This window comes from Rhodococcus sp. 14C212, assembly GCF_011058195.1.
GTDB lineage: Bacteria > Actinomycetota > Actinomycetes > Mycobacteriales > Mycobacteriaceae > Rhodococcus > Rhodococcus aetherivorans.
This window is the reverse complement of sequence record NZ_JAALEH010000002.1, coordinates 115,344-172,827: the sequence shown is the minus strand read 5'-3', so window position 1 is coordinate 172,827 and position 57,484 is coordinate 115,344. Positions and strand designations below refer to the sequence as shown.

The window sequence follows — 57,484 nt, the reverse complement described above, 5'->3', positions numbered from 1 at the left end:
CGAGGCTGCACAGCTGCGCCACGAGGTCCGCGCCGGTGACGCCGTCGGCGCCGGCGTGGTGGATCTTCGTCATCACGGCGACCGATCCGTCCTCGAGGCCCTCGATCACCACCATCTCCCACAGCGGCCGGGAGCGGTCGAGCGGCTGTGCGGCGATGTGCCCGCAGAGGTCCGCGAGCTCCTCCCGGCGCCCGGGCGCCGGGACGGCGACCCGGTGCAGATGACGGTCGAGGTCGAAGTCCGGATCGTCCACCCATACCGGATGATCGAGATTGAACGGGCTGTCGGCGATCTTCTGACGGAACAACGGTACGGCCGTGAGGCGGGCCGCGAGTTCCGCGCGCAGTGCCTCGAAGCGGTACCCGTCCGGAACGGTCGTCGTGTCGAGGATGATCAGTCCGCACACGTGCAGCAACTGGGTCGGCGTCTCGAGGTACAGGAATCCGGCGTCGAGGCCGCTGAGTCGATGCATGGCCTCATGGTAGAACAGGTTCTAGTGTCGGCGTGGGGAAGGCTGCTCCACCTGCCCGAACGGGCCTTCGTCGACCCGCAGGCCGACGATCCGGGAACCGGTCCCCGGGTGCCGCGACGGGTTCCGGTCAGCTCGGCGCGGCGAGCGGGGCCGGCGGGGCGCACGGCACCCGGTCGGCCAGCTCCGCGAGGGCGGCCGGGAAGCCGTCGGCCAGCCGCCACAGGTCCGGCAGCAGGTCGGGGCACGACTGCAGGCCGAAGTGCAGGCCGCCGTCGAGCGACAGGACGGTGATGTTCAGGCCCGCGCCGTGGTAGATCGGCCCGAACGGGTACAGCGCCGTGATCCGCGCGCCGAGGTAGTACAGCGTGTCCGTCGGCCCGGGGATGTCGGAGATCACGAGATTGTTCAGCACCGGGAGCACGTTGGGCAGCCGCAGCGCCGAGTACAGCCGCAGGGCCGTCCCGAACACCGCGCCCGGAGCCACCTGACCCCAACTGCCGAGCAGGTCGGGGTCGAAGGTGGCGTGGTGGGCCTTGGCCGCCGTCTCGTCCGCCGCGACGGCGTGCAGCCGCACGACGGGATCGGCGATCTCGGTGTGCAGCCGCCCCATCAGCACCGAAATCTGGTTGCCGGCATCCCCCCGGGCACGCCCGTGCACCGAGACCGGGACGGCGGCCACCAGGGGAGAGGCCGGCAGTTCGCCGCGGGCGGCGAGATATCGGCGCAGCACCGAGGCGCACAGTGTCAGCACGACATCGTTGACCGTGACGCCGAACGCGCGCTTGACCGTCTTCACGGCCGCGAAATCCAGCGTCACGAACGCGACGTTGCGACGGCCGGTGACGCGACGGTTGAACGACGTCCGCGGCGCCGTGAGCGGCACCGCCATCGCCTCGCCCCGCCGGGCCCGGACTACCCACCGGGGCACCATGGCCGCGCTCGACCGCACCGCGCGGGCGAGGTCCAGCGGCCGGGTGGCGAGGTCGGCAACCCCGCCCGCGGCGACGGTCAGGCGGTTCGCCCCACCGACACCGGGCGACTCGGGCCTCGGTGGCGGGGCGCCGGGTTCGCGGTCGCACAGCTGCGCCAGCAGGGTCGCCCCGGCGAGACCGTCCACGACGGCGTGGTGGATGCGCGTCAGCACCGCGACCGAGCCGTCGGCCAGTCCCTCGAACACCGTGGTCTCCCACAGCGGCCCGGACCGGTCGAACCGCTCGGCGAAACGCTGCCCGCAGAGCACGGCCAGTTCGGCCGCGGTGCCCGGTCGCGGCACGGTGAACCGGCGCAGGTGCCGGCCGACGTCGAAATCGGGGTCGTCCACCCACACGGGATGGCCGGGATTGAGCCGGGAGTCGACCACTCGCCGGCGCAGCAGCGGCACCGCCGCAACGCGCGCCGCCAGGTCGGAGCCGAGCCGTTCGAAGGAGTAGCCGCCCGGCACGGTCGAGACGTCGAGCAGGGCCAAGCCGCCGATCTGCACGGGCAGCCCGGGCGTGTCGGTGTAGAGGAGCGCGGCGTCGAGCCCGCTGAGCCGCCGCATGCCTCGATCATAGGACCGCGGGGTGCGCCGGTACACCGCCCTCCGTGCCGTCGGCGCCCCGGCGACGCGGACGACGGCTCAGTGCTGCAGGCGCGTCACGCCCGCCGGGGGCAGGCCCGCCGCATACGCGAGCACCTCGCAGAACGCCTCCACGTGCGGTCCGAGCTCGCCGGACTGCGCGGTCCAGGACGCCCGTAGCTCCAGCTGATGCGCCCGCGCCGGGCCGGCGATGTCGCCGAAGCGCACCGAACTCGTCGACGTCACGGTGCCGCCGAGCGCCGTCAGCGGCTCGCCGTGCGCGTCGAGCGCATCGACCAGCCAGCTCCAGGCCACCTCCGGCAGCAGCGGATCGGCGGCCAGGGTGGCGTCCACGTCGGCCTGGATGTAGGCGACGAGCCGCATCGTGCCGTTCCAGGCCTCGTCGCCCTCCGGGTCGTGCAGCAGGATCAGCCTGCCGAACGCGTCGCCCTCGGATTGCTCGGGCACCAGGTCGGTGTCCGGATGGAGCACCTCCGCGCCCAGCGCATAGCTGTACGGAGCCAGCCGCTGCGGCGGCCGGATCGGACCCACCTCGATCTCCGGCCGCACGGTGGCCGCGTTCATCGAGTCGATGGCAGCGCGGAACTGGGCCGGCTCGGCGGGCGACGTGGTCACGACAGCGGACGTTAGACCCGGTGACCGGGGCCACGCGGGAGGCGCGCCGATTCCGGAGGGGTGGCCGGGCGTGGCAGCATGGGCAGCGACCCGTGCCCTTGGACGAACGAGGATCAATGACCGGCCTGGAGAACACGAACGTCGGCTCCACCCCGCGTGTGGATTACCCGACGCGGCGCCAGCTCCCGCAGGCGCCCCTGCTCGCCGCCGCGCGGGGACGCGAGCCGGCGCACCGGCCCGTGTGGTTCATGCGGCAGGCCGGCCGGTCGCTGCCGGAGTACCGCGAGATCCGGGCGAACATCGGCATGCTCGAGTCCTGCTTCGATCCCGAACTGGTCTGCGAGATCACCCTGCAGCCGGTGCGCCGGCACCGGGTGGACGCCGCAATCCTGTTCTCGGACATCGTCGTTCCGCTCAAGGCTGCGGGGATCGACCTCGACATCGTGGCCGGGACCGGACCGGTGATCGCGAACCCCGTGCGCACCGCGGCGGACGTCGCGCAGCTGCCCACCCTCGAACACGACGAGGTCGGTGCCGTCGCACGGGCGGTGGGACTGCTCACCCGCGAACTCGGCGACGTCCCGCTCATCGGCTTCGCCGGGGCGCCGTTCACCCTCGCCTCCTACCTCGTGGAGGGCGGACCCAGCCGCAACCACGAGCGCACCAAGGCCCTCATGCACGCCGATCCGCGCACCTGGCACGCCCTGCTGGGGCGGCTCGCCGACATCACGATCGCGTTCCTGCACGCTCAGCTGCACGCCGGCGTCGACGCCGTCCAGCTGTTCGACTCGTGGGCCGGCGCGCTGTCCCTGGCCGACTACCGTGAGTTCGTGCTGCCCCATTCGGAACGCGTGTTCGCCGAGGTCGAGTCCGCCGGCGTGCCGCGCATCCACTTCGGTGTCGGCACCGGCGAACTGCTCGGCGCGATGGGCGAGGCCGGCGCCGACGTGGTCGGCGTGGACTGGCGGGTGCCGCTGGACGTCGCCGTCACCCGGGTGGGGGCCGGAAAGGCGTTGCAGGGCAACCTCGATCCCGCAATCCTGTTCGCCGGACCCCAGGTGGTCGAGGCCGAGGTGCGGCGCATCGTCGCCGAGGGTGACCGCGCCCGCGCGGCGGGGGCGACCGGGCACATCTTCAACCTCGGGCACGGCGTCCTGCCCGACACCGATCCGGACGTCCTCACCGCCGTCGTCGAACTGGTGCACTCGCTGTGAGCGGTGCGGGAGCACCGAGCGTCGCAGTCGTCGGCGGCGGCATCACCGGGCTCGTCGCGGCGTACCGGCTGCGTCGCCTGCTCGGCACGCACGCGCGGATCGTCCTTCTCGAGGGCTCCGATCGGCTCGGTGGGAAGCTGCGCACCGTCCCGCTCGCCGGGGATCCGGTCGACGTGGGGGCGGAGGCGTTCATCGGCCGCCGCCCCGAGGTCCCCGCGCTGCTCGAGGAACTGGGCCTGAGCGACCAGCTCGTCCACCCCTCCGGGGCCCGGCCGCTGCTCTACGCCGGCGCCGCGCTGCATCCGCTGCCCAGCAGCACCCTGATGGGGATCCCCGCCGACGCCGGGTCGCTGACCGGTCTCGTCGACGCCGACACCCTCGCCCGGATCGCGGCCGAGCCCACCGTCCCGCTGTACTGGGACCGCGCCGGCGACGTCTCGGTGGCCGACCTGGTCGCCGACCGGTTCGGCGAGCAGGTGGTGCGACGCTCCGTCGACCCCCTCCTCGGCGGCGTCTACTCCGGGCTCTCCGACACCGCGGGCGTGCGGGCCACCCTGCCGACCCTGGCCGCGGCCCTCGACGCCGGGGCCCCGAGCCTGAGCGCGGCGGTCACCCGTGCGCTGCCGGAGCCCTCGGACGCGCCCGTGTTCGGCACCCTGCGCGACGGCTACGGCACGCTGCTCGCCGCGCTCGAGAAGGCCGCCGACGCCGAGATCCGGCACGCCGCCGCGAACGGTCTGCGCCGCGCCGGCGGCCGCTGGGACCTCGACCCGATCGGGCCCGTCGACGGGGTCGTCCTCGCGGTTCCTGCCGACCGTGCCGCCGAGTTGCTCGCCGACGCCGTCCCGGCGGCGGCCGCGCAGGCGTCCCGGATCCCGCTGGCCTCGTCCGCGGTGGTGGCACTGGCGCTGCCGGGCGGTGCCGCGTTGCCGCAGAACTCCGGGATCCTCGTCGCCACCGGCGAGGATCTGTCCGCCAAGGCGTTCACCCTGTCGAGCCGCAAGTGGCCCCACCTGGCCGGGCGCGACGTCGCGCTGGCCCGCGCGTCGTTCGGCCGTTACGGCGAGGCCGCGATCGTCGACGCCCCCGACGACGAGTTGATCGCCCGCGCTCGCGCCGACCTCGCCACCGTCACCGGCGTCACCGACGAGCCCGTCGCCACGTTCGTCCAGCGCTGGCACGGCGGCCTGCCGCAGTACCGGGCCGGGCACCTCGACGTGGTCGCCGCCCTCGAGGACGCGATCGCTTCCGTCGACGGCCTCGAGGTCGCCGGCGCGATGCTCCGCGGCGTCGGAGTCCCCGCCTGTGTCGCGTCAGGCACGACGGCCGCGACGCGGCTCGCCGCGCGAGTGGCAGGATGAGCGGCATGGCACGTCTCGACTTCGACAAGCTCAACTCCACCCTCCGCTACGCGATGTTCTCGGTGTTCCAGGTCCAGCCCGGTGTCCTCGGCGAGGACCGCACCGCGGCGATCGAGGACGCGCAGAAGTTCTTCGCGTCCTTCGAGAACACCGACGTGATCGTCCGCGGCATCTACGACGTCGCCGGCGTCCGCGCCGACGCCGACTTCATGATCTGGACCCACGCCGAACGGCTGGAAGATCTGCAGAGGCTCTACTCCGATTTCCGGCGCACCACCGTGCTCGGCCGCGCCAGCGCTCCGGTCTGGTCGAACGTCGCGCTGCACCGGCCGGCGGAGTTCAACAAGAGCCACGTCCCGGCCTTCATCGCCGGCGAGGACCCCGGCAACTACATCTGCGTCTACCCGTTCGTGCGGTCGTACGAGTGGTACCTGCTGCCCGAGGCCGAGCGCCGCAAGATGCTCGCCGACCACGGCAAGGCCGGCCGCGGCTACCCGGACGTGCGCGCCAACACCGTGCCCGCGTTCGCCCTCGGCGACTACGAGTGGATCCTGGCGTTCGAGGCGCCCGAACTGGACCGCATCGTCGATCTCATGCGCGACCTGCGCGCCACCGAGGCCCGCATGCACGTCCGGGAGGAGACCCCGTTCTTCACCGGTCCTCGCGTCGACGTCGAGGCGCTGATCACCGCGCTGCCCTGACCCGCGCCGCGGCGCCGCCACCGGGACGGCGCCGCAGCCCGGGCGTGCTCAGGCGGGCAGCCCCGCGATCCGCTCACCGATCCGCTTCGCCGCCTCGCGCAGCAGTTCCAGTTCCTCCGGAGTCAGGTCCAGCTCGACGATGCGCCGCACGCCGCGGCGTCCCAGGACCACCGGGAGACCGACGAACACGTCGCCGATGCCGTACTCGCCGTTCGGGCGTACCGTCGCCGACACGACCGTTCCCGAGTCGGCGACCATCGCCAGCACCATGTGCGCCGCGGCGGTACCGGGACCGAAGAACGCGCTGCCGGACTTCAGCAGTCCCAGAACCTCCGCGCCCGAGGTGCGGGTGCGGTCGACCAGCGCGTCGAGGCGCGTGGCGTCGAGGCGCGCGGCGATCTCCGGTGCCTGCGACAGCGGGAGCACCATCTCCTCGCCGTGGCTGCCGAGCGCCACCGCACCGAGCTCCCGCGCCGCTCCGGCCCCGTCCGCGGCGGCCAGCGCCCGGAACCGCCCCGCGTCGAGCAGCCCGGCCATGCCCAGCACCTGCTCCGCCGGCAACCCCGAGCTGCGCCACGCCTGGTACGTCATCTCGTCCAGCGGATTCGTCACGATGACGAGCACCACGTCGGGGGAGACCGCCGCCGCGCGCCCGGCCACGTCGCCGACGATCCGGGCGTTTGTCGCGGTGAGGTCGCTGCGGCTCATCCCCGGCCGGCGGGCCTTGCCGGCGGTGATGATCACGTAGTCCGCGGGACCGGCCTCCTCGAGCGACACCGCCCCCCGCACCCGCGTCCCGGAGCCCGTCAGCGCGCCGGTGTGGGTCAGGTCCAGCGCGATCCCCGCCGCCAGGCCGGGTTCGACATCGACGAGCACCACCTCGTCGAACACGTCCGCGTCCGCCAGGCGCATCGCCGAGATCATGCCGACGTGCCCGGCCCCGACCACCACCGCGCGGGCCACGGCCCCGCCGGATTCGACACCTTCCGCCATCAACGCCTCCCTCTCGTCGGGTACGGCTGTCGCCGTCCGTTGATGCCCACGCTAGGGCCCCGGGCGCCGCGCGGCTCGCCGATCGGACGCTGCGCGCCCCCTGGCAGACTGTGCCCCATGAGTTCTCGAGCCGTGCGGCACCAGCACATGGCGCATTGGGGGATGTTCGAGGTCGAGACGGACGAGGGCGACGTCACCGCCGTGCACCCCTTCGAAGGCGACACCGATCCGTCGCCGATTCTCGCCAATGCCGTCGGCTCGGTGCGGCACCGGTCGCGCGTGGCCGAGCCCGCGGTGCGCCGGGGCTGGCTCGAAACAGGACCCGGCCCCAGCGACCGACGGGGGGCCGACGAGTTCGTCGCGGTGTCCTGGGACGAGCTGACCGAGCTCCTCGCCGGCGAGCTGCGGCGCGTGGTCGACACGCACGGCAACCGGGCGATCTTCGGCGGCTCGTACGGCTGGTCGTCGCCGGGCCGGTTCCACCACGCGCAGAGCCAGGTACACCGGTTCCTGAAGATGCTCGGCGGCTACACCCGCTCGGTGCACAGCTATTCGCTCGGCGCGACCGGCGTGATCATGCCGCGCGTGGTCGGCACCCACTGGAAGCTGTTCGCCCGCGCCACGAACTGGGACGTCATCGCCCGCGAGACCGACCTGATGGTGTGCTTCGGCGGGGTACCGCTGAAGAACACGGCGGTCAACGACGGCGGCACCAGCAACCACCCCACCCGCGGCGCGCTCGACGCCCTGCGCGCTCGCGGCGGGACCGTGGTGTCGATCAGCCCCCTGCACGACGACCTGCACGGCGCCGCCGAGCGGCTCGCGCCCCGGCCCGGCACGGACGTCGCGGTCATGCTCGCCCTCGCCTACGTGCTCGCCACCGAGGACCTCGCCGACCGCGACTTCCTCGACCGCTACTGTGTCGGCTACGACCGGTTCGCGGACTATCTCCTCGGCCGCACCGACGGCGTCGCCAAGACCCCGGGGTGGGCGGCCGGGTTGTCCGGCCTGCCCGCCGAGACCATCGCCGCGCTGGCCCGGCGCATGGCGGCGGGCCGCACCCTGATCACGGTCACCTGGTCGCTGCAGCGGGTCCGGCACGGCGAGCAGGCCCCGTGGGCGGGGGTGACCCTCGCCGCGATGCTCGGCCAGATCGGTCTGCCCGGCGGCGGCTTCGGGCACGGCTACGGCTCGATGAACGAACCCGGCATCGCGCCCGTCCCGTATCCGCTGCCGACCCTGTTCCAGGGCGACAACCCGGTCGACGACCTGATCCCGGTGGCCGCGATCTCCGACCTGCTGCTGCAGCCGGGGGAGGAGCACGACTTCGACGGCCGGCGCCTGACATACCCCGACATCCGGCTCGTGTACTGGGCCGGCGGCAACCCGTTCCACCACCACCAGGACCTGGGCCGGCTGCGCCGTGCTCTGACCCGGCCGGACACGATCGTCGTGCACGACCCCTACTGGACCGCGATGGCCAAGCACGCCGACATCGTGGTGCCCTCCACCACGTCCCTCGAACGCGAGGATCTCAGCTGCACCCGCAACGACCCGCTGCTCGTCGCGATGCACGCCGCCGCCCCGCGATTCGCCGACGCCCGCGACGACTACGACACGTTCGCCGCCCTGGCGCACCGGCTCGGCTTCGGTAAGCGGTTCACGGAGGGGCGCACCGCCCGCGAGTGGCTCGAGCACCTGTACGGGCAGTGGCGTGGCTTCGTCCTCGCCGACGGGAGTCGCGTCGAGACGCCGCCCGAGTTCGACGACTTCTGGCGGCGCGGCCACGTGCGGATGCGCGGCGAGGACGGGCTGACCCTGTTCGAGGAGTTCCGTGCCGATCCGCAGCGCAACCCGCTGGGCACACCCAGCGGGCGCATCGAGATCTTCTCCGCCGACATCGACGGCTTCGGATACGACGACTGCGCCGGGCATCCCGCCTGGTTCGAACCGGAGGAGTGGCTCGGCGGCCCGCGGGCGCAGCGTTACCCGCTGCACCTGATCGCGAACCAGCCGAAGACCCGCCTGCACAGCCAGCTCGACCACGGCGCCACCAGCCAGGCCTCGAAGATCCGCGGGCGCGAGCCGATCCGGATACACTCGGACGACGCGGCGGCACGCGGCGTGGCGGCCGGCGACGTCGTGCGGGTCTTCAACGACCGGGGCGCATGCCTGGCCGGCGCCGTCCTCGACGACGGTCTGCTGCCCGGTGTGGTGCAGCTGGCCACCGGCGCCTGGTACGACCCGCTCGACCCGGCCGACCCGGGCTCGATGTGCGTACACGGCAACCCCAACGTGCTCACCGCCGACGTCGGCACGTCGCGTCTCGCACGCGGCTGCACGGGCCAGCACGTGCTCGTGCAGATCGAGCGCTTCGACGGGGAACTGCCGCCGGTCCGGGCCTACGACCCGCCGGTGATCCGCACCCGCTGACTCGCCCGGCTTCCGCTGCCGCCGAGCGAATGTATCCGTCGCTACCGCTGAGGAGATCGACGATACATTCGCTCGGAGCCGGGCCCGGCGGTCACAGACCCAGCGAGCGCTGCACCTCCCGCAGCGTCTGCGCCGACGCCCGCAGCCCGGCGGCCTCGTCGGGCGACAGGGGGATCTCGAGCACCCGGCCGGCGCCGCGGCCGTCGACGATCGTCGGCAGCGACAGGCACACCCCGTCGATCCCGTGCACGCCGTGCTGCAGCGTCGAGACCGGCAGCACCCGGTGCTGGTCCCTCAGCACCGCCTCCACGATCCGGGCGGTGGACAGGCCGATGGCCAGGTTGGTGGCCCCCTTGCCCAGGATGATCTCGTAGGCGCTGCGGACCACCCGCGTGGAGATCTGCTCCCGGATCGCCGCGTCGAACGCCGCCGCACCGCTCTCGTCCCGGTACTCCGTGGCCGGCACCCCGCCCACCGTCGCGCTCGACCACAGCGTGATCTCGGAGTCGCCGTGCTCGCCGACGATGAGGGCGTGCACGTTCTCCACCGCGATGCCGACGTGCTGCGCGACGAGGAAGCGCAACCGCCCGGAGTCGAGAACCGTGCCGGACCCGAGGATCTGTCCGGCGGGGGCGTCGGTCGCGCGGATCGCCGCATACGTCACCACATCGACCGGGTTGCTGACGAACAGCACCACGGCGTCGGGGGAGAGCGCGAGGAGGGCGGGCGTGAGCTCCTGCACGATGCGCACGTTCGCCGCCGCCAGCTCGAGCCGTGACTGGCCCGGCTTCTGCTTGGCGCCCGCCGTCACGACGATCAGGTCGGAGCCGGCGGTGACGGCGAGGTCGTCGGCGCCGTCGATGCGGCACGCGGGCGCGAACTGGGTGCCGTGGTTCAGGTCGAGCACCTCGGCCCGCACCTTGTCGGTGTTCGGATCGAACAGGGCCAGCGAATCTGCGGAGCCACGGATCAGGCACGCGTAGGCGACGGCGGTGCCGACGCTGCCGGCGCCGACGATCGAAACCTTGGACTTGCGGGACGCACGGGTCGTCGACATGGACTCGATCGTCGTCGCTCCGCGCTCGCTCCGCAGCGCGACCGCGCGGCCGTTAGCCTTCGAACATGAGCGTTCCCCCGTTCGACGCCGTGCTGTTCGACTTCTCCGGCACGTTGTTCCGGCTCGAGGAGGACGAATCCTGGCTGGCCGACATCACCGACGACCGGGGCGAACCGTTCGACGTGCACCGGCAGGCCGAGCTGATGCGCCGGATGACCGCCCCGACCGGCCAGCCCGTCGAGATGGATGCCGCCGAGCATCACGCCTGGATCAACCGCGACCGGGATCCCCGCCGGCACCGCGACGCCTACCTCACGGTGCTGCGCCGCTCCGGGGTCGCCGACGAGGAGCAGGCCCTCGGCCTGTATGCGAAGCTGACTGATCCGCGCTGCTGGACGGTGTACCCGGACACGGTCCCGGTGATCGAGGCCCTCGCCGGCGAGGGCCTCGCCGTGGCGGTGCTGAGCAACATCGCCTTCGACATCCGGCCCGCGTTCGCGGCGCTCGGCATCGACGATCTCGTGTCGGAGTTCGTGTTGTCCTTCGAAGTCGGCGCGGTCAAGCCCGAGCCGGAGATCTTCCGCCACGCCGTCGATGCGCTCGGTGTGTCCCCGGAGCGCACGCTGATGGTGGGCGACAGCGAGGAGGCCGACGGCGCGGCCCGCCGCATCGGCTGCTCGTTCGCCCTCGTGGAGCCGCTGCCCACCGCCGAGCGCCGCCGGGGGTTGTGGCGGGCCCTGTTCGCGGCCGGCCTCAGTCCTTCGGAACCAGGCGCAGGGAGATCGAGTTGATGCAGTACCGCTGATCGGTCGGGGTCGGATACCCCTCGCCCTCGAACACGTGCCCGAGATGGCTGTGACAAGCGGCGCACAGTACCTCCACCCGGCGCATGCCGAGGGAGTCGTCGGACCGCAGGACCACCGCGTCGCTCGTCGCCGGATCGAAGAACGAGGGCCACCCGCAGTGCGAATGGAACTTCTCGGTGCTGCGGAACAGTTCGGTCCCGCAGGCGCGGCACTCGTACACGCCCTCGGTCTCCGTGTCGGTGTACTCGCCGACGAAGGGCCGCTCGGTGCCGGCCTGCCGCAGCACCGCGTACTCCTCGGGGGTGAGGCGGGCGCGCCATTCGTCGTCGCTCAGGGACACCTTCGGCGCGGGTTCGGTCGGGACAGCGTCAGCCATGCGCTCCACGCTAGCCCTCACCGCGGTTCGTCGCCACGAGCTCGGCCTGCGGCTCGTTCCTGCGTTCGGGCAACAGGAACGACGGTTCGATGCCGTCCCCCAGCCGGCCCTCCCGCCGGGCGGCCAGGTACCGGTCGAGCAGCACCGCGAAGATCACGATGAGCAGCAGCGACCAGCCGAACGTCGTCTTCATGTACTCGGCGGCGCGGCCGGCCTCCGGCCACCGCCCCGACAGCCAGCTGTCGTAGCTCATGAAGCCGTAGACCGCGAGCCACGCCGGCCAGTTCCGCATCACCGAGTTGGGCAGTACCACCGTCATCAGCAGCGGGAACAGCATCATCGAGTAGTACATCTGGCCGAGCGAACCGAGCAGGAACGACGCGGTGAGCAGCACCCCGGTACTCGTGCCGACGAAGAACAGGTCGTCGTGGCGGCAGTACCGGTACAGCAGCCACAGCGAGACGACGACCATGAGGCCGAGCACGACGCGCAGCGCGAGGATCAACCACGTCGGCAGGCCGTAGTACATGCCGTTGCCGACGATCGCGCTGTTGAAGTAGTCGCGCGCCTCGAACAGGTACGGCGTGGTGCGCTCGACGAACGCCCACGCGTCCACCGAGAGCGGCCACGCGACGAGCGTCAGTCCGAGCGGCACCGCCGCGGCGGTGGCGAACACCTTCCACTGCCGGCGCACGAGCGGAATCAGCAGCAGCGGGGCCAGGATCGGTTTGACCGCGAACGTCAGCCCGATCGCGACGCCCGCCCACAGGTCGCGCCGCCGGAGCAGCAGCGCCAGGAAGGCGACCTCGCCGAGCAGGACGAGGCCGTTGATGTTGGTGAACACCAGGGTGTTCGTCACGGTCTCGGAACTGAACGCCGCAAGCAGCAGGATGGGCGCGAGCACGGAGTTCAGGCCGTAGCCGAACATCCGCAGCAGCAGGTACAGCGCCACGATGATCGCGATCGCGTTCGCGAGGATGAACAGCCACCGCGACCGCTCCGGGTCGATCACCGCGATCGGGGAGATCAGCAGGGTCCCGGACGGCGGGTACAGGTAGTGCGGGTCCACCCACTCGAAGTTCGCGGTGTACACGGGCTTGCGGTTGAGAAATGCCAGCGCCGCGTTGTAGACGGGGGTGAAATCGTCGGTGCGGAATCCGTTGACGGCCTTGACCGCCACACGGTGCAGCACCGTGAGCACGGCCAACGGCCACACAACGCACTTGACCACCTCCGCGGTGGTGCGGGCGGTGCGGGGCTCGAGGCGGCTGAGGAACACTACGGCACGGTACACCGGGAGCCGGTGGTGGCCACCCACCGTCCCCTCCTCGCGGCGCCGGGCCCGGGCCGCGTCGGACGCGGGGTCACGCCGGGCACAGGCTGCCGTTCGGCGGCAGTGCACCGGTGTCGAGATACGCCGCCACCCGTGCCTGGATGCAGCCGGAGTGCAGGGCCGCGGAGTATCCGGCGCCCTGCCACGACAGCGCCGCCCACCGCGCCGAGACGGCGGTGAGGGCTCCGGTGACCGACTCGAGCCCCGCGCTGCCGACGAGCGGGTCGGCGGCGCCCGTCGTCACCAGCACGGGCACGCGGACCTCCGCCGGCAGCGGCGGGGTCGGCATGCTCGGCCAGGCGCTGCACGCCGTGAGACCGATCGCCGCGTCGCCACCGAACAGGGGGTAGTTCGTCGACCACATCCGCTGCAGCTCGGCGGCCCGGGCCGTCGTGGGCCACCGCTGCCCGTCGCTGCAGCGGGAGACGAACTGCCCGTCGGACAACAGCGCGGCCTCGGCGGCGCCGACGAGCTCGAGCATCGGTGTCACGTCGCCCGCGCCGGCCGCGGACAGTGCGTCGGACAGCTCGCGGACCCGGGTCGGCGCGTCGCTGCGGGGTGTCCCGAGGAACCACGTCACGGCGGTGAGCAGGGAGTTCGACGACAGCGGGGCGAGCGTGCCGGCCGCGGCGCGGGCATGCAGATCCTCGAGCGCGGCCCGCGGGTCCGGTCCCAGCGAGCACGCCAGCGCGACGCACTGGCGGGCGAACGCGTCGACCGCCGACTCTGCGCCCCGCACCCGGCTCTCGGCGAGCAACTCGGCGTCGGCGGTGGCCGCGGCGGGGGAGTCGAGGACGAGACGGCCCACGGTCGTCGGGTACTTCGACGCGTAGGCCAGGGCAACCGTGGCGCCGTTGCCGATGCCGAGCACGCCGATCCGCTCGGCGCCCCAGGTGGTGCGCAGCTGCTCGAGATCGTCGGCGGCGTGGGCGGCACCGAACAGCAGTTCCTGCGGCTGCAGGTAGTCGGTGCAGGCGATGGTGGCCTGCCGGCCGAGCTCGGCGACCCGGTCGGGACCGTCGCCGGTACGGCCGAACTGTCCGTGGTCGGCCAGGGCGCGTCGGTCCGCTCCGAAGATGCATTCGATCGGCTGGGACGCACCGAGGCCGCGCCGATCCACCGCGACGACCGGCCGGGAGGCCACGAGCTCGGCGAGCGAGCCGGTCGACAGCGCGGCCAGCGCCCGGGTGGAGGGTAGGTCCGCCCCCGTCGTCATGACGAGCGGGGCGGCCTCGGTGGGGGTCTGGGCCAGCCGGGCCCGCAGCACGTCGAGGGGGAACGAGCCAGGCACGGTGCCCGCGGCGTCGATTGCGGCCGGAATCTGGGCGCACTCGAGGACGAGACCCGTCGGCCCCGGCGGCAGGGCCTGCGCGGCGAGGGTATCGGCGGTGCAGTCGCGCCAGTCCAGGTCCCGGGCGGGCACCGGCAACTCGGGCGCGACGGCCGGATCCTCGCCGGTGGGGGTGGCGCGGCCGTCCGCCTCCTGCACCACGGCGACGTCGGGACGTACCGAGGGGCCCGCCCCGCACGCGGCGGTCATCGCTCCGAGCACGACGATGCCCATCGTGAGCACACCGGTTCTGCGCATGGGCACAGCCTGCCAGGTCGCCGCGGCGGGCCGCGCACGTGACCGGATCGTCCGATCCGCCGAACGTGACGATCAGGTGTACGCGATGTGAAGTAGGTCGCAATCTGCCCTCGGTGTACCGGTCGCCTCGAGCTGCGGCCCTACCCTGGAGAAATGCACGAACGTCTCGTCGATCGCAATCCCGTGGTGCCGTCCGATCAACTGGTGGCCCAGATGGTTCCGCCGGCGATGTTCGACGACGTGAGCTTCGCGTCCTACATTCCCGATCCGAACGAGCCGAGCCAGGCAACCGCCGTCCGGACGGCGGAGGAGTTCGCCCACAAGATCGCCAAGATCCGGGGCGGTGGCCGGCGTGGCCTGTTCGGCCGCAAGGCGCCGTCCACCGGCGCCGGGCTCTACCTCGACGGCGGCTTCGGCGTCGGCAAGACCCACCTGCTGGCCTCGATCTTCCACGCGGCGCCGTCGCCGAAGGCGTTCGGCACCTTCGTGGAGCTGACCCACGTGGTCGGTGCTCTCGGCTTCAACAAGGCCGTCGAGGAGTTGTCGCAGCACAGCGTGCTGTGCATCGACGAGTTCGAACTCGACGACCCGGGCGACACGATGCTGGTGTCCCGGCTGCTGACCGAGCTGTCTGCGCGGGGCGTGTCCATCGTCGCGACGTCCAACACCCTGCCCGGGCAACTGGGGGAGGGCCGGTTCGCGGCGCAGGACTTCCTGCGCGAGATCAAGAAGCTCGGCGCCATCTTCGAGACCATCCGCGTGGACGGTCCCGACTACCGCCACCGCGACCTGCCGCCGGCCCCGGACCCGATCAGCTCCGAGGACCTGCTCGATCGTGCCGATGCGGTGGCCGGCGCCACCCTCGACGACTTCGACGAATTGTGCGCGCACCTGAGCACACTGCACCCGTCGCGGTACGGCAAGCTCGTCGAGGGCGTCCCGGCGGTCTTCCTCAACGGGGTCCATCCCGCTCACGACCAGTCGGTGGCCCTGCGCCTGGTGGTTCTCGCTGACCGGCTCTACGACGCGAGCATCCCGGTGACCGTGGCCGGCGCGAAGCTGGACGAGATCTTCACCGCCGAGATGCTCGCCGGAGGCTACCGCAAGAAGTACCTGCGCGCGACGTCGCGCCTGCTGGCACTGTCGCGGTTCGAGACCGCCGCCAGCTGAGCCACGCTCCCGGGGTACGTCGCCGCGAGCGGAGTACCCCGCGTCAGAGGGCGCGCTGCATGACGTGGTCGTGGTGGGTCTGCGAGCCGACCTGGAACGTCCGCGTCCCCACGACCTCGAACTCGTTCTTGGCGTAGAACCGCCGGGCGCGCGAGTTCTGTTTGTTGACCCCCAGCCACAGGCCCCGGCAGCCGGACGCCCGGGCGTGGTCGACGATGGCAGCCATCAATGCCGCGGCGACACCCGTGCCGTGCTTGCCCGGGAGTACGTAGAGCTTGCTGATCTCGGTGGCGGGGAGCGCCGTCACGGCTTCGCGGACCGCCGGATCGGTCGGTTCGGCATCGATCGCCATCAGGTAGCCCACGATCTCGCCGCCGACCGTCGCCTTGAGGACGATGCGGGTCGGGTCGGTGAGGTACTCGCTGAACCGTTCCGCGGACAGGGTCTCGTCGATGAAGGCGGCGATGTCCTCCTGGGAGGCATCGGACGGGCAGGCCAGGGGAAACGTGGTGGCCGCGACGTCGGCGATGGTCTCGGCATCCCAGATCCCGGCCTGCTCGACGGAGACGTTCGCGGTGGATTCCTCGAGTGACGGCGTTGGCATAGCAACCAGTAGATCACTCGGCGCTCCGCCGTGGCGACGCTCGGGGACGGAACACGCTCGAGGTCCGGAAATGGCTGAACCCCAGCCTTGGATGGGGGGTCATGGCTGGGGTTCATTACCATCGGGGGGATGGCACCTCCGACAATACATGAGGGATTCCTCAGGTTCCAGCCGGGTGGGTCACGGTTCGGTCACGCGCCGGTCACCGGGGTGGTTGCCTTCCGCGGGCCGACGCTCTACTGTGGGCTCTCATGAAGCGCGTACTCGTAGTTCACCGCCGTAGCGGGGTCTGATTCGGACCGACCCCTCGCTGCGGGTCGTTGAGCTACCTGTCGGTCCTTCCTTCGCGCGGAAGACCTCCTTCGATGAACGCCTTCACCTCCACCGCTCTGATCCCTGCCGCCGGCGACACGGACACCCCCTGCTCGGCGCCGATCGATCCGTTCGCCGCCCGCTACGGTCGGTTCCTGCCGCGCGAGCTGCGCGCCGAGTCCGCCGGCATGAGCTGGGCCGAGTTCACCGCCACCTATGCACCACAGCACGGGCCCGTCCGCCTCGGTGGCTGGTCCGCCGAGACTGCGCGCGCCGGCCGCTGCAACTACGAGGCCACATTCGGCGTGGGAGAGACCATCCACACCGCCGCGGCGACCGCTACCGGTCCGGTGTCTGCGATGACCGCCATGATGCACACCCTCGGGATGCCGCTCGAGATCCTCTCGTTCCACCAGCTCGACCTCGGTGACACCCACGCGACGTTCCTGCTGAGCGAAGCGGACGGCCGCCGGCTCTGGAGCATGGGAATCGCGGCGACCGGGACCGAATCGGCGCTGCGCGCGATGACTGCCGGCGCCAACCGGCTGCACGCCTCCCGCTGACGGGTGGCGGCACGGCGAAGGCCCTCCCGACCGGGAGGGCCTTCGCCGTGTGGATGGTGCGCGATACTGGGATTGAACCAGTGACCTCTTCCGTGTCAGGGAAGCGCTCTCCCGCTGAGCTAATCGCGCGGGGTGGTGGAGCGGATGACGGGATTCGAACCCGCGACCCTCACCTTGGCAAGGTGATGCGCTACCAGCTGCGCTACATCCGCATGTGCACTTCCCCTCCCGGTGGCCCGGGTCGAGAAGTGCGGGGTGAAACCTGGTCGATCGTGGTGCGCGATACTGGGATTGAACCAGTGACCTCTTCCGTGTCAGGGAAGCGCTCTCCCGCTGAGCTAATCGCGCGGGGTGGTGGAGCGGATGACGGGATTCGAACCCGCGACCCTCACCTTGGCAAGGTGATGCGCTACCAGCTGCGCTACATCCGCATGTGCACTTCCCCTCCCGGTGGCCCGGGTCGAGAAGTGCGGGGTGAAACCTGGTCGATCGTGGTGCGCGATACTGGGATTGAACCAGTGACCTCTTCCGTGTCAGGGAAGCGCTCTCCCGCTGAGCTAATCGCGCGAGGTGGAGACGGGAATCGAACCCGTGTGCACGGCTTTGCAGGCCGTTGCCTCACCACTCGGCCACTCCACCGTAAAAGGTCGAGTCCAACCTCTCGAGCGGATGACGGGATTCGAACCCGCGACCCTCACCTTGGCAAGGTGATGCGCTACCAGCTGCGCTACATCCGCATCGCACCGTCCGGCGTCGTGCTCTCCGTGGTGCGGTTGAGAACATTAGCCGACCATCGTCAGAACACACAAATCTGCAGGTGAGGGCGCGAACGAGGCGTCCTCGTGGGCGTGAGGGCCCTTGTCGGTCCCGGCTCCGGTGTGCGGGCTCCCGCGCCGCGCACGCCGGCGGTGCGCCCGGCCTCGGTCGCTCCCCGAAAATGGGGTCGACCAGGGGATTCGTGTTCACCCGGTGGGCGTGTTAATGTTCCTTCTCGTTCGAGCCGCTGCGAAGCGGCCCGGTCCCGTGGCTCAGTGGAAGAGCGTCCCGTTCACACCGGGGAGGTCGCTGGTTCGATCCCAGCCGGGACCACAGCACCGACGAAGGGCACCCCCACGGGGGTGCCCTTCGTCGTTTCGGGCGCGGCCCGGTTCGCGCCCGGACGGAACAGCCGTCGGTGGAGCGGTCGTGACCTGCGCATTCATCGGACCGCAATGCGCTGATGGCAGGATTACGGTCGGTGTGAGGAGGATGCGGCTGATGAGTGTCGCCGACAACAACTGGCCCCTGGTCGGGACCACAGGAGCACGATTCGGATCTGCCGGCCGACGGCGGAAGGACCGCCCGGCCCCCGGCGCGACCGACCGGCACGAAGCCGCGCCCGCGGTGGACCCGCCGGCGACCGGTGCATTCGCGACCGTCGCCGCCCCCGCGTCGACCCCGATGCCGGCCGTCGTGACCGCGGTCCCGAGGGAAGAGGAGCCGAACGGAGTCCAGCCCTCGTTCGTGCGGCCTTTCGTGCGCAGCCAGGGCCGGACCCGCGCCGAGGTGGATCTCCCGCTCGAGGTCCTCGTCTCGGCCGTGCCCGACTCAGTGGGAACCCCGGGCCTCGAAGAACACCGCACCATCCTGGCGCTGTGCGCCGAACCCCGCTCCATCATGGAGATCGCGGCTCTGGCCAAGCTGCCCCTGGGCGTCGCACGGGTCCTGGTGGGCGACCTCGCCGCCACCGGCGAACTCACCGTCCACCGGACCGTCGACGGGGTCGGCCCCGACGCCCAGTTGCTGTCGCGGGTCCTCGGCGGACTGCGCCGGCTGTAGCCTGCACCGCTCGGGCGGTGCCCGGGTGAACGGGTGACCGGGGTGGTGTCGATAGCATGGTCTGGTTGCCGACGCGTGGCATGCCCCGCGGCGTCGGTGGCACCCACCACCGGCACGAGCCCGAGGAGCCCACCACAGTGACGACGCCCGCATCCGTAGACCCAACCGTGCTCGTCCGGGTGCCCGCGGGGACCACTGCCGGTGCCGCCCTCCGGGAGGCCGGCCTACCCAACAGCGGACCCGACGCGATCGTCGTGGTCCGCGATGCCGAGGGCCGGCTGCGCGACCTGTCGTGGTCGCCGGAACAGGACACCGAGATCGAGCCGGTCGCCGCCGGTACCGAGGACGGCCGCTCCGTCATCCGGCACTCCGCGGCACACGTCCTCGCCCAGGCTGTGCAGCAGGAGTTCCCGGAGGCCAAACTGGGCATCGGGCCCCCGATCAAGGACGGCTTCTACTACGACTTCCAGGTGGACCGGCCCTTCACCCCGGAGGACCTCGCGAAACTCGAGAAGCGCATGAAGCAGATCGTCAAGGGCGCGCAGCGGTTCTCCCGCCGCGTCGTCGAGAACCTGGACGACGCACGCGAGGAACTGAAGAACGAGCCGTTCAAGCTCGAACTGATCAGTGAGAAGTCGGCCGGCAACAGTTCCCTCGACGAGGACCCCGAGATCATGGAGGTCGGCGGCGCGGAACTGACGATCTACGACAACCTCAACCCGCGGACGGGCGAGAAGATCTGGGGCGACCTGTGCCGCGGCCCGCACATCCCCACCACCAAGTACATCCCGGCGTTCAAGCTCACCCGTAGCTCCGCCGCCTACTGGCGCGGTGACCAGGACAACGCCGGCCTGCAGCGCATCTACGGCACCGCGTGGGAATCCGCGGAGGCACAGGAGCGCTACCTCGAGCTGCTCGCCGAGGCCGAGCGCCGCGACCACCGCAAGCTCGGCAACGAGCTCGACCTGTTCAGCTTCCCCGACGAGCTCGGCTCCGGCCTGCCGGTGTTCCATCCCAAGGGCGGCATCATCCGCCAGGAGATGGAGAACTACTCGCGCCAGCGGCACGTCGAGGCCGGCTACGAGTTCGTGTACTCCCCGCACATCACCAAGGGGCACCTCTACGAGGTGTCCGGTCACCTCGACTGGTACCGCGACGGCATGTTCCCGGCGATGCACATCGACGAGGAACTCAACGAGGACGGCACCGTGCGCAAGCCGGGCCAGGACTACTACCTCAAGCCGATGAACTGCCCGATGCACAACCTCGTCTTCCGCTCCCGCGGCCGCTCCTACCGCGAGCTGCCGCTGCGGCTCTTCGAGTTCGGCTCGGTCTACCGCTACGAGAAGTCCGGCGTCGTCCACGGCCTGACCCGGGTGCGCGGCATGACGCAGGACGACGCGCACATCTACTGCACCCGCGAGCAGATGCGCGACGAGCTGACCACGACGCTGAACTTCGTCCTCGACCTGCTGAAGGACTACGGCCTCGAGGACTACCACCTCGAGCTGTCGACGAAGAACCCCAAGAAGTTCGTCGGCGACGACGTCCTGTGGGAGGAGGCCACCGACACGCTGCGCGACGTCGCCGAGGCCTCCGGACTCGATCTCGTGCCGGACCCGGGTGGTGCCGCCTTCTACGGGCCGAAGATCTCCGTCCAGGTTCAGGACGCGCTCGGGCGCAGCTGGCAGATGTCGACGATCCAGCTCGACTTCAACCTGCCCGAGCGGTTCGAACTCGAGTACACCGGTCCCGACGGCAGCAAGCATCGGCCGGTGATGATCCACCGGGCCCTGTTCGGCTCGATCGAGCGCTTCTTCGGCGTGCTCACCGAGCACTACGCCGGCGCCTTCCCGGCGTGGCTCGCCCCCGTGCAGGTCGTCGGTATCCCCGTTGCGGAGGCCTTCGAGGATCACCTGTTCGACGTCGCCCGGCAGCTGAAGGCGGCCGGGGTGCGCGCCGAGGTCGACACCAGCGACGACCGGATGCAGAAGAAGATCCGCAACCACACCACGCAGAAGGTGCCGTTCATGCTGCTCGCAGGCGAGCGTGACGTCGAGGCCGGCGCGGTCAGCTTCCGGTTCCGCGACGGCACCCAGGTCAACGGCGTGCCCGTGGCCGACGCGGTCCGTCTGGTCACCGAGTGGATCGGACGGCGGGAGAACGCCTCGCCCACCGCGGAGCTCGTCGCTCCCGTCGACTCGGGCGGCGCCGCGTGAGCGGCGATTGCTCCGACGACGCCCTCGTCGATCGCGGGGCCGGAGAACCCGACCACCTGCAGCGGCTGTGGTCGCCCCACCGGATGTCGTACATCGCGGAGGCACCACGATCCAAGGAGGCGCCGTACGAGCCCTTCACCGACATCCCGAAGATGCGGGACGAGGAGGGCCTCGTCGTCGCGCGCGGCGAGCACGTGTACGCGGTGCTCAACCTCTACCCCTACAACCCCGGCCATCTCATGGTCGTGCCGTACCGCCGGGTCGCCAACCTCGAGGACCTGACCTCCGAGGAGAGCACCGAGTTGATGGCATTCGCGCAGCGGGCGATCCGGGTCATCAAGAGCGTCTCGCGGCCGCACGGCTTCAATGTGGGCCTCAACCTCGGGGCCGCCGCCGGCGGCTCGCTCGCCGAACACCTGCACCTGCACGTGGTGCCGCGCTGGGGCGGCGATGCCAACTTCATCACCGTCCTCGGCGGCGCCAAGGTCATGCCGCAGCTGCTGCGGGACACCCGCGCGCTGCTCGCGGCGGCCTGGAACGAGTGACGCCGCACCGGCCCCCGGCCCCGGTGTCCGTCGCCGCCCCCGCCGGTATGTTTGTCGCCGTTCGCGGGCGTGGCAGGATCGTGTCCCGGACGCATCGGTGTGAACGGAAGACGGGGGTCGGTGGATGCTGAGCTTTTTCGGGCGTGCGTCGGTGTCGAAGGTCACCGCCCCGCTCGGCAGGGCCTTGATCCGTACCGGCCTCACGCCGGACGCGGTGACACTCATCGGCACCGTCGCCACGATCGCCGCCGCCGTGACGCTGTTCCCGATGGGGCAGCTGTTCTGGGGCGCGATGGTGATCTCGCTGTTCGTGATGTTCGACATGCTCGACGGTGCGATGGCCCGGGCCCGCGGGGGCGGCACCCGCTTCGGCGCCGTCCTCGACGCCACCTGTGACCGCCTCGCCGACGGCGCGATCTTCGCCGGGCTGGCCTGGTGGGCGGTCTACGGGGAACAGAGCCGTCCGTTGCTGATCGCAACTCTGATCTGCCTGGTCACCTCCCAGGTCATCTCGTATGCCAAGGCCCGCGCCGAGGCGAGTGGCCTGTCCGCCGACGGCGGCCTGATCGAGCGGCCCGACCGGCTCGTCATCGTGCTGGTCGGCGCCGGTGTCACCGGGCTCGGCGTGTGGTGGGCGATCCACGTCGCCATGTGGCTGCTCGCCGCCGGCTCGGTGATCACCGTGTTCCAGCGGGTGCTCGCCGTTCGCCGCTCCCCGGACGCCCGCGAGCTGCTGCCCCTGCCGTCGTCGACCCCGGCCGACGGAGAAGCCCGATGAGCGCGACCGAACGTGCCTCCGACCTCGGCTACGCCGCCGGGTGGCGGCTCGTGCGGGCGCTGCCCGAGTCCACCGCCCGCCGGCTGTTCGACCTCGGAGCCGACATCGCCGCCCGCCGCCGCGGTGGCCCGCAGCAGTTGCGCCGCAACCTCGCCCGGGTCCTGGGCGTGCCCGCGGCGCAGGTCCCGGACGAGCTGATCCGGCAGTCCGTGCGGTCCTACGCCCGCTACTGGCGGGAGGCGTTCCGGCTGCCCTCGATGGACCTGACCGTGACGGCCGCCGCCCTCGATCACGCCGTCGAGGGTCGCGAGCACATCGAGCAGGCACTGGCGGCCGGGCGCGGTGCGATTCTCGCCCTGCCCCACAGCGGGAACTGGGACATGGCCGGCGTGTGGTGCACGCAGACCTACGGTGGGCTGTCGACGGTGGCCGAACGCCTGCGCCCCGAATCGCTCTACCAGCGGTTCGTCGCGTACCGCGAGAGCCTCGGCTTCGAGATCTTCCCGCTCAGCGGGGGCGAGACCCCGCCGTTCGACCGGCTCGAGACGCGGCTGCGCGAGAACCGGATCGTCTGCCTGCTCGGCGAGCGCGACCTGGCCCGCAAAGGCGTGCCGGTGACGTTCTTCGGGGAACCCACCCGCATGCCCGCCGGCCCGGCGAAGCTCGCCGCCGAGACCGGCGCGCCGCTGCTGCCGGTGCACTGCTGGTTCACCGACGCCGGCTGGGGCTTCCGGGTCCACGCCGAGATCGACGTCACCGGCGGGATCGGGCCGGCGACACAGGCCCTCGCCGACTGCTTCGCCGCCGACATCGCCGAACACCCTGCGGACTGGCACATGCTGCAACCGCTCTGGCTCGACGATCTCTCCGAGGCCCGCCTGGCGCGAATGGAGGCGCGGTGAAGATCGGGATGGTGTGCCCGTACTCGTTCGACGTACCGGGCGGGGTGCAGGCGCACGTCGTGGACCTGGCCAACGTGCTCATCGAACGCGGCCACAAGGTCAGCGTCCTCGCCCCGGCGTCCGACAGCACGGAGCTGCCGGACTTCGTCGTCTCGGCAGGGCGCGCCGTCGCCATCCCCTACAACGGGTCCGTGGCGCGCCTGAGCTTCGGTCCCGTGTCCTATGCGCGGGTCCGGCGATGGATCAACGACAACGACTTCGACGTCCTGCACATCCACGAGCCGAACGCGCCGAGCCTGTCGATGCTCGCGCTGAAGATCGCCGAGGGCCCCATCGTCGCGACGTTCCACACGTCGACGACCAAATCGCTGGTGCTGAGCACCTTCCAGGGTGTGCTGCAGCCGTACCTCGAGAAGATCAGCGGCCGCATCGCCGTCTCCGAACTCGCCCGGCGCTGGCAGGTGACGTCGCTCGGCTCGGACGCCGTGGAGATCCCGAACGGTGTCGACGTGTCCTCGTTCGCTCACGCCCCGACGCTGCCCGGGTATCCCCGCGCCGGCCGCACCGTGCTGTTCCTCGGCCGGTACGACGAGCCGCGCAAGGGTATGGCGGTGTTGCTCGGCGCGCTGCCGCTGCTCGTCGAGCACTACCCGGACCTCGAGATTCTCGTGGTCGGCCGCGGGGACGAGGACCGGTTGCGCAAGGAGGCCGGCCGGTACGCCCGGCACCTGCGGCTGCTCGGTCAGGTGTCCGACGCGGAGAAGGCCTCGGCGATGCGCAGCGCCGACGTGTACTGCGCCCCCAACCTCGGTGGGGAGAGCTTCGGGATCGTGCTGGTGGAGGCGATGGCCGCCGGTACCCCCGTGGTGGCCGGCGAACTCGACGCGTTCCGCCGGGTGCTGCGCGACGGGCGCGCCGGCGTGCTCGTTCCGCTGGGAGACTCCGAGGCTCTCGCCGCCGCGATCCGCGGCCTGCTCGACGACGGTGCCCGCCGTCGCGCCCTGGTGGCGGCGGCGAACGAGATCGTCGGCGCCTACGACTGGCCGGTGGTGGCCGAGCAGATCCTGCGCGTGTACGAAACCGTCACCGTCGGCGCCGGACCGGTTCGGGAGGTCCGGTCGTGAGGTGCGCGCGGGCGACGACACCGCGTGAGGGGAGTGGGACGTGACGCTGTCCGCGGTCGCCGTTCTCGTCCTGGCGCTGATCTCCGCGATCATCGTCGCGCTCGGGTTGTGGGCCTACGGCACGGCCAACCGGCTGGACCGGCTCCACGTGCGTGCGGATCTCTCCTGGCAGGCGCTCGACGCCGCCCTGGCCCGTCGCGCCGTGGTGGGGCGCGGCATCGCGGCCTCCACCCCCGTCGCCGAGGGCCGTCGGCTGGCCGCGCTGGCCGACCGCGCCGAACGGGCGGACCGTGCCGAACGGGAATCGGCGGAGAACGCGCTGTCGGCCGCGTTGGCCGCGGTGGACACCGAGCGGCTGCGACCGCAGTTGGTGGCCGAACTCGCCGACGCCGAAGCGCGGGTGCTGATCGCACGGCGGTTCCACAACGACGCCGTCCGTGACACGCTGGCGCTGCGCAGCCGTCGGCCGGTGCGCTGGCTGCACCTCGGCGGCACGGCGCCGTTGCCGAACTACTTCGAGATCGCCGAGCGTACGGACCCGGCCGCGGCCTCGGGCCTGTTGCTCGACGAGACGCGCACCTCGGCACGGGTGGTGCTGTTCGACCACGAGGGCCGGGTGCTGCTGCTGCGTGGCCACGACCCGACCACGCCGGACGTGCACTTCTGGTTCACCGTCGGCGGTGCGGTCGAAGTGGGGGAGACGCTGCGCGCGGCCGCCGTCCGTGAGGTGGGGGAGGAGACCGGGCTGCCGGTCGCGCCCGAGCAGCTGTGCGGGCCCATGTGGCGGCGGGTGGCGGTGTTTCCCTTCAACGGCGAGCTCATCCGCTCGGAGGAACTGTTCTTCGCACTGCAGACGCCCGCCTTCGAGCCGGGCGACGGCGGATTCACCGACCTCGAGCGTCGCATGAGCCTCGAGCACCGCTGGTTCGCCGAGGGTGAGATCCGGGACCTGCAACGCCACGGCGAGGCCGTGTTTCCGCAGGATCTCGCGGATCTGCTGGGGGAGGCGCGGGACGTCGCCGTGCGTCGCGTGGAGCCGGAGGTCCGCGCCATCCGGTGAGCGCCGGCACTCGAGGCAGGCGGAGTCCGATGCCTGCGAGGCAGGCCAGGGTCTCGCGACTGGCTATGGGACGGCCACCACGGGTGCCCCTAGAATCGGGAGCGGCGCCGCGACGTGCCCGAATCCGTCCGCCGCGTCAGTTTCTGCAGGCCACACCCCAGGAGTTCTTGCTGTGAGCAGCCCCGAGTCCGTTCCCACCACCGGCACCGCCCGCGTCAAGCGCGGTATGGCCGAGATGCTCAAGGGCGGCGTGATCATGGACGTGGTCACCCCCGAGCAGGCGAAGATCGCCGAGGACGCGGGTGCCGTCGCCGTCATGGCGCTCGAGCGCGTCCCCGCCGACATCCGCGCCCAGGGGGGCGTGTCCCGCATGTCCGACCCGGACATGATCGAAGGCATCATCGCGGCCGTGTCCATCCCGGTGATGGCCAAGGCCCGCATCGGTCACTTCGTCGAGGCACAGATCCTGCAGGCCCTCGGCGTGGACTACGTCGACGAGTCGGAGGTGCTCACCCCCGCCGACTACGAGAACCACATCGACAAGTTCGCCTTCACCGTGCCGTTCGTGTGTGGCGCCACCAACCTCGGTGAGGCGCTGCGCCGCATCAACGAGGGCGCGGCGATGATCCGCTCCAAGGGCGAGGCCGGCACCGGCGACGTCTCCAACGCCACCACCCACATGCGGAAGATCCGCCAGGAGATCCGGCGGCTGACCTCCCTGCCCGAGGACGAGCTGTACGTCGCGGCCAAGGAACTGCAGGCGCCGTACGACCTGGTGGTCGAGGTCGCCAAGGCCGGCAAGCTGCCGGTGACGCTGTTCACGGCCGGCGGCATCGCCACCCCGGCCGACGCGGCGATGATGATGCAACTCGGCGCCGAGGGCGTGTTCGTCGGTTCGGGCATCTTCAAGTCCGGCAATCCCGCCGAGCGTGCCGCCGCGATCGTCAAGGCCACCACCTTCTACGACGACCCGGACGTGCTCGCGAAGGTCTCGCGTGGCCTGGGCGAGGCCATGGTCGGCATCAACGTCGACGACATCCCGGTGCCGCACCGCCTCGCCGAGCGAGGCTGGTGACCCCACCGCCGCCGGCATCCCCGCGTACGTCGGGAGCCTCCGACCGTGTCGGAGGCTCCCGACGCTTCTCGGCGGGTCCCTGCGGATAGCCTGTCGCAGGACTGGGAAGGAGCCCGCATGGCGAAGATCGAGGAGATCCTGGCGCTCGAACACCTCGAGAAGAACATCTTCCGGGGCGTGGCGACGGAGACGTCGCTGCAGCGCACCTTCGGGGGGCAGGTCGCCGGACAGGCGCTGGTGTCCGCGGTACGCACCGTCGATCCCGCGTACTCGGTGCATTCGCTGCACGGGTACTTCGTCCGCCCCGGCGACCCCGCGAAGCCGATCGTGTATCTCGTCGATCCGATCCGCGACGGCCGGTCGTTCGGCACCCGGCGGGTGACCGCCGTGCAGGACGGGCAGGCGATCTTCACCATGTCCGCCTCGTTCCACGTCCAGGACGACGGCATCGAGCACCAGGACGAGATGCCCCAGGTGCCGGATCCCGACGAACTCGCCGACCTCGCGGACTCGGACGACCCCGGGAACCTGTGGGCCAGGCGTGAGTGGCCCGAATGGGACCTGCGACGGGTGCCGGAGGATCGCCTCTTCCGGCGCGCCGGCATCGTGTCCCAGCAGCAGGTGTGGTTCCGGGTCCGTGATCCGCTCCCGGACGACAACGTGCTGCACGTGTGCACCCTGGCGTACATGAGCGACATGACGCTGCTCGGCTCCGCGAGCGTCGCCCATCCCGACGAGAAGACACAGGGCGCCTCCCTCGACCACGCCATGTGGTTCCTGCGCTCGTTCCGCGCCGACGACTGGCTCCTGTACGACCAGACGTCCCCGTCGGCAGGGTTCGGGCGGGCTCTCACGCAGGGCCGCATCTTCGACCGGAACGGGCGGATGGTCGCCGCGGTGGTGCAGGAGGGACTGACCCGCTACCTGCGCTGATGGGCCGGCATCCGGCTCGCGGTCCGGAAGCCGGGACACCCCGCCGCGGCTGCTAGCGTTGATATCCAGGCTTCGGACGGGCGTCGTCCCGTCCCCGACAGAACAGGCGACAGTGGGAAGTTCTCCGACCATCGGCGTGCTCGCGCTCCAGGGCGATGTGCGCGAACACCTGACCGCACTCGAAGCGGCCGGCGCCCGCGCGATCGGGGTGCGCCGGACCGCCGAACTCGACGTCGTCGACGGCCTGGTGATTCCCGGCGGGGAGTCCACCACGATGAGCCGGCTGCTGCAGGTGTTCGACCTGCTCGAGCCGCTGCGCGCCCGGCTGAAGGCCGGTCTGCCCGCCTACGGGTCCTGCGCGGGCATGATCCTGCTCGCCTCGCAGGTCCTCGACACCCGTCCCGATGCCGAGCACCTCGACGCCCTCGACATCACCGTCCGGCGCAACGCGTTCGGCCGGCAGGTCGACTCGTTCGAGGCCGACCTCGACGTCGCGGGCATCGAGGGGGATCCGGTGCGCGCGGTGTTCATCCGAGCGCCCTGGGTGGAGGAGGTCGGTCCCGGCGTGCAGGTCCTGGCCACCGTCCCCGAGGGACCGGCCGCGGGACGGGTCGTCGCGGTGCGCCAGGGTGCGGTGCTGGCGACGTCGTTCCACCCCGAGGTCACCGGTGACCTGCGAGTGCATCGGCTGTTCGTCGACACCGTCCGTTCGGGGCAGGTCGGCGCGGAGTAGAATCGACCCTCCGAACCAGTCGGACCCGGTCCGACCTCACCTCGCCGGAAGGGGCTCCAATCGAATGAGCGGCCACTCCAAATGGGCCACCACCAAGCACAAGAAGGCGGCCATCGACGCCAAGCGCGGCAAGATGTTCGCGAAGCTGATCAAGAACATCGAGGTGGCGGCCCGGACCGGCGGTGGTGACCCGGCGGGCAATCCGACGCTGTACGACGCCATCCAGAAGGCGAAGAAGAACTCGGTCCCCAACGACAACATCGAGCGGGCCCGCAAGCGCGGTGGCGGCGAGGAAGCCGGCGGCGCGGACTGGCAGACCATCACCTACGAGGGCTACGGGCCCAACGGTGTCGCCGTCCTCATCGAGTGCCTCACCGACAATCGCAACCGCGCGGCGGGCGAGGTCCGCACCGCGATGACCCGCAACGGTGGCAACATGGCCGACCCCGGCTCGGTGTCCTACCTGTTCACCCGCAAGGGCGTCGTCGTGCTCGAGAAGAACGGCCGCACCGAGGACGAGATCCTCGAGGTCGTGCTCGAGGCCGGCGCCGAGGAGATCAACGATCTCGGTGACAGCTTCGAGATCGTTTCCGAGGCCGGCGATCTCATCGCTGTGCGCACCGCGCTCGTCGAGGCCGGCATCGACTACGAATCGGCCGATCCGGACTTCCGGGCCTCGGTCGAGGTCCCCGTCGACGCGGACAGCGCCCGCAAGGTGTTCAAGCTCGTCGACGCCCTCGAGGATTCCGATGACGTGCAGAACGTCTACACCAACGTCGACGTCTCCGACGAGGTCCTCGCCGAACTCGACGCCTGAGGCGGACGGCTCACGGCCGGGGCTGCGTGTCGATACCGCGACGCGCCGCCCCGGCCGCTATGCTCTCGAACAATTGTTCGTAGCGGTCGAGAGGTGAACGGGTGCGCGTGATGGGTGTGGACCCGGGGCTGACGCGATGCGGCTTCGGCATCGTGGACACTGGCCGCGGGCGCGAGGTCGCCGCCGTGGCGGTGGACGTGATCCGCACACCCGCCGACCTGGAACTGCCGTCGCGACTGCTGCGCATCTCCGCGGCCGCCGAGGACTGGCTCGACCGATTCCGGCCCGACGTCGTCGCCGTCGAGCGGGTGTTCTCCCAGCACAACGTCCGCACCGCGATGGGCACGGCCCAGGCCGGGGGAGTGGTGGCGCTCTCCGCTGCCCGACGCGGCATCCCGGTGGCCTTCCACACCCCCAGTCAGGTGAAGTCCGCCGTGACCGGGAACGGCTCGGCCGACAAGAAGCAAGTCACGGCCATGGTCACCAAGATCCTGGGCCTGGCCACCGCGCCGAAGCCCGCGGACGCCGCGGACGCCCTCGCCCTCGCGATCTGCCACTGCTGGCGTGCGCCCATGCTCGCCCGCATGGCCGCCGCCGAGGCCGCCGCGGCCGAACAGAAACGACGGTACGAGGCGCGGCTGCGGGAACAGGCCGCCGCGCGGAAGGCAGGTGCACGGTGATCGCCTCGGTGCGCGGGGAAGTGCTCGAGATCGCACTCGACCACGTGGTCATCGAATCCGCGGGGGTCGGTTACCGGATCCACGCCACCCCCGCCACCCTGGCCACGCTGCGCCGCGGCGAGGACACCCGCCTGGTGACGGCGATGATCGTGCGCGAGGATTCGATGACGCTGTACGGGTTCCCCGACCCCGACGCCCGGGACCTGTTCGGGCTGCTGCAGACGGTTTCCGGCGTCGGACCCCGGCTCGCCATGGCCACCCTGGCCGTGCTGGATCCCGATTCGCTGCGTGCGGCGCTCGCCGACGGCAACACCGCCGCCCTGACCCGGGTCCCGGGCATCGGGAAGCGTGGCGCCGAACGCATGGTCGTCGAACTGCGGGACAAGGTCGCCGCGTTCGCCGGAACCTCCGCCCCGGCCGCTGTGGTCGGCTCGCCCATGCGGGACCAAGTGGTCGAGGCTCTCGTCGGACTCGGCTTCCCCGTCAAGCAGGCGGAGCAGTCCACCGACACGGTCCTCGCGGGTGACCCGCACGCCGACACCTCCACCGCGCTGCGTTCGGCGCTGGCCTTGCTGGGCAAGAGCCGATGAGCGAGGACTTCCCCTCAGTGGGCGCCCCCGACGAGGCGCCGATGACCGCCGAGTACACCCCCGCCGACGGCGACGTCGAGGCGAGCCTGCGGCCGAAGAACCTCGACGACTTCATCGGCCAGCCTCGGGTGCGGGAACAGCTGCAGCTGGTGCTGCGCGGGGCGAAGCTGCGTGGCGGCACCCCGGATCACATCCTGCTGTCGGGCCCGCCGGGCCTGGGCAAGACGTCGATGGCCATGATCATCGCCGCCGAACTCGGGTCGTCGCTGCGCCTGACGTCGGGCCCCGCTCTCGAGCGTGCCGGCGACCTGGCCGCGATGCTGTCCAACCTCGTCGAGGGCGACGTGCTGTTCATCGACGAGATCCACCGCATCGCGCGTCCTGCCGAGGAGATGCTGTACCTGGCGATGGAGGACTTCCGGGTCGACGTCGTCGTCGGCAAGGGCCCGGGCGCGACGTCGATCCCGCTCGAGGTCGCCCCGTTCACCCTCGTCGGCGCCACCACCCGTTCCGGCGCGCTGACCGGACCGCTGCGCGACCGGTTCGGTTTCACCGCTCATATGGACTTCTACGAGCCGGCGGAACTGCAGCAGATCCTGCTGCGCTCGGCCCGGATCCTCGGCATCGACCTGGGCGAGGAGGCGAGCACCGAGATCGCCGGCCGTTCCCGCGGCACCCCGCGCATCGCCAACCGGCTGCTGCGGCGGGTCCGCGACTACGCCGAGGTCCGCGCCGACGGCATCATCACCCGCGAGATCGCGCGGGCCGCGCTGGCGGTCTACGACGTCGACGCGCTCGGCCTGGACCGGCTCGACCGTGCCGTGCTCGGCGCGCTGGTCCGCAGCTTCGGGGGCGGGCCGGTGGGCGTGTCCACACTCGCGGTGGCCGTCGGTGAGGAACCCGGCACCGTCGAGGAGGTCTGCGAACCCTTCCTGGTGCGGGCGGGGATGATCGCGCGCACTCCGCGTGGACGGGTCGCGACCCAGGCCGCGTGGCTGCAGCTCGGGTTGACACCGCCGCCGGAGGCCGCCACCGGCGGCATCGAGGTGCGAGCCCGCGAACCGCAGCCCGGCCTGTTCGACGACGAATGACCGGTCGGCCACCGGCGCCGGTACAGGAGCCACGCGGGTAATGGCACACTGGTCTACTGCGCCGGTCCACGACCGCCGGCGCCCGATACCGGACGACCTCGAGGACTGACTTCAACGATGGAACTGCTCTTCCCGCTGCTGATCCTTGCCCTGCTGGTGCCGACGTTCCTCGGCATCCGGCGTCAGAAGAAGGAGATGCAGAAGACCACGGAACTGCAGGACTCGCTGCAGGTCGGCGACCGGGTGACGACCACGGCGGGGCTGCACGCCACCATCGTCGCGCTCACCGACACCACCGTCGATCTCGAGATCGCTCCCGGCGTGGTGACCACCTGGGCCCGGGTCGTGGTCCGCGAGCGGGTCGCCGATCTCGACCCGACGACGGACGAGACCGGTGGCCTTTCGCTGGACAAGGGCGACGACACCGAGCCGCCGGCCGGCCGGCCGGCCGAGCACTGAACGGTCGGACACCGACCGGTCGACACCCCGGCCGATGTGCGGGCCGCGCCGGGGGCCGCGCCCGACGGGTGCGGTGGCCCCGTGACCAGCGCATCACTCACTCGCATCGAGGAGACTGACAGACCGTGGCACCTTCCAACGGATCGGTGCATCCAGTTCGCTCCCTCGCCCTGTTCGGGGCGATCCTGGTGGCACTGTATGCCCTGATCTTCTTCACCGGGGACAAGTCGGCGACACCGAAACTCGGTATCGACCTGCAGGGCGGCACCCGCGTGACCCTCACCGCCCGCACCCCGGACGGCAGCGCGCCCAGCCAGGACAGTCTCCGGCAGGCCCAGCAGATCATCGAGACCCGCGTGAACGGCCTCGGCGTGTCCGGCTCGGAGGTCGTGATCGACGGTGACAACCTGGTGATCACGGTTCCCGGCGACGACAGCTCGCAGGCCCGCACCCTCGGCCAGACCGCACGGCTGTACATCCGGCCCGTGATCGGTCAGCCCATTGCCAGCGCGAACGCCGCGCAGCCGGCGCCCGCGGACCCGCAGGCCCCCGCCCCCGCGACGCCGGCGCCCGACGCCGCCACGCCCGCTCCCGAACCGGCCGCGCCGGAACCCCAGGGCCGGCCCTTCCCGGCGCAGGATCCCACCGACACCCCGGCACCCGCCACCGACGCCCCGGCGCCCGCCACCGACGCCCCGGCGCCCGCCACCGACACCCCGGCGCCCGCTCCCGCGCCCACGGAGGACCTCGACCCGCAGGCCCGGGCCGCCGCGGACATCGCCGCCGCCAAGGAGACCCGGCAGAGCGAGGACCCCGCCGTCCTGCAGCAGGCCATGGCCACCCTGGACTGCTCGGCCGCCGACCCGCTCGCCGGCAACGACGATCCGGCGAAGCCGCTCGTCGCGTGCTCCACCGACGGCACCGCCGTCTATCTGCTCGGCCCGAGCATCATCGACGGCCAGCAGATCACCGACGCCTCCTCCGGCTACAACACCCAGCAGTCCCGCTACGAGGTCAGCCTCACGTTCGACTCCGAGGGCAGCAGCACCTGGGCGCAGTTCACCGCCGCCAGCATCGGGCAGCAGGCCGCGTTCGTCCTCGACTCCAAGGTGGTCAGCGCGCCCGTGATCCAGGGCGCCACCCCCGCAGGCAGCGCGACCTCGATCACCGGCAACTTCACCAACACCCAGGCCACCGAGCTCGCCAACACCCTCAAGTACGGCTCGCTGCCCCTGTCGTTCGCCGCGTCGGAGGCCGAGACGGTGTCCGCGACCCTCGGCCTGGCATCGCTCGAGGCCGGGCTGATCGCCGGCGTCGTCGGACTGGTCCTCGTGCTGCTCTACAGCCTCGTCTACTACCGCATGCTCGGCGTGCTCGTCGCGCTGTCGCTGGTGCTGTCCGGGCTCGCCGTGTACGCGGTGATGGTGCTGCTCGGCCGCTACATCAACTTCACCCTCGACCTCGCCGGCATCGCCGGCCTGATCATCGGCATCGGCATGACCGCCGACTCGTTCGTGGTGTTCTTCGAACGGATCAAGGACGAGATCCGTGAGGGCCGCAGCTTCCGCTCCGCCGTGCCCCGCGGCTGGGCCCGGGCCCGCCGGACCATCCTGTCCGGCAACGCCGTGAGCTTCATCGCCGCCGCGGTGCTCTACGTCCTCGCGGTCGGTCAGGTCCGCGGCTTCGCCTTCACCCTCGGCCTGACCACCATCCTCGACGTCGTGGTGGTGTTCCTGGTGACGTGGCCGCTGGTGCACCTGGCGTCGACGTCGAAGTTCTGGTCCAAGCCGAGCGTCAACGGTCTCGGCGCCATTCAGCAGGTCGCCCGTGAACGCCAGCTCGCGGCTGCCTCGGCGAAGGAGGCGTGACGATGACCGACACCACCACGACCGCACCCCGGCACAGCGTCCTCTCCCGCCTCTACACCGGCACCGGCGCGTTCGAGATCGTCGGCCGCCGCAAGTTCTACTACCTGCTCACCGGCGCCATCGTGCTGGTGGCGCTGCTGAGCATGCTGCTCCGCGGCTTCACGTGGGGCATCGACTTCGAGGGCGGCACCCGCATCCAGCTCCCGGCCGCCGAGGGCGTCACCACCGAGCAGGTGGAGACGGTGTACTCCGACACCCTCGGCACCGAGCCCGAATCGGTGCAGACCGTCGGGTCCGGCGCGGGCGCCTCCATTCAGATCCGTTCGGAGGCCCTCGACCTCGAGCAGGTCCGGACCCTGCAGAACGCCCTGTACGACGAGTTCCAGCCGGCCGGGCCCGACGGCGTGCCGTCGCGCGACGCGATCAGCGTCGCCGACGTCAGCGAGACGTGGGGCGGACAGATCACCCAGAAGGCCCTCATTGCGCTCGCGGTGTTCCTGGTGCTCGTCAGCATCTACATCGCGGTGCGCTACGAGCGGGACATGGCGCTCGCGGCGCTGGCCGCGCTGTTCTTCGACATGATCGTCACCGCGGGGGTGTATTCGCTCGTCGGCTTCGAGGTCACCCCGGCCACCGTCATCGGCCTGCTCACCATCCTCGGCTTCTCGCTGTACGACTCCGTGGTGGTGTTCGACAAGGTCGAGGAGAACACCCGCGGCATCCTGCACCTGCATCGTCGGACCTACGCCGAGCAGGCCAACCTCGCCGTCAACCAGACCCTCATGCGGTCGATCAACACCACGGTCATCTCGGTGCTGCCGGTGCTCGCGCTGATGGTCATCGCGGTCTGGCTGCTCGGCGTCGGCACCCTCAAGGACCTGGCCCTCGTCCAGCTCGTCGGCATCGTGGTCGGCGCCTACTCGTCGATCTTCTTCGCGACTCCGCTGCTGGTGACCCTCAAGGAATGGCGCGGGCCGGTGGCCGCACACACCCGCAAGGTGCTCGCCAAGCGCGGCGCCGCCGGCTCGCGGACCGTGCCTCCCGCCGGGGAGGCGGTCGGCGCGCACGCCGGCGCGACACCCGTGTCCGTGACCAAGCGCATCGGAGCGATCACGACGGCGGGCGCCGGGGCCGCGCCGGTGGCCGAGCGCACCCCCAGACCGGGCGTCCGGCCCACCGGAAAGCGCGCCAAGAGAAGGCACTGACATGTCGGCACCCGAGCACACACGTCGAGCCCGGCGCCGCCGGCCCGTCCGCGCGGCGATCGCGGGCGCGGCCGCCGCGGCGGCGCTCGCCGCGACCATCGTCGCCTGTGGCACGACGGAGGAGTCCCTGCCCTCCATCGGGTATGCCGTCGACAACACGGTGACCACCTACAACGCCAACACCGTGGACGGTGCCGCCTCGGGAGCACGGCAGGCCCTGGCCCGCGTGCTGCCCGGCTTCGGCTACGTCGACCCGGCCGGTCAGGTGATCTCCGACACCGACATCGGGGCGGCCACCGTCGTCTCGCAGGACCCGCTGACCGTCCAGTACCGGCTGTCCCCGGACTCCGTGTACTCGGACGGGGTGCCGATGTCGTGCGACGACCTGGTGCTGGCCTGGGCCGCCGCCAGCGGCCGATTCACCGCGCCCGACGCCTCGGGTGCTCCGGCGAACCTGTTCTCCGCCGCCCGGCGCTCCGGCTACGTCGACATCGAACGGATCGACTGCCAGACCGGGTCCAAGGACGCCACCGTCGTATTCCGCGCCGGCCGCGCCTACGCCGACTGGCGAGCCCTGTTCGGTGCCACCGAGCTGATGCCCGCGCACGTCGCTGCCCGGGTCTCGGGGGTGCCCGACGTGGTCGCCGCCATCGGCGGTGGCGACGTCGAAGCGCTGCGCCGGCTCGCCGAGTTCTGGAACACCGGGTGGAACCTGACCCCCGGCCGGCTGGACCTGTCGCTACTGCCGGCCTCCGGTCCCTACCGGATCGAGTCGTTCACCGCCGAGGACGGGCTCGTCCTCGTCGCCAACGAACGCTGGTGGGGCAACAAGCCCGGCACCGACCGGATCGTGGTGTGGCCGCGCGGCACCGACGCGTCCGCGGCGGCCTCCGACGGCCGCGTCCACGTCGCCGACACCGGCACGGGGGCACTCGACCTGTCCCTCGGGGACGGCGTGGAGACGACGGCCGTGGCGTCGCGCAACGTCGAGCAGCTCGTAATGGGCACCGGCGGTGGCAGCCTCGGCGCCGCCGCCGCGCGCCGGGCGTTCGCGCTGTGCGTGCCCCGGTCGCAGTTGTTCGACGAGTTCGGCCGGGCCGGGGACGTGCCCGCCACCGGACTCGGTTCCGGGACGACGTCGTCGCGGCTGCTGCCCGCCGACTCGCCGCTGTACCCGGGCGTGTCCGGGCCCGCAGCCCGCTACGACCAGGCGGACACGACCGCGGCGCAGGCCGAGCTCGCCGCGGCGGGGACGGACCGCATCACGGTGCGGATCGGGTACCTCGGCCCGGACCCGCGCCGCGCCCGTACCGTCGAGCTGATCGCCCAGTCCTGTCGCGAGGCGGGCATCGAGGTGGTCGACGCCGCCTCGGACACGCTCACGCCGTCGCAGCTCACGGCGGGACAGGTCGATGCGGTACTGGCCGGGACCGCCGTTGCGGCAGGGGCGGGGGGCACGGCCGACATGCAGGATGCTCGCGGCGCCCTCAACTCCGCGGCCGGCAGCAACGTCGGGCGCTTCGCCGACGCCCGGGTCGACCAGATCCTCGACGCCCTCGCAGTCACCACCGACGACGCCACGATCTCCGGTCTGGTGGGTGAGGCCGAGACGATCCTGTGGACCGCGATGCCGACCCTGCCGCTGTACGCGCAGCCCCGCGAGACGACCTTCGCCGGCGGCCTGCGTGCCGCCGTCGCCAACCCCAGCGCTGCCGGTGCGGGCTGGAACATGGACAGGTGGATTCTCAGCAGATGAACAGCAATCCCGCCGGAGCGCACGCTCTGATCGACCGCGCCGCCACGGCGGTCACCACCCGTACCCGCTGGGTCGACGACTTCCCGACGCCCGGCGTCCGCTTCGCCGACCTGACCCCGGTCTTCGCCGACGGCGAGGCCTTCGGGGCGGTCATCGCCGCGCTGGCCGCCACCGCGCCGGACGCGGAACTGGTGGCCGGCGTCGACGCCCGCGGCTTCCTGCTCGGCGGCGGCATCGCCCATGCTCTGGGTACCGGCGTCCTCGCGGTCCGCAAGGCCGGCAAGCTGCCTCCGCCGGTGGACACCCGCGAGTACTCCCTCGAGTACGGCACAGCGGCGATCGAGATTCCGCAGGATTCGGTTCGGTTGCGCGGGCGGCGGGTACTCGTTGTCGACGACGTGCTCGCCACCGGCGGCACCCTCTCGGCGACGGCGGAGCTTCTCGATGCGGCCGGTGCCCTGGTCGTCGCGGTGGCGGTGGTGACCGAGATCGAGGCCCTCGGCGGACGGGCGCGGCTGGAAAAGTACCCGGTGACGTCATTGGTTCGGCTCTGAGGGATAGAGTTGGCGCAGGTGCCGGTGGTTCCGGACGACGAGAAATGTGCGGCGGTGCGTCCGGTGTGCATCGGCGGCGGGAGGTGTGGGCATGACCCAGAATCTTGATCGGTCCCAGAACTCCGGTCCGACCCCGACCTCGGCGTCCACGTCGGCCTCCCGCCGGGTGCGGGCTCGGCTGGCGCGCCGCATCACCGGGCAGCGCAGCACCAACCTCAAGCCGGTACTCGAGCCGCTGGTCACGATCCACCGCGAGCTGTACCCGAAGGCCGACCTGTCGGAGCTGCAGCGCGCCTACGACGTGGCGGAGGAGCGGCACGCGTCGCAGAAGCGCAAGTCCGGCGACCCGTACATCACCCATCCCCTCGCGGTCGCGACGATCCTCGCCGAGCTCGGCATGGATACCACGACGCTGATCGCGGCGCTGCTGCACGACACCGTCGAGGACACCGGTTACAGTCTCGAGCAGCTCACCGCCGAGTTCGGCGAGGAGGTCGCCCACCTCGTCGACGGCGTCACCAAGCTGGACAAGGTGGTGCTCGGCACCGCCGCCGAGGGCGAGACCATCCGCAAGATGATCATCGCGATGGCGCGCGACCCCCGGGTTCTGGTGATCAAGGTCGCCGATCGGCTGCACAACATGCGCACCATGCGCTTCCTGCCGCCGGAGAAGCAGGCCCGCAAGGCGCGCGAGACGCTCGAGGTGATCGCGCCGCTCGCGCACCGCCTCGGCATGGCGACGGTCAAGTGGGAGCTCGAGGACCTGTCCTTCGCGATCCTGCACCCGAAGAAGTACGAGGAGATCGTGCGGCTCGTCGCCACCCGGGCGCCGTCGCGCGACACCTACCTGGCCAAGGTCCGCGCCGAGATCAACTCGACGCTCGCAGCGTCGCGGATCGAGGCCACCGTCGAGGGCCGGCCGAAGCACTACTGGTCCATCTACCAGAAGATGATCGTCAAGGGCCGCGACTTCGACGACATCCACGACCTGGTGGGCGTGCGGATCCTGTGCAACGAGATCCGCGACTGCTACGCCGCCGTGGGTGTCGTGCACTCGCTGTGGCAGCCGATGGCGGGCCGGTTCAAGGACTACATCGCCCAGCCGCGGTTCGGCGTCTACCAGTCGCTGCACACCACCGTGATCGGCCCCGAGGGCAAGCCGCTCGAGGTGCAGATCCGCACCCGCGAGATGCACCGCACCGCCGAGTTCGGCATCGCCGCGCACTGGCGGTACAAGGAGACCAAGGGCAAACACTCGGGTGACGTCGCCGAACTCGACGACATGGCGTGGATGCGGCAGTTGCTCGACTGGCAGCGCGAGGCCGCCGACCCCGGCGAGTTCCTCGAGTCGCTGCGTTACGACCTCGCCGTGAAGGAGATCTTCGTCTTCACCCCCAAGGGCGACGTGATCACGCTGCCGTCCGGGTCGACGCCGATCGACTTCGCGTACGCCGTCCACACCGAGGTGGGGCACCGCTGCATCGGCGCGCGGGTCAACGGCCGGCTCGTCGCGCTCGAACGCAAGCTCGAGAACGGCGAGGTCGTCGAGGTCTTCACGTCCAAGGACCCCAACGCCGGGCCGAGCCGCGACTGGCAGTCGTTCGTGGTCTCGCCGCGTGCGAAGGCCAAGATCCGGCAGTGGTTCGCGAAGGAACGCCGCGAGGAGGCGCTCGAGGCCGGCAAGGACGCCATCGGTAAGGAGGTCAAGCGGGTCGGGTTGCCGCTGCAGCGCCTGATGAACGCGGACCTGATGCAGGCCGTGACCAAGGAACTGCGGTACGCCGACGTGTCGGCGCTCTACACCGCGGTCGGTGAGCACCATGTCTCGGCGCACCACGTCGTGCAGCGCCTCGTCGCGCTGCTCGGCGGGGTCGGTGGCGTCGAGGAGGAGCTTGCGGAGCGATCCACCCCGTCGTCCATTCCGACCCGGTCCCGGCAGAGCGGTGACTCCGGCATCCTCGTGCCCGGCGCGCCGGGCACGGTGTCGAAGCTGGCCAAGTGCTGTACGCCGGTGCCCGGCGACGAGATCATGGGCTTCGTGACCCGCACCGGTTCGGTGAGCGTGCACCGCACCGACTGCACCAACGCCGGATCCCTGCAGCAGCAGTCCGAGCGGATCATCGAGGTCAAGTGGGCTCCGTCCCCGTCGTCGGTGTTCCTCGTGGCCATCCAGATCGAGGCGCTCGACCGGCACCGGCTGCTCTCGGACGTCACCAAGGCGCTCGCCGACGAGAAGGTGAACATCCTCTCGGCGTCGGTGACCACGACGGGCGACCGGGTCGCGGTGAGCCGCTTCACGTTCGAGATGGGCGATCCCAAGCACCTCGGCCACGTGCTCAACGTCGTCCGCAACGTCGAGGGCGTCTACGACGTGTACCGGGTGACCTCCGCCGCGTAGGGCCGATACTCCCCCTCCGGGGTCCACCTGCGACGGGCGGAGGTGCCCGGCGTCACCCCACGTCGGTGATCACGAGCGGGGTGAGCGGGCGGCCGCCGCCGAGGGGGCTCGAGCCGTCGTCGCCCGCCGCGGCGACCTCCCCGAGCGCCCGCAGGCCGGGTTCTCCGACGGTGCCGAACACCGAATACTGCGGCTGGAGCAGGGAATCGCCGAACACGAGCAGGAACTGGCTGCCGTTGCTGTCCCGGTGCCCGGCGTTGGCCATAGCGACGGTGCCGCGCGGATACACGACGGGGGACGGCAGGTAGCCGTTCTCCCCGCGGACGACCGTGACGGGGTACTCGTCGGCGAACGTGTAGCCGGGCCCTCCCGTCCCGGATCCGGTGGGGTCGCCGCACCGGAACATCTGCATCCCCGGTTCGTCGGTCACGTAATGGCACTCGGTCCCGTCGAAGAAGCCCTGCCGGGCGAGGCCGACGAAGCTCTGCACCGCACACGGCGCTGCGGCCCGCTCGAGGACCAACGGGACCGGACCTGCGGAGGTCGTCAGCGTCAGCTCCACCGTCCCGGTCGCGGGCACGGACGTCGACGCAGGCGCAGCCGCCGTCTTCGCGGCCGGCCCGGCGGCGCGGAACGCGCAGGCGACGGGCGCGGCCTCCGGTTCGGGACGCGGCGGCATCGCAACGTAGGCGGACGGGTCGAACCCCGGCGTGGTGGCGGCCGCGGTGCTCGGCGCCCGCAGCGCGGCAGGGGCGGGCTCGGTGTCGGAGGCGGCACACGCCGCGGCCGCGAGCGCCGCGCCGAGGGTCGCGGCCAGGCGCGCAGCAATGGAGGTACCAGAGGTCACAGACACGGCACAGTAGACGATCCCGTCACAAACCGACAGGCCCCTGCCCGCGGCGGGGACGCGAACGCCCCGCCCACCGGCGGGCGGGCGGGGCGTTGGGAGACGCGCCGGATCAGGCCGTGCGGACGGCGGTCAACGTCGTCGTCGCGGCCGGTGGTCCGTCGGGTCCGCCGCCGTCCACCCCGGCCGCGGCGATCTCGTCGAGGGTTGCCAGGCCGGTCTCGTCGATGGTGCCGAACACGGTGTACTGCGGCGGCAGGATCGAGTCGCCGTACACGAGGAAGAACTGGCTGCCGTTGGTGCCGGGACCGGCATTGGCCATCGCGAGCGTGCCCCGCGGGTAGATCATCGGATTCTGCGCCTGCGGATCCCCGGCCGCGTACTGGTCGGTGGGGAACTCGTTGGCGAACTCGTAGCCCGGTCCGCCGGTGCCCGTGGCGGTGGGATCGCCGCACTGCAGCACGGACAGCGTCGGGTCGGTCGTCAGCCGGTGGCAGTCGGTGTCGTCGAAATACCCCTGCGAGGCCAGCGACAGGAAGCTGCCGACGGTGCACGGGGACAGCTCGCCCTGCAGGGTCAGCCCGATGTCGCCCTGGGTGGTTGCCACGGTGACGCCGGTGTCGGCGGTGGGGACGGCCTCGGTGCGTGGCGGCTGCGCCGGCTTCGCGGCCGGTCGCCCGTCGGACGGGTACGCGCAGCTCACCGTTTCGGGCAGCGGCTCGGCCCGCTGGGCGGGCAGGGCCGGGAAGTCGGACAGCGACGGCGCGGACGTCGGTGCCGAGGCCGCGGTGCTCGACGCGGACGTCGCGGCCTCGGCACCGTCGTCCGGGTCGTCGGAGCAGCCGGCGAGCAGCAGCGCCACACCGACCCCGGCCACGGCGGCGCGGGCAGCGCCGGATCGAGTACGGGTCATCAGTCCATCCTCACACTGGTCAGGGAGATCGGCTGGGCCGGCGCGCCGTCCTGGCCGCCACCCTCGACACCGGCGGCGGCGACCGCGTCGAGGGTCGCCAGGCCGGTCTCGTCGATAGTGCCGAACACGGTGTACTGCGGCGGCAGGATCGAGTCGCCGTACACGAGGAAGAACTGGCTGCCGTTGGTGCCGGCGCCGGCGTTGGCCATCGCGACGGTGCCGCGCGGGTACGTCAGCGGCTGCGTGGCCGCCGGATCCTCGGGCGCGTACTGGTCGGTGGGGAACTCGTTGGCGAACTGGTAGCCGGGGCCGCCGGCGCCGGTGCCGGTCGGGTCGCCGCACTGCAGCACCGCCAGCGAGTCGGACGTGGTCAGGCGGTGGCAGGCGGTGTCGTCGAAGTACCCCTGCGACGCCAGCGACAGGAAATTGTTGACCGTGCACGGGGAGGTGTCGTTGCGCAGGACCAGGCCGATGTTGCCCTGGGTGGTCTCCATGCTGACGCTGATGTCGGTATTGCCCTCACCGGTGGTGAGGATGCCGTCGGTTCGCGGCGGCTGCACCGGCCTGGCCGGTTCCCCGCCGGGCGGGTACGCACAGTTCACCGAGTCGGGCAGCGGTTCCGACCGGCCGGCGGGCAGCGCCGCGAACTCGGTCTGCGCCGGGTCGGTCGTCTCCGACGCGGCGGTGGAGGCGGCGTCGTCGTCGCCGCGGCCGAGCACCCAGATGCCGACGCCTGCCGCGACGACCGCCGCCACACCGAGCGCCGACAGACCGATGGTCAGCTGGCGGCGCTTGCGCGCCCGCTGTGCCCGCCGTTCGAGTTGCCGCTCGAGTTTGCGTTTGGCGGCCTGGCGCCGCTGTGCGTTGCTCGGCACTGCAGTAGTCCTCCCGTAACCGATCGTCGTTGCCGGTCCCATCGTCGCCGCTGGAACCCGGTTCGAGCCGGATCGAGTCTGCCACCCCAACCTGAGAACCGGGCGACGGGGAGCCCGGCCTAGGCTGTAGGGGCCACGCGAAGGCCCACACCGTAGGAGCGATGCCCGTGCTCGTCACCGGATTCCCCGCCGGGATGTTCCAGACCAACTGCTACATCCTCGCGCAGGACGACGCGAAGGAATGCGTCGTCGTCGACCCCGGACAAGATGCCGCCGAGCCCCTCGCCGACTTTCTCACCCGGTCCGGATTGACGCCGCGCGCGGTGCTGCTCACCCACGGGCACCTCGACCACATCTGGTCGGCGCAGGCCGTCGCCGACCGGTACGACATCCCGGCCTATATCCATCCGGACGACCGCTACATGCTGACCGATCCCGGGCGCGGCATCGGCCCGACGTTGAAGCCGTTCCTCGAGGGTGCCGATTTCGTCGAGCCGCGGACCGTGATCGAACTGGCCGACGGGGACGAGATCGAGCACGCCGGCATCCGGTTCGCCGTCGATCACACGCCGGGGCACACCCAGGGCTCGGTGGTGTTGCGCACCCACGCGACGACCCCCGACGGTGACGACGTCGAGATCGCCCTCACCGGCGACACCCTGTTCCAGGGGTCGATCGGCCGCACCGACCTGCCGGGCGGCAACCACGAACAGCTGCTCGCGTCGATCGCGGCGAAACTGCTCGTGCGCGACGACGCCACCGCGATCCTGCCCGGCCACGGCCCGTCCAGCACCATCGGCCAGGAGCGGGTGTCGAACCCGTTCCTGGTGGGGCTGGCCGGCTCCCGCTGACCCGGCCCGGCCTCCGATCCACCGACGAGAGAAAGCAGCGACAGTTGAGCAAGCCCTCCACGTTCTCGGCGCCCAAGGGTGTACCCGATTACGTCCCCCCGCAGTCCGCGGAGTTCGTCGCCGTGCGCGACGGGCTGACCCGCGCGGCGCGGCTGGCCGGCTACGGGCACATCGAGCTGCCGATCTTCGAGGACACCGGACTGTTCGCGCGCGGCGTCGGCGAGTCCACCGACGTCGTCAGCAAGGAGATGTACACGTTCGCCGACCGCGGTGACCGGTCCGTCACGCTGCGCCCGGAGGGCACTGCGGGCGTGATGCGGGCGGTGATCGAGCACGGCCTCGACCGTGGCCAGCTGCCCGTCAAGCTGAGCTACTCGGGCCCGTTCTTCCGGTACGAGCGCCCCCAGGCCGGCCGGTACCGCCAGCTGCAGCAGGTGGGCGTCGAGGCGATCGGCGTCGACGATCCGGCCCTCGACGCCGAGGTCATCGCCGTCGCCGACGCCGGATTCCGCAGCCTGGGCCTCGAGGGGTTCCGCCTCGAGATCACGTCCCTCGGCGACGAGACGTGCCGCCCGCAGTACCGGGAGTTGTTGCAGCAGTTCCTGTTCAAGCTGGAACTGGACGAGGAGACCCGCCGCCGCGCCGAGATCAACCCGTTGCGGGTCCTCGACGACAAACGCCCCCACGTGCGGGAGATGACGGCCGCCGCGCCGCTCATGCTCGACCACCTTTCCGACACGGCCAAGGCCCACTTCGACGAGGTGCTGTCGCATCTCGACGCGCTCGGCGTGCCGTGCACGATCAACCCGCGCATGGTGCGCGGACTCGACTACTACACGAAGACAACCTTCGAGTTCGTCCACGACGGCCTCGGCGCCCAGTCGGGGATCGGCGGCGGCGGCCGCTACGACGGCCTCATGGCCCAGCTCGGCGGCCAGCCGCTCTCCGGTATCGGCTTCGGGCTCGGCGTCGACCGCACCGTCCTCGCGCTCGCCGCCGAGGGCAAAACCGCGGGCAGCCCCGCCCGCTGCGAGGTGTTCTGCGTACCGATGGGCGAGGCCGCCAAGTCGACGCTGGTACCGGTCGCCCACCGGCTGCGCGCCGCCGGCATCCGCGTGGATCTGGCGTACGGCGGCCGCGGCGTCAAGGGCGCGATGAAGGCCGCCGACCGCTCCGGTGCCGTCGTCGCGCTGGTGCTGGGAGAGCGCGAACTCGAGGCCGGCGAGATCGTCGTCAAGGACCTGCGCACCGGCGAACAGCACACCGTGCCGCTCGACGACGTGGTCGCCCGGGTCGGGGACGTCGTTGCCCGCACCTGACCCGTCGGCCCGTCCCGCGCCGACCCGTCTGGACCTGATCCCCACGCGGGTGCTCGCGCCTCGCGCCGGGAGAGTCGCGGTGTTCTCCCTCCTGATCGGCGTGGTGGCCGGTCTGCTGGTGTACCTGGTGGCCAGCCCGCTGGTCGCGGTCGTGTCCGGGATGATCGTCGGGGTGCCGCCCGCGGTGGGTGCGGTGGCGGTGCTGCGCCGGCGCCGCTGGATCGACGGCACCACGGTCACCGCGAAGGGGGCACTGCGCACCCGGCGGGTGCAGCTGCGCAACCTCGCCGGGGTCGAACTGGTGGTGTCGGCGCTGCGGGTCAGCCAGGTGGTGCTGCGGCTCAACGACGGCGACCGGATCGTGTCGGTCCCGCTGGCGTTGTACGCGAACGGCGGCTGCCGGGAGCTCGACGTGCTGGCGTTGCGCCGGCTCGCCGACGCGCTGGCGGCGAGCGAGCTGGCCTCGGCTGCCGCGATGTCGTCGGTGCTGGTCGAGCAGCTGCGGGCGGAGGCCCGCGACGCCGGGCTCGAGCAGCGGCCGCTGTACCGGGCGGTGCTGCTGGCCCGTGACGCCGGACGCGTGCCCCAGACCACGCTCACCGACCACGAGGTGGCCTCGCTCGTCGAGTGAGCGCGGACCGATTGGGCAGCGGGCACCCCGGGTATGCGGGGCGCATGATCTCGCTGCACTCGGTGTTCTCCGTGCCGTTCCGAGCCGCCTCCGCGCTGCGCGGGGCGCGGGTGTTCCATCCGCACGGGGTGCTCTTCCGGGGCGTCGCGGAACTGGATTCGCGGTGGTGGCCGGTTCCGGCCCCGGCGCGGGTGCCGGTCACCGCGCGGCTGTCCGGCGCCGTGGGCACGCCCGACGGCGTGCCCGACATCCTGGGTCTGGCGTTGCGGTTCTCGCTCGAGGACGGCCCGTGGGACATCCTGCTCGCCACCCTGCACGTGCCCACCAGGGCGGTCCTGCTGCCGGCCCGGGGCTGGTCGACCGCGCGGTACGGCTCCCTGATGGCCTATCGGACGAATGTCGACCTCGCGCCGCGGTGGATCTTCGCGTTCCCGGAGGGCGACCAGCCGTCCTCGACGTCCGTCCGGGACCTGGCCCGGCACGGGGGCCCGTTGGTGTTCTCCTTGCACATTGCCTCGGCCCGCGGCCCGCTCGTGCCGGCCGGCCGTGTCACGCTCGAGTCCGCGGTGCCCGCCTCCGACGAGGCGCAGCCGTCGTTCGATCCGGTGCTCAACCGCCCGGCGGCCGTCGAGCTGTGGCCGCGCTGGCTCGTGCCGTTCCGCCGCGACGCATACCGCGGCAGTCGCTCGGGACGCGGGGCATCCGACGGGTCCGCGCAGAGCGGTCTCCTCGACTCGGCTGGAACGTAGTAGTCCGGGAACGTAGTAGCCGGGGGTGCAGAGCAACTCCGCACCCCCGGCCTTCGTGGGCCGGACCGGAACCGGTCCGGCGACGCGTCAGCTGACGACGGCGTCGATCGTCTTCTTCAGGGCGGAGGGCTGCGCGGGGGAGCGCGGCGCCTTCTCCTTCAGCTCGAGCATCCGCGCCCCGATCTCCTGCAGCTGCTTACGGCCGAGTGCCTCCCGCACCTTCGGGAACCACTCGTCCTCCTCCTCCTCGATGTGGTGCTCGACGTTCTCGATGAGGACGGTCGTCTTCGCGTCGAACCGCTCGGCGTCGGGTTTCATTCCGGCCAGTTCCATCACCAGCACGTCCGCGACGTGGTGCTCCTCGAACGATTCGAGGATGTCCGATTCGAGGTCGGGCAGCAGCGCGCGCACCTCGGGGTACATGCCCTCGTTCTCGATGTAGGTGTGCACCGTCAGCAGTTCGATGATCCGGCCGACGATCCGGCCCTTCTCGTTGCCGTCGTCCGCTCCGCGGAACTCGCGGAACAACTTCCGGATTTCCTTGTGGTCTTCCTTCAACAACACGATCGCGTCAGTGGACACCAGGCCTCCCGCCGAAGTGGTTCTCGAATGCCCGCCGCAGTGAGGGGCGTGCGCTCCAGATACCCCGGCGGGAGCCCGATTACACCGATCCGCCCGATTCAGGTGCTCGGCGGTGTCCGCTCGGCGGTGTCCCGGATATGGGGCTCCTCCGCCACCTCGGCGGCGTGGCGCCGGCCGACGCCGACGTGCGCCTCCGCCCGCATGGTCTCCACCATGTGTGGGTAGTGCAGCTCGAACGCCGGGCGTTCGGAGCGGATGCGCGGCAGCTCGTAGAAGTTGTGCCGCGGCGGCGGGCAGGTGGTCGCCCACTCGAGGGAGTTGCCGTAACCCCACGGGTCGTCGACGGTCACGACCTGCCCGTACCGGTAGCTCTTGAACACGTTCCACAGGAACGGCAGGGTCGACACGCCGAGGGTGAAGGCACCGATGGTCGAGATGGTGTTGAGGGTGGTGAACCCGTCCGACGGCAGGTAGTCGGCGTAGCGGCGCGGCATGCCCTCGTTGCCCAGCCAGTGCTGCACCAGGAACGTGGTGTGGAAGCCGACGAAGGTCAGCCAGAAGTGCCACTTGCCGAGGCGCTCGTCCATCAGCCGTCCGGTCATCTTCGGGAACCAGAAGTAGATGCCCGCGTAGGTGGCGAACACGATGGTGCCGAAGAGCACGTAGTGGAAGTGTGCGACGACGAAGTAGGAGTCGTGGACGTGGAAGTCCAGCGGCGGGCTGGCGAGGACGACGCCGGTCAGGCCGCCGAACAGGAAGGTGACGATGAAGCCGACGGAGAACAGCATCGGGGTCTCGAACGTCACCTGCCCCCGCCACATGGTGCCGATCCAGTTGAAGAACTTCACGCCGGTGGGCACCGCGATCAGGAAGGTCATGAAAGAGAAGTACGGCAGCAGCACGGCGCCGGTGGCGTACATGTGGTGTGCCCACACGGCCATCGACAGGGCGCCGATCGCCAGGGTCGCGTAGACCAGGCCGGTGTAGCCGAAGATCGGCTTGCGCGAGAACACCGGGATGACCTCGGAGATGATGCCGAAGAACGGCAGCGCGATGACATACACCTCGGGGTGGCCGAAGAACCAGAACAGGTGCTGATAGAGCATCACCCCGCCGGTGGCCGGATCGAAGATGTTCCCGCCCAGCACCCGGTCGACCATCACGCCCATGAACGCTGCGGTCAGCAGCGGGAAGATCAGCAGGATCAGGATCATCGTGATGAAGATGTTCCAGGTGAAGATCGGCATCCGGAACATCGTCATGCCGGGGGCACGCAGGCACACGACCGTGGTGATCATGTTGACCCCACCGAGGATGGTGCCGAGACCGGCCACCGCGAGACCGGTGAACCACAGGTTGGCGCCGATGCCCGGGGTGTGCATGTCGTCCGCGAGCGGGATGTACGACGTCCAGCCGAAGTCCGGGGCGCCACCCGGGGTGACGAGGGAGAATGCCACGACGGACGCGCCGAACAGGTACAGCCAGTAGCTGAACGCGTTCAGGCGCGGGAACGCGACGTCGGGGGCGCCGATCTGCAGCGGCAGGATGTAGTTCGCGAACCCGAACACGATCGGGGTCGCGTACATCAGCAGCATGATGCCGCCGTGCATGGTGAACAGCTGGTTGTACTGCTCGTTGGACAGGAACTGCATACCGGGGACGGCGAGTTCGCTGCGGATCAGCAGGGCCATCAGTCCGCCGATCAGGAAGAACGCGAACGACGTGGTGATGTACATCAGCCCGAGCATCTTCGGGTCGGTCGTGGTGACCAGCCTGTAGAACGTCGAGCCCTTGGGCGCATACCGCGGCGGATACGGGCGAACGGCCTTCGTCTCGGTGACAACCATGGTGCCTCCTTGCGCCTCCCCGGGGGCGGCGATGTCGCTGCGGCGCCGGGCGCTCCGCTCGGCCTGAGACGGCACCCCGGAACGACCGCGGCATCATGCGGTAGGTCGAGCGTAACCGGCACCGGCCGCGTGCGGGAGGTTTTGCGAGGCGGATTGTCGTCCGTCCGCGCGGAATTCGAGGGGTTTCCGGGAACAATTCCTTGCCTCGGTGTGTTGTGCATGGTACAAGAAAGGTGTAGCGGTCAGCATAGATCGACCGCTCTCCTCAACCGGCACGAAGAGAGTCTGTGGAGGTGGAAACGATGTTGATGCGCACCGATCCGTTCCGCGAGCTCGACCGCTTCGCACAGCAGGTTCTCGGCACGGCGGCCCGTCCCGCGGTGATGCCCATGGACGCCTGGCGTGAGGGCGACAAGTTCGTCGTCGAATTCGATCTGCCCGGCGTGGCCGAGGATTCCCTCGACCTCGACGTCGAACGGAACGTGCTGACGGTGCACGCAGAGCGCCCGGCACGCGACCAGAGCCAGGAGATGGTGGCCGCCGAGCGTCCGCGCGGTGTGTTCAGCCGGCAGCTGTTCCTCGGCGAGAACCTCGACACCGACAACATCGAGGCGACGTACGACGCCGGCGTGCTGAGGCTGACGATCCCGGTCGCGGAGAAGGCCAAGCCGCGCAGGATCGAGATCGCGGTAGGCGACAAGAAGGCGATCGACGCCTGATCCGCCCCGAGGCGTGTCCCCGGGAGACGACCATGGACGACCTGGACCTGATCGCCGAACCGCCCGTCCGGCGGCCGCCCACCGTCGAGGGCGTGGACCTCGAGCTGCTCCTGCTCGATCTCGAGCTGGACCTGCTCGAGTTGCTCCGGCCGCGACGACCGGTGGACGAGCCGAGGTGCCGGACCGCCGCGGTCCGTCGTCCGCGGGGCGCGGCGCGCACCGCGGGACCGCCGGGCCGAGCCGGGACGCGGGCTCCGGGGGACGTGGTTGCCACACAGCGCTCTCCTCCGGTCCGCACCGGATCGTCCCGGCGACGCCACGAAGCGAAAGGACGGTGATACGACATCGCAACAGAGTCGCCAGGCGCTGACGTGCGTGCCGCCCGCCCGGACGGCAACCACAAGGCGCTGAGCCGGGCACCGGCCCGGAGCCGGTGACCGGTCGGCGCACCGCCGGTATTCGGCACACACAGTGCGGGCCGCACCCGATCATCGCCGACGCCCGGACACCCGCCCTTCGTACCCATCCACGAGGCGGGTGGCCGGGCGTTCGCTCCTGTCACGCGCCGTCGCACCGTCCGGGCGTCGACAAGGGAAGGGAGGGGCGGGGCCGTGTCCGGCAGGGAACCCGATCTCTACGCCGTGCTGGGCCTGTCCGGGTCTGCCGGGCAGGCGGAGATCACCGCGGCCTTCCGTCGCAAGCTCCGCGAGCATCACCCCGACCTCCGCAGCCCGGATGTCCCCTTCGGCCCGGATCCGGACGAGCAGCTACGCAGGATCGTCGCGGCGTACGCCGTCCTGCGCGATCCGCACCGTCGTGCGGAGTACGACCGGCGTCGTGCCGACAGGGTTCCCCGGCCCCCCGCGCGGTCCGTCCGGGTGACCGTGCGGCGCTCGGACCGGCCCGCCGCGGCGGATCCGCCCATCCGGGCCGGACCCGTCCGTCACCACCGGTGACCCCGGCAGCGCACATGCGCTCGCCCCGAGCGAATGTATCGCTCACTCGATCAGTCCGACAGCATGGTTCATTCGCTCGGGTCAGGCGCTCGGGTCGGGCGTACGAGGTTCGTACTTTCCTCCGCAGGCGAGGGCCAGCAGGGTACGTGCCCCGTACACCAGGGCTCGTTCGTCCAGTTCGAAGTCGGGCTTGTGGAGATCGTGTCGCGGACTCGTCCCGTCCCAGACTCCCAATCGCGCCATGGCCCCCGGGACGTGCTCGAGATACCACGCGAAGTCCTCGCCGCCGCTGGACTGTCCCGCCTCGGCCAGATTCTCGAGGCCCACCACGGACTCGATCGCGGCGAGCATCTCGGCGGTTGCCTCGGCGTCGTTGACCACCGGCGGCACGCCCTGCACGTAGTCCAGTTCGTGGTTCACCGCGTAGGGCGCGAGCAGTTCCGCGACGCTGCGCCGCACCAGCGGCTCGACCGTCGCCCACGTCCGATGGGACGCGCTGCGCAGCGTGCCCACCAGTTCACCGGACTCGGGGATGGCGTTGCCGACGTGGCCGGCGTGGATCCGGCCCCACGTCAGCACGGTGGCGGTGCGGGCATCGAGGCGTCGATCGAGCACCGACGCCAACCCGGTCACCAGCACGCCCGCCGCGTGGATCAGGTCGCCGGTCAGGTGCGGACGGGCCGAATGGCCGCCGGGGGAGGACAACCGCACCGTGAGAACGGCCCCGGACGAGGTGATCGGCCCGGCGCGGGTGGCGAGCTTGCCCGCCTCGAGTTGTGGGGCGCAGTGCAGGGCGAAGATCCGGGACACCCCCGCGAGGCCACCCGCGGCGACGACCTCGAGGGCACCACCGGGGGTGGTCTCCTCGCCGGGCTGGAAGATCAACCGCACCCGCTGTGGGGGCGGATCCGCCGCGAGCACGGTGGCCGCCTCCAGCAGCATCGCGGTGTGGGCGTCGTGCCCGCACGCGTGACACACGCCCTCCACGGTCGACGCGTACGGCAACCCGGTGGTCTCGGTCAGGGGCAACGCGTCGAGGTCGGCCCGCAACGCGATGCACCCGGTCGTGTCCGGGCCGACGTCGCACCACAGACCGGTGCCGCCGGGCAGCGTCACCGGGTCCAGCCCGAGCGCGACGAGCTGATCGCGCACCAGGGCGGTGGTCCGGAACTCCGCGAACGACAGCTCCGGGTGGGCATGCAGGTCCCGTCGCCAGGCGACGAGGCGGTCGTGGTCGATCGTCATCCGTCGAAAACTCCGTCGGTTCGGTGACATCTACGGGCCGGCCGTACCGAGCCGGCTCGTCAGCCAGTTCACCATGGCCTCGGCGAGCACGTCCCTGTTCTCGCGTTTGACGATGTCGTGGCCCTCGTCGTCGAACAGGAGGAACTCGGCGAGCCCACCCCGGTCCCGTACCGCGGCGACGATCTGCTCCGACTCGCTGACCGGCACATTGGTGTCGTGTGCCCCGTGCACCACGAGCAGGGGTGCCCGCAGTTCCGCGATCCGGTGGATGGGGGAGAGCTCGCGCAGCAGTTCCCGGTCGTGTACCGGATGCCCGTACTTGGGGTAGGCGGCCGCCGCGATCCACGGCTCGGTGTTGGCGTAGAAGCTCTCGAGATCGCTCATCCCGCAGATCGCTATCCCGGCGGCGAACAACTCGGCGTGGAAGGTCAGCGACGCCAGCGTCAGGTAGCCGCCGTACGACCTGCCCGCGCACGCAACCCGGGCGGGATCGGCAATGCGGTGGTCGACGAGGTACTGCACGCAGTCGGCCACGTCGTCGATCCCGGCGAACCGCCCGTAGCGGTCGTCGGCATGCATGAACGTTCGCCCGAAACCGCCGGACCCGCGCACGTTCGTCCCGAAGACCGTGAATCCCGCCGCCACGATCGCCGGGTAGTAGTCGCTGTATCCGGGACGTTCCTGGGCTTCCGGTCCGCCGTGGAAGTACAGCAGCACCGGGCCCGGGCCGCTGCCCTGGGCCCGGTACAGCCAACCCGAGAGCGGCGTCCCGTCCCGTGCCGGGAACTCGAGCAGCGTCGGCAGATCGTCGTCGTCCATCCGGGTCCGCGCGGCCTCCGCGGGACCCCACTGCCCGGTCCGCGGATCGACGATCTCCACCGAGGGCGGCATTCCGGGACCCTGCACGGTCACTGCCAGCAGCGAGCCGTCCGCGCTGATGCTCGGTTCGGACGCCACCAGTCCGGGCAACTCGAGGGGATCGTCGAGCGACCCGTCCGCCAGGTGCAGGATCTGCAGTTGGCTCAGACCCTTGTGGTTCCACAGCAGGGCTACCGTGCTGTGGTCGTCGCTCACGGCGAACTCGTCGAGATCGGCGTCCTCACGCTCGGCCAGCACCCGGTACGACACGCCCTCCGACGACACCGCCACGCCCAGCAGCCGCGCGAACTCCGCACCGTTGTCGCTGCGCACCAGCGAGCGCAGATATCTCTCCGGTTCGCCGTCACTGGACGCCCACGGCGAACGAAGCTGGTCCACCACGCCGAGGAGCCGATGGTCGTCGAGAATGACCCCGGCATCGGTGGTGGAACCGACGTCGTTGGGTAGCAGCGCAATCCGCGTGCCGTCCTCGTGCAGCAGCAACAACTCCCGGTGGCCGCGCGGACCGACCCTCAGCAGCGCCCAACCCGCCCACGCGTCGACGAGGTGACCGCCGACGCGGCGATCGAGCACCACGGTGTCCTGCGTGTGCGGGTCCACCAGCCGGGATTCCGCCACCCCCTCCTCGTCGGTGGCGACCGTCGCCACCCGGTTCCCGTCCCACCCGACGAGTTCCGTCGACGAGTCCCCGGCCGACCCGAGGCGGCGGGCGCCGCGGTCGTCGGGGTCGGTGCTCACCACCCACACCTGGGTGCGCGTACCGGCGTCGGGCGCCACCTCGCACGCCAGCCAACGGCCGTCCGCCGAGTGCATGATCCGGGTGACCGGCCCGTCCACCGGCAACTCGACCCACCGCGCCGCGCTCGTGTCGCGGCCGGACAGGAACCGCTGCACCGCACGGGGATAACCGCCGTCGTCGACGAGATGCGCGATCGCCGTGCCGTCCGGGGCGACCGACGCACCCGACGTGAAGCGGATGTGGCGCGGCTGTGCCGCCCCGGTTGTCGTCGCGGTATCCGGTGTTCGCGCCACCGAGGTCGTCTCCGTCCCGCCGCTCACAACTGCTCCATCTCCTGGAGCCACATTTCCAGCAGGGCCACCTGCCACAGTGCGTTCGCCCCGAGGGTGGTCCGATGCCTGTTCGGGTCGGCGAGCAGCGCGTCGAGTGCTTCCGGCCGGTACAGCCCGCGGTCGCGGGCGCTCCGGCTGTGCAACGCATCGCGCACCAGGGTCAGTACGTCCCCGTCGAGGTGCCGGATGCCCGGCACCGGGAAGTAGCCCTTGGTCCGGTCGATGATCTCCGCCGGCAGGTGCTTGCGGCTCGCATCCTTGAGGACGCCCTTGCCGCCGGAGGCCAGCTTCAGTTCCGGCGGGCAGGTCGCGGCCAGTTCCACGAAGTCGTGGTCGAGGAACGGCACCCGTCCCTCGAGGCCCCACGCCATCGTCATCGTGTCGACCCGCTTGACCGGATCTTCGATCAGCATGACCGTCGTGTCGAGACGCAGCGCCGCATCGACCGCCGTCGCCGCCCCCGCCGCGGCGTGCTGCTCGGCCAGGAACTCGCCACTCGCGTCGTGATCGAGGGCATACCGAGAATCGAGCAGCGCGACGATGTCGGCGTGGGTACGGTCGACGAACACCTTCGCGTACGCCTCGGCGGACCGTTCCCGGACCACCTCCGTCAGCGGCGGATACCAGTCGTAGCCGGCGAGGATCTCGTCGGCGCCCTGCCCGGACTGCACCACCTTCACCGACTTGCTCACCTCCTCCGACAGGAGGTAGAACGCCACGCAGTCGTGGCTGACCATCGGCTCGCTCATCGCCGCCACGGTCTTCGGCACCGCCGGCAGCAGCCGGGACGAGTCGATGTGGATCCGGTGATGGACGGTGCCGAACGTCTGCGCCACGAGATCGGAGTAGGCATACTCGTCCCCGGATTCCCCACCGGCCGGATCGAATCCGATGCTGAACGTGGCCAGGTCCCGCTGGCCCTGCTCCGCGAGCAACGCCACGACCAGGCTCGAGTCGATGCCTCCCGAGAGCAGCACCCCCACCGGCACGTCGGCGACCATTCGCCGACTCACCGCGGTCCGCAGCGAATCCAGCAGCGCGTCCTGCCAATCCACGGCCGTCCACGTCGTCCGCGCGGGGTCCCGCATGAAGGCGGGCTCCCAGTAGCGGCGCTCGGTGCTGCGACCGTCGGGCTCGATCACCCGCACCGTCGCCGGCGGCAGCTTCCGGATCCCCCGCAGCATCGTGTGCGGTGCGGGCACCACCGAGTGGAAGCTGAGGTAGTGGTGCAGCGCGACTCGGTCGATGCTGCTGTCGACCTCGCCGGCGCGGAGCAACGCCGGCACGGTGGAGGCGAAGCGCAACCGCCCCGGGCCCTCCGCCAGATAGAGCGGCTTGATGCCGAGCCGGTCGCGGGCCAGGGTCACCGCGCCGGTGTCGGTGTTGTGCATGGCGAATGCGAACATGCCCTTGAAGTGCTGCACGCATTCCGCGCCCCACCGGTGGAAGCTCTTGACCACCACCTCGCTGTCCGCCGTCGAGAAGAACCGGTAGCCCGCCCCCTCCAGTTCCGAGCGCAGCTCCCGGTAGTTGTAGATGCACCCGTTGAAGACCAGTGCCAACCCGAGCTCACTGTCGATCAACGGCTGGCTGCCGCGCGCCGACAGGTCGATGATCGTCAGCCGCCGGTGCCCGAACGCCACCGAGCCGCGTGCGTGGAGGCCGGCCGCATCGGGGCCCCGGGCGCTCATGGCGTCGGTCATCCGCCCGACCGCGGCCACGTCCGGGGGAGCCCCGTCGAAGCGCATCTCCCCACACACACCGCACATCGTGCTCTCCTTCCGGCTCGCGCCCTCCGGTTATTCGTCGCTGCCCGCGCCGCGTGGGGGGCCGAGCACCCAGGTGTCCTTCCCCCCGCCGCCCCGGGACGAATTGACGACCATGCTCCCGACGGGGGCCACCCGGGTCAGTGCCGCCGGAGCGACGTGCGCACGCACCGACGGCCCCTCGGCCCGCAGATGAACGAATGCGCGCAGGTCGATATGGTGCGGAAACAGGCCGCTCCCGTCGAACGTCGGATGCGTCGACAGCGGCACGACCTCCTGCGCGACGTACCGCTCCGGGTGGGTGAGCAGGTCCCGTCGCCGCTCCAGCAGCTCGTGTCGCGACGCTTCCGGGCCGATGGTGATGCCGGCGCCGCCGAATCCGTCGATCGGCTTGACCACCAGCTCCGCCAACCGGTCGAGGACGTAGTCGCGTTGCTCACGTTCGGCGCACACCCAGGTGGGCACCTGCTCGAGGATCGGCTTTTCGCCGAGGTAGTACTCGATCATTGCCGGCACGTACGAATAGACGGCCTTGTCGTCACCGACCCCGTTCCCCAGGGCGTTGGCGATCGTCACGTTGCCGGCCTGCAGCGCGGCCCGGAGCCCGCTGCGCAGCGGGCTCCCGTCGTGCCCGATCGAGGACAGCAGCATGTCCTCGTCGAGGCGGACGTACAGCACGTCCACTCGCGTGGCCTCGCGGCCCCGATGCCGGTACACGACGTCGTCGCGTACCGACAGCTCCCCGGTCACCACGAGGGGCAGTCCGGACTTCTCGGCGAGCAACCGGTGCTCGAACCAGGCCGAGTCCTTCCACCCGGCGCTGAGCAGCGCCACGGAGACGTCCGGTCCCGCGGCCGCCGCGGGCGCCGCCGCCTCCAGCGTCTGCCGCGTCATCTCCGGCATCGAGTCCACGGACATCACGTCCGCCGACATGCCGAGGGCCCCGAGGAACCGTGCCGTCATCGCCCGATGCGCCATCGCATATCCCACGCCCGACGGCACCCTCAGGTTGTCCTCGAGCACCACGAAGTCGCCCGGGCCCGTGCTGACGAGGTCGATCCCGCAGATGTGGGCGCGCACCGGCGGATTCGGTGCGGCGGCACCGGTGGCCCGGTAGCCGGGAGCGCGGTCGAGCAGCTCGGAGGGAATCACCCCGTCGCGCATCGCGGCCTGCTCGCCGTAGATGTCGCCGAGGAAGGCATTGAGGGCGAGGGCGCGTTGCTGCAGTCCCGGGACCAGGCGCGACCATTCGGTGTGCGGGACGATGCGCGGGACGACGTCCATGGGGAAGACCTGGGCACGGTCCTCGCCGCTCACCCGGAACGTCACGGCGTCGACGCTCTGTTCCCGGTCGATGGACTCCTGGATGCGGCGCAGTTCGGCCGCACCGACCCGCGCCACCGCGGCCAGGACCGGCTCGTACTCGCGCCGCGGCCGCCCGCCGGCCTCGACGGCCTCGTCGTACCGGTCGTCCACGTCGCCCGCTCGCAGCGGAACGTAGCCGTGGAGCAGGGTTGCGCCGGGATCGGCGATCTCCGGTACCGCGCGCACGCGCCCCGCGGTTTCGTCGAGAAGCAGATCCACCACGTCGGTCAGGCGGCCCCGTCGGCGTAGCACCCGCCGCTGGCGGGCGGCCGAACTGCCGACCTGCAGGGCGGTCTCCGCGAGCTCCGATACCAAGGCCCAGTCGTCGTTCGCCTCGAGCTGGGGTCGGAGCGACCGGATCAGCCCGTCGACGATCTCCGTTGCCGGCCGCGGGGTGGCCGACTGCACGTCGACCAGAGCACCCTCGAGGCCGGAGCGCGAGGCGCGCCACATGGCGGCGCGCACCAGGGTCGGCGAGACGTCGAGCCCCGGGACACCGGCCCGCAGGTCGGTCACCTCCCGATCGACCAGGGCGCGGAACAGCCCGGCGATCAGCGTGATCGTGTCCACCGCCGGGCAGCTGTCGCACACGCGCAGCTCGAGGGTCGGATACCGGTCCGACGGGCGGAGATCGAAGTACACCATGCCCGGGTCGGTGATCACGCCGCTCGAGACCAGGTCCGCGATGAGCTTGTCGTACTCGGCGGCCGACGACACCGGCGCAGCCGGCCCGGTACTCGGCCACCGGATCCACACCAGGTTGCGGACGCTGGCATATCCGGTGTCCGTGCCGTCGGCCCAGAACGGCGAGCTCGCGCTCAGAGCGAGGAAGATCGGCAGGAACGCGGCGACCCGATTGGCGATCTGCACCGCCTCGTCCCGGTCGGGAATGTCCACGTGCACCTGGGTGCCGCAGATCAGCTGCTCGCGGGCCAGGAGCTGATAGTCGGCCAGCATGCGGCGATACCGCGGCGTCTCGGTGACCTGCATCTCCGCGGGCACGGCCAGTGGGACCGCGCCCGCGGCGGCGATGCCGAGGCCGAGCTCGGCGGCGGTGTCGACGAGAACGCGCCGGCGGTGCACCAGA

General features: G+C 71.2%; 52 protein-coding genes and 8 tRNA genes (2 of these 60 only partly in view). 35 read left to right on the top strand and 25 right to left on the bottom strand.

What is annotated here, in order from left to right; translation table 11 throughout:
• From G6038_RS01955 to G6038_RS01945, 3 genes are all read right to left on the bottom strand, one after another.
• Positions 1-472 carry the start of a wax ester/triacylglycerol synthase family O-acyltransferase gene (locus G6038_RS01955; RefSeq protein ID WP_165035653.1) on the bottom strand. Its footprint begins 905 nt before the window's first position, so the window shows 472 of its 1,377 coding nt (coding positions 1-472); the start codon lies at positions 470-472; its stop codon lies beyond the left edge, outside the window.
• 127 nt (positions 473-599) lie between these two features.
• Positions 600-2,012 carry a wax ester/triacylglycerol synthase family O-acyltransferase gene (locus G6038_RS01950; RefSeq protein ID WP_165035651.1) on the bottom strand — a complete coding sequence of 471 codons (1,413 nt, stop codon included), beginning with the start codon at positions 2,010-2,012 and terminating at the stop codon, positions 600-602.
• A gap of 78 nt (positions 2,013-2,090) precedes the next feature.
• Positions 2,091-2,666 (bottom strand): DUF3000 domain-containing protein, encoded by a 576-nt coding sequence (locus G6038_RS01945; protein ID WP_165035649.1) that lies wholly within the window; start codon positions 2,664-2,666, stop codon positions 2,091-2,093.
• A gap of 116 nt (positions 2,667-2,782) precedes the next feature.
• Here G6038_RS01945 and hemE point away from each other — a divergent pair, with 116 nt between their 5' ends.
• Genes hemE through hemQ form a run of 3 tightly spaced genes read left to right on the top strand, consistent with a single transcriptional unit; the run spans position 2,783 to position 5,942 of the window.
• A complete protein-coding gene (gene hemE / locus G6038_RS01940; protein WP_165035648.1) occupies positions 2,783-3,880 on the top strand; it encodes a uroporphyrinogen decarboxylase in 1,098 nt (365 codons plus the stop codon).
• Positions 3,877-5,241 (top strand): protoporphyrinogen oxidase, encoded by a 1,365-nt coding sequence (locus G6038_RS01935; RefSeq protein WP_165035647.1) that lies wholly within the window; start codon positions 3,877-3,879, stop codon positions 5,239-5,241. The genes hemE and G6038_RS01935 overlap by 4 nt, the downstream gene beginning before the upstream one ends.
• A gap of 5 nt (positions 5,242-5,246) precedes the next feature.
• Positions 5,247-5,942 (top strand): hydrogen peroxide-dependent heme synthase, encoded by a 696-nt coding sequence (hemQ, locus tag G6038_RS01930; RefSeq protein WP_165035646.1) that lies wholly within the window; start codon positions 5,247-5,249, stop codon positions 5,940-5,942.
• Positions 5,943-5,990: 48 nt separating this feature from the next.
• On the opposite strand, the gene G6038_RS01925 is transcribed toward hemQ, so the two are convergent.
• Entirely contained in the window at positions 5,991-6,935 is a 945-nt protein-coding gene (locus G6038_RS01925) for a lactate dehydrogenase (RefSeq protein ID WP_165035644.1), read from the bottom strand.
• Positions 6,936-7,082: 147 nt separating this feature from the next.
• Between G6038_RS01925 and G6038_RS01920 the strand changes: the two genes are divergently transcribed.
• Positions 7,083-9,368 carry a molybdopterin-dependent oxidoreductase gene (locus G6038_RS01920; protein ID WP_165035689.1) on the top strand — a complete coding sequence of 762 codons (2,286 nt, stop codon included), beginning with the start codon at positions 7,083-7,085 and terminating at the stop codon, positions 9,366-9,368.
• Between the two features lie 91 nt (positions 9,369-9,459).
• Here G6038_RS01920 and G6038_RS01915 read toward each other — a convergent pair whose 3' ends face one another.
• On the bottom strand, positions 9,460-10,425 hold the full coding sequence (locus tag G6038_RS01915; protein WP_206024131.1) for an L-lactate dehydrogenase: 966 nt from the start codon (positions 10,423-10,425) through the stop codon (positions 9,460-9,462).
• 65 nt (positions 10,426-10,490) lie between these two features.
• Here G6038_RS01915 and G6038_RS01910 point away from each other — a divergent pair, with 65 nt between their 5' ends.
• Entirely contained in the window at positions 10,491-11,216 is a 726-nt protein-coding gene (locus G6038_RS01910; protein WP_165035643.1) for an HAD family hydrolase, read from the top strand.
• Here the strand turns inward: G6038_RS01910 and msrB are convergent.
• From msrB to G6038_RS01895, 3 genes are read right to left on the bottom strand one after another with little or no spacing between them, the layout of a single operon-like run.
• Entirely contained in the window at positions 11,179-11,607 is a 429-nt protein-coding gene (gene msrB, locus G6038_RS01905) for a peptide-methionine (R)-S-oxide reductase MsrB (RefSeq protein WP_165035641.1), read from the bottom strand. The genes G6038_RS01910 and msrB overlap by 38 nt on opposite strands.
• 10 nt (positions 11,608-11,617) lie before the next feature.
• Complete coding sequence (locus G6038_RS01900; RefSeq protein ID WP_346772723.1) at positions 11,618-12,925, bottom strand: glycosyltransferase family 87 protein; 1,308 nt, start codon at positions 12,923-12,925, stop codon at positions 11,618-11,620.
• Between the two features lie 46 nt (positions 12,926-12,971).
• On the bottom strand, positions 12,972-14,528 hold the full coding sequence (locus tag G6038_RS01895) for an alpha/beta hydrolase (RefSeq protein WP_206024130.1): 1,557 nt from the start codon (positions 14,526-14,528) through the stop codon (positions 12,972-12,974).
• A gap of 153 nt (positions 14,529-14,681) precedes the next feature.
• Here G6038_RS01895 and zapE point away from each other — a divergent pair, with 153 nt between their 5' ends.
• The gene (gene zapE, locus G6038_RS01890) at positions 14,682-15,698 is read left to right on the top strand and encodes a cell division protein ZapE (RefSeq protein ID WP_165035638.1); all 1,017 of its coding nucleotides are present in this window, start codon (positions 14,682-14,684) and stop codon (positions 15,696-15,698) included.
• Between the two features lie 43 nt (positions 15,699-15,741).
• On the opposite strand, the gene G6038_RS01885 is transcribed toward zapE, so the two are convergent.
• On the bottom strand, positions 15,742-16,302 hold the full coding sequence (locus G6038_RS01885; protein ID WP_165035636.1) for a GNAT family N-acetyltransferase: 561 nt from the start codon (positions 16,300-16,302) through the stop codon (positions 15,742-15,744).
• A 365-nt stretch (positions 16,303-16,667) separates the two neighbouring features.
• On the opposite strand from G6038_RS01885, the gene G6038_RS01880 reads away from it, so the two are divergent.
• On the top strand, positions 16,668-17,177 hold the full coding sequence (locus tag G6038_RS01880; RefSeq protein ID WP_165035635.1) for an alpha-isopropylmalate synthase regulatory domain-containing protein: 510 nt from the start codon (positions 16,668-16,670) through the stop codon (positions 17,175-17,177).
• Positions 17,178-17,231: 54 nt separating this feature from the next.
• Here the strand turns inward: G6038_RS01880 and G6038_RS01875 are convergent.
• The 7 genes from G6038_RS01875 to G6038_RS01845 form a co-directional block, all read right to left on the bottom strand.
• Positions 17,232-17,306 (bottom strand) — tRNA-Val (locus tag G6038_RS01875).
• 7 nt (positions 17,307-17,313) lie between these two features.
• Positions 17,314-17,389: transfer RNA gene (locus G6038_RS01870), tRNA-Gly, on the bottom strand.
• 61 nt (positions 17,390-17,450) lie between these two features.
• Positions 17,451-17,525 (bottom strand) — tRNA-Val (locus G6038_RS01865).
• Positions 17,526-17,532: 7 nt separating this feature from the next.
• Positions 17,533-17,608, bottom strand: a tRNA-Gly gene (locus G6038_RS01860).
• A 61-nt stretch (positions 17,609-17,669) separates the two neighbouring features.
• Positions 17,670-17,744, bottom strand: a tRNA-Val gene (locus G6038_RS01855).
• A 1-nt stretch (position 17,745) separates the two neighbouring features.
• Positions 17,746-17,816, bottom strand: a tRNA-Cys gene (locus G6038_RS01850).
• Positions 17,817-17,841: 25 nt separating this feature from the next.
• Positions 17,842-17,914: transfer RNA gene (locus G6038_RS01845), tRNA-Gly, on the bottom strand.
• A 280-nt stretch (positions 17,915-18,194) separates the two neighbouring features.
• On the opposite strand from G6038_RS01845, the gene G6038_RS01840 reads away from it, so the two are divergent.
• The 21 genes from G6038_RS01840 to G6038_RS01740 all read left to right on the top strand — a co-directional run bounded on the left by G6038_RS01840 (position 18,195) and on the right by G6038_RS01740 (position 39,782).
• A tRNA-Val gene (locus G6038_RS01840) sits at positions 18,195-18,266 on the top strand.
• A 168-nt stretch (positions 18,267-18,434) separates the two neighbouring features.
• A complete protein-coding gene (locus G6038_RS01835) occupies positions 18,435-18,995 on the top strand; it encodes a DUF742 domain-containing protein (RefSeq protein ID WP_165035633.1) in 561 nt (186 codons plus the stop codon).
• 137 nt (positions 18,996-19,132) lie between these two features.
• Positions 19,133-21,214 (top strand): threonine--tRNA ligase, encoded by a 2,082-nt coding sequence (gene thrS, locus G6038_RS01830; protein ID WP_165035686.1) that lies wholly within the window; start codon positions 19,133-19,135, stop codon positions 21,212-21,214.
• Positions 21,211-21,759, top strand: coding sequence for an HIT domain-containing protein (locus G6038_RS01825; RefSeq protein ID WP_029543465.1), 549 nt, complete (start codon positions 21,211-21,213; stop codon positions 21,757-21,759). The genes thrS and G6038_RS01825 overlap by 4 nt, the downstream gene beginning before the upstream one ends.
• A 124-nt stretch (positions 21,760-21,883) precedes the next feature.
• A complete protein-coding gene (gene pgsA, locus G6038_RS01820) occupies positions 21,884-22,537 on the top strand; it encodes a phosphatidylinositol phosphate synthase (protein ID WP_165035631.1) in 654 nt (217 codons plus the stop codon).
• Positions 22,534-23,439 (top strand): phosphatidylinositol mannoside acyltransferase, encoded by a 906-nt coding sequence (locus G6038_RS01815; RefSeq protein ID WP_165035630.1) that lies wholly within the window; start codon positions 22,534-22,536, stop codon positions 23,437-23,439. The genes pgsA and G6038_RS01815 overlap by 4 nt, the downstream gene beginning before the upstream one ends.
• On the top strand, positions 23,436-24,563 hold the full coding sequence (locus G6038_RS01810) for a glycosyltransferase family 4 protein (RefSeq protein ID WP_100057927.1): 1,128 nt from the start codon (positions 23,436-23,438) through the stop codon (positions 24,561-24,563). The genes G6038_RS01815 and G6038_RS01810 overlap by 4 nt, the downstream gene beginning before the upstream one ends.
• A 40-nt stretch (positions 24,564-24,603) precedes the next feature.
• Positions 24,604-25,623, top strand: coding sequence for an NUDIX domain-containing protein (locus G6038_RS01805; RefSeq protein WP_165035628.1), 1,020 nt, complete (start codon positions 24,604-24,606; stop codon positions 25,621-25,623).
• 172 nt (positions 25,624-25,795) lie between these two features.
• Positions 25,796-26,698 (top strand): pyridoxal 5'-phosphate synthase lyase subunit PdxS, encoded by a 903-nt coding sequence (pdxS, locus tag G6038_RS01800; protein ID WP_100057600.1) that lies wholly within the window; start codon positions 25,796-25,798, stop codon positions 26,696-26,698.
• A 117-nt stretch (positions 26,699-26,815) separates the two neighbouring features.
• On the top strand, positions 26,816-27,631 hold the full coding sequence (locus G6038_RS01795; protein WP_165035626.1) for an acyl-CoA thioesterase II: 816 nt from the start codon (positions 26,816-26,818) through the stop codon (positions 27,629-27,631).
• A 112-nt stretch (positions 27,632-27,743) separates the two neighbouring features.
• Entirely contained in the window at positions 27,744-28,364 is a 621-nt protein-coding gene (gene pdxT, locus G6038_RS01790; RefSeq protein ID WP_165035625.1) for a pyridoxal 5'-phosphate synthase glutaminase subunit PdxT, read from the top strand.
• Positions 28,365-28,428: 64 nt separating this feature from the next.
• Complete coding sequence (locus G6038_RS01785; RefSeq protein WP_100057598.1) at positions 28,429-29,181, top strand: YebC/PmpR family DNA-binding transcriptional regulator; 753 nt, start codon at positions 28,429-28,431, stop codon at positions 29,179-29,181.
• Between the two features lie 101 nt (positions 29,182-29,282).
• Positions 29,283-29,861 carry a crossover junction endodeoxyribonuclease RuvC gene (gene ruvC, locus G6038_RS01780; protein ID WP_165035623.1) on the top strand — a complete coding sequence of 193 codons (579 nt, stop codon included), beginning with the start codon at positions 29,283-29,285 and terminating at the stop codon, positions 29,859-29,861.
• Positions 29,858-30,451 (top strand): Holliday junction branch migration protein RuvA, encoded by a 594-nt coding sequence (ruvA, locus tag G6038_RS01775; protein ID WP_165035621.1) that lies wholly within the window; start codon positions 29,858-29,860, stop codon positions 30,449-30,451. Before ruvC ends, ruvA begins: the two co-directional genes overlap by 4 nt.
• Positions 30,448-31,542, top strand: a complete 1,095-nt coding sequence (gene ruvB / locus G6038_RS01770) for a Holliday junction branch migration DNA helicase RuvB (RefSeq protein ID WP_165035620.1) — start codon at positions 30,448-30,450, stop codon at positions 31,540-31,542. The genes ruvA and ruvB overlap by 4 nt, the downstream gene beginning before the upstream one ends.
• A gap of 117 nt (positions 31,543-31,659) precedes the next feature.
• Complete coding sequence (gene yajC / locus G6038_RS01765) at positions 31,660-32,001, top strand: preprotein translocase subunit YajC (RefSeq protein WP_165035618.1); 342 nt, start codon at positions 31,660-31,662, stop codon at positions 31,999-32,001.
• A gap of 125 nt (positions 32,002-32,126) precedes the next feature.
• Positions 32,127-33,869 (top strand): protein translocase subunit SecD, encoded by a 1,743-nt coding sequence (gene secD, locus G6038_RS01760; RefSeq protein ID WP_165035616.1) that lies wholly within the window; start codon positions 32,127-32,129, stop codon positions 33,867-33,869.
• 2 nt (positions 33,870-33,871) lie between these two features.
• The gene (gene secF, locus G6038_RS01755; RefSeq protein ID WP_206024128.1) at positions 33,872-35,074 is read left to right on the top strand and encodes a protein translocase subunit SecF; all 1,203 of its coding nucleotides are present in this window, start codon (positions 33,872-33,874) and stop codon (positions 35,072-35,074) included.
• 1 nt (position 35,075) lies between these two features.
• Entirely contained in the window at positions 35,076-36,830 is a 1,755-nt protein-coding gene (locus G6038_RS01750; protein ID WP_165035612.1) for an ABC transporter substrate-binding protein, read from the top strand.
• Positions 36,827-37,384: an adenine phosphoribosyltransferase gene (locus tag G6038_RS01745; protein ID WP_165035610.1), complete on the top strand. Its 558-nt coding sequence runs from the start codon at positions 36,827-36,829 to the stop codon at positions 37,382-37,384. The genes G6038_RS01750 and G6038_RS01745 overlap by 4 nt, the downstream gene beginning before the upstream one ends.
• Before the next feature lie 91 nt (positions 37,385-37,475).
• Positions 37,476-39,782: a RelA/SpoT family protein gene (locus tag G6038_RS01740; RefSeq protein ID WP_165035608.1), complete on the top strand. Its 2,307-nt coding sequence runs from the start codon at positions 37,476-37,478 to the stop codon at positions 39,780-39,782.
• Between the two features lie 52 nt (positions 39,783-39,834).
• Here G6038_RS01740 and G6038_RS01735 read toward each other — a convergent pair whose 3' ends face one another.
• From G6038_RS01735 to G6038_RS01725, 3 genes are all read right to left on the bottom strand, one after another.
• Positions 39,835-40,629: a peptidylprolyl isomerase gene (locus G6038_RS01735; RefSeq protein ID WP_165035607.1), complete on the bottom strand. Its 795-nt coding sequence runs from the start codon at positions 40,627-40,629 to the stop codon at positions 39,835-39,837.
• Between the two features lie 112 nt (positions 40,630-40,741).
• Entirely contained in the window at positions 40,742-41,542 is an 801-nt protein-coding gene (locus G6038_RS01730) for a peptidylprolyl isomerase (protein ID WP_165035605.1), read from the bottom strand.
• Positions 41,542-42,417 (bottom strand): peptidylprolyl isomerase, encoded by an 876-nt coding sequence (locus G6038_RS01725; protein WP_165035603.1) that lies wholly within the window; start codon positions 42,415-42,417, stop codon positions 41,542-41,544. The genes G6038_RS01730 and G6038_RS01725 overlap by 1 nt, the downstream gene beginning before the upstream one ends.
• 167 nt (positions 42,418-42,584) lie before the next feature.
• Here G6038_RS01725 and G6038_RS01720 point away from each other — a divergent pair, with 167 nt between their 5' ends.
• The 4 genes from G6038_RS01720 to G6038_RS01705 are packed head-to-tail and all read left to right on the top strand — an operon-like array spanning position 42,585 to position 45,967.
• Positions 42,585-43,268, top strand: coding sequence for an MBL fold metallo-hydrolase (locus tag G6038_RS01720; RefSeq protein ID WP_346772726.1), 684 nt, complete (start codon positions 42,585-42,587; stop codon positions 43,266-43,268).
• A 44-nt stretch (positions 43,269-43,312) separates the two neighbouring features.
• The gene (hisS, locus tag G6038_RS01715) at positions 43,313-44,587 is read left to right on the top strand and encodes a histidine--tRNA ligase (protein WP_165035599.1); all 1,275 of its coding nucleotides are present in this window, start codon (positions 43,313-43,315) and stop codon (positions 44,585-44,587) included.
• A gap of 49 nt (positions 44,588-44,636) precedes the next feature.
• Entirely contained in the window at positions 44,637-45,218 is a 582-nt protein-coding gene (locus G6038_RS01710) for a hypothetical protein (RefSeq protein ID WP_165035685.1), read from the top strand.
• 44 nt (positions 45,219-45,262) lie between these two features.
• Positions 45,263-45,967, top strand: a complete 705-nt coding sequence (locus G6038_RS01705) for a phosphodiesterase (protein WP_165035597.1) — start codon at positions 45,263-45,265, stop codon at positions 45,965-45,967.
• An 87-nt stretch (positions 45,968-46,054) separates the two neighbouring features.
• On the opposite strand, the gene G6038_RS01700 is transcribed toward G6038_RS01705, so the two are convergent.
• Complete coding sequence (locus G6038_RS01700) at positions 46,055-46,549, bottom strand: hemerythrin domain-containing protein (protein WP_165035595.1); 495 nt, start codon at positions 46,547-46,549, stop codon at positions 46,055-46,057.
• Between the two features lie 98 nt (positions 46,550-46,647).
• On the bottom strand, positions 46,648-48,396 hold the full coding sequence (ctaD, locus tag G6038_RS01695) for a cytochrome c oxidase subunit I (RefSeq protein WP_165035593.1): 1,749 nt from the start codon (positions 48,394-48,396) through the stop codon (positions 46,648-46,650).
• A 302-nt stretch (positions 48,397-48,698) separates the two neighbouring features.
• Here ctaD and G6038_RS01690 point away from each other — a divergent pair, with 302 nt between their 5' ends.
• The 3 genes from G6038_RS01690 (at position 48,699) to G6038_RS01680 (ending at position 50,071) form a co-directional block, all read left to right on the top strand.
• On the top strand, positions 48,699-49,115 hold the full coding sequence (locus G6038_RS01690; protein WP_165035592.1) for an HSP20 family small heat-shock protein: 417 nt from the start codon (positions 48,699-48,701) through the stop codon (positions 49,113-49,115).
• Between the two features lie 32 nt (positions 49,116-49,147).
• Positions 49,148-49,453, top strand: a complete 306-nt coding sequence (locus G6038_RS01685; RefSeq protein WP_165035590.1) for a hypothetical protein — start codon at positions 49,148-49,150, stop codon at positions 49,451-49,453.
• A 273-nt stretch (positions 49,454-49,726) separates the two neighbouring features.
• On the top strand, positions 49,727-50,071 hold the full coding sequence (locus G6038_RS01680) for a J domain-containing protein (RefSeq protein ID WP_165035588.1): 345 nt from the start codon (positions 49,727-49,729) through the stop codon (positions 50,069-50,071).
• An 81-nt stretch (positions 50,072-50,152) separates the two neighbouring features.
• Here the strand turns inward: G6038_RS01680 and G6038_RS01675 are convergent, their stop codons facing one another.
• The 4 genes in view from G6038_RS01675 to G6038_RS01660 are tightly spaced (at most 30 nt apart) and all read right to left on the bottom strand, a layout consistent with a single transcriptional unit that may run on beyond the window.
• The gene (locus G6038_RS01675) at positions 50,153-51,316 is read right to left on the bottom strand and encodes an amidohydrolase (RefSeq protein ID WP_165035587.1); all 1,164 of its coding nucleotides are present in this window, start codon (positions 51,314-51,316) and stop codon (positions 50,153-50,155) included.
• 30 nt (positions 51,317-51,346) lie between these two features.
• Positions 51,347-53,254: a prolyl oligopeptidase family serine peptidase gene (locus G6038_RS01670; RefSeq protein WP_346772722.1), complete on the bottom strand. Its 1,908-nt coding sequence runs from the start codon at positions 53,252-53,254 to the stop codon at positions 51,347-51,349.
• A complete protein-coding gene (locus G6038_RS01665; protein ID WP_165035586.1) occupies positions 53,251-55,035 on the bottom strand; it encodes an N-acetylglutaminylglutamine amidotransferase in 1,785 nt (594 codons plus the stop codon). Before G6038_RS01665 ends, G6038_RS01670 begins: the two co-directional genes overlap by 4 nt.
• A 30-nt stretch (positions 55,036-55,065) precedes the next feature.
• Positions 55,066-57,484, bottom strand: partial view of a carboxylate--amine ligase/circularly permuted type 2 ATP-grasp protein gene (locus G6038_RS01660; RefSeq protein ID WP_165035585.1) — the 3' portion only. It continues 197 nt past the right edge of the window; 2,419 of the gene's 2,616 nt are visible here — the last part of the coding sequence; its start codon lies beyond the right edge, outside the window; its stop codon occupies positions 55,066-55,068.

Coding starts and splice junctions, on each gene's coding strand:
- G6038_RS01950 (WP_165035651.1), bottom strand. CDS start 2,012: ATGCGGCGGCTCAGCGGGCTCGACGCCGCGCTCCTCTACACCGACACG.
- hemE (WP_165035648.1), top strand. CDS start 2,783: ATGACCGGCCTGGAGAACACGAACGTCGGCTCCACCCCGCGTGTGGAT.
- hemQ (WP_165035646.1), top strand. CDS start 5,247: ATGGCACGTCTCGACTTCGACAAGCTCAACTCCACCCTCCGCTACGCG.
- G6038_RS01925 (WP_165035644.1), bottom strand. CDS start 6,935: ATGGCGGAAGGTGTCGAATCCGGCGGGGCCGTGGCCCGCGCGGTGGTG.
- G6038_RS01920 (WP_165035689.1), top strand. CDS start 7,083: ATGGCGCATTGGGGGATGTTCGAGGTCGAGACGGACGAGGGCGACGTC.
- G6038_RS01915 (WP_206024131.1), bottom strand. CDS start 10,425: ATGTCGACGACCCGTGCGTCCCGCAAGTCCAAGGTTTCGATCGTCGGC.
- G6038_RS01910 (WP_165035643.1), top strand. CDS start 10,491: ATGAGCGTTCCCCCGTTCGACGCCGTGCTGTTCGACTTCTCCGGCACG.
- msrB (WP_165035641.1), bottom strand. CDS start 11,607: ATGGCTGACGCTGTCCCGACCGAACCCGCGCCGAAGGTGTCCCTGAGC.
- G6038_RS01895 (WP_206024130.1), bottom strand. CDS start 14,528: ATGCGCAGAACCGGTGTGCTCACGATGGGCATCGTCGTGCTCGGAGCG.
- zapE (WP_165035638.1), top strand. CDS start 14,682: ATGCACGAACGTCTCGTCGATCGCAATCCCGTGGTGCCGTCCGATCAA.
- G6038_RS01885 (WP_165035636.1), bottom strand. CDS start 16,302: ATGCCAACGCCGTCACTCGAGGAATCCACCGCGAACGTCTCCGTCGAG.
- G6038_RS01880 (WP_165035635.1), top strand. CDS start 16,668: ATGAACGCCTTCACCTCCACCGCTCTGATCCCTGCCGCCGGCGACACG.
- G6038_RS01835 (WP_165035633.1), top strand. CDS start 18,435: ATGAGTGTCGCCGACAACAACTGGCCCCTGGTCGGGACCACAGGAGCA.
- pgsA (WP_165035631.1), top strand. CDS start 21,884: ATGCTGAGCTTTTTCGGGCGTGCGTCGGTGTCGAAGGTCACCGCCCCG.
- G6038_RS01815 (WP_165035630.1), top strand. CDS start 22,534: ATGAGCGCGACCGAACGTGCCTCCGACCTCGGCTACGCCGCCGGGTGG.
- G6038_RS01795 (WP_165035626.1), top strand. CDS start 26,816: ATGGCGAAGATCGAGGAGATCCTGGCGCTCGAACACCTCGAGAAGAAC.
- G6038_RS01785 (WP_100057598.1), top strand. CDS start 28,429: ATGAGCGGCCACTCCAAATGGGCCACCACCAAGCACAAGAAGGCGGCC.
- ruvB (WP_165035620.1), top strand. CDS start 30,448: ATGAGCGAGGACTTCCCCTCAGTGGGCGCCCCCGACGAGGCGCCGATG.
- yajC (WP_165035618.1), top strand. CDS start 31,660: ATGGAACTGCTCTTCCCGCTGCTGATCCTTGCCCTGCTGGTGCCGACG.
- secF (WP_206024128.1), top strand. CDS start 33,872: ATGACCGACACCACCACGACCGCACCCCGGCACAGCGTCCTCTCCCGC.
- G6038_RS01750 (WP_165035612.1), top strand. CDS start 35,076: ATGTCGGCACCCGAGCACACACGTCGAGCCCGGCGCCGCCGGCCCGTC.
- G6038_RS01745 (WP_165035610.1), top strand. CDS start 36,827: ATGAACAGCAATCCCGCCGGAGCGCACGCTCTGATCGACCGCGCCGCC.
- G6038_RS01740 (WP_165035608.1), top strand. CDS start 37,476: ATGACCCAGAATCTTGATCGGTCCCAGAACTCCGGTCCGACCCCGACC.
- G6038_RS01730 (WP_165035605.1), bottom strand. CDS start 41,542: ATGACCCGTACTCGATCCGGCGCTGCCCGCGCCGCCGTGGCCGGGGTC.
- G6038_RS01705 (WP_165035597.1), top strand. CDS start 45,263: ATGATCTCGCTGCACTCGGTGTTCTCCGTGCCGTTCCGAGCCGCCTCC.
- ctaD (WP_165035593.1), bottom strand. CDS start 48,396: ATGGTTGTCACCGAGACGAAGGCCGTTCGCCCGTATCCGCCGCGGTAT.
- G6038_RS01690 (WP_165035592.1), top strand. CDS start 48,699: ATGTTGATGCGCACCGATCCGTTCCGCGAGCTCGACCGCTTCGCACAG.
- G6038_RS01685 (WP_165035590.1), top strand. CDS start 49,148: ATGGACGACCTGGACCTGATCGCCGAACCGCCCGTCCGGCGGCCGCCC.
- G6038_RS01675 (WP_165035587.1), bottom strand. CDS start 51,316: ATGACGATCGACCACGACCGCCTCGTCGCCTGGCGACGGGACCTGCAT.
- G6038_RS01665 (WP_165035586.1), bottom strand. CDS start 55,035: ATGTGCGGTGTGTGTGGGGAGATGCGCTTCGACGGGGCTCCCCCGGAC.